Annotated in this window: 47 protein-coding genes and 3 pseudogenes (1 of these 50 running past the window's edge); 26 read left to right on the plus strand and 24 right to left on the minus strand. The window is 72.9% G+C overall.

Annotated elements, in window-relative coordinates:
* The first annotated feature begins 149 nt into the window (after positions 1–149).
* The 8 genes from BIV25_RS43690 to BIV25_RS43730 all read left to right on the plus strand — a co-directional run bounded on the left by BIV25_RS43690 (position 150) and on the right by BIV25_RS43730 (position 10,078).
* Positions 150–1,466 (plus strand): extracellular solute-binding protein, encoded by a 1,317-nt coding sequence (locus BIV25_RS43690; RefSeq protein WP_071378161.1) that lies wholly within the window; start codon positions 150–152, stop codon positions 1,464–1,466.
* Positions 1,467–1,510: 44 nt separating this feature from the next.
* A complete protein-coding gene (locus BIV25_RS43695) occupies positions 1,511–2,503 on the plus strand; it encodes a carbohydrate ABC transporter permease (RefSeq protein ID WP_071378162.1) in 993 nt (330 codons plus the stop codon).
* A 13-nt stretch (positions 2,504–2,516) separates the two neighbouring features.
* Positions 2,517–3,356: a carbohydrate ABC transporter permease gene (locus BIV25_RS43700; RefSeq protein WP_071378163.1), complete on the plus strand. Its 840-nt coding sequence runs from the start codon at positions 2,517–2,519 to the stop codon at positions 3,354–3,356.
* Positions 3,357–3,385: 29 nt separating this feature from the next.
* Positions 3,386–4,750: a GH1 family beta-glucosidase gene (locus BIV25_RS43705; RefSeq protein ID WP_071378213.1), complete on the plus strand. Its 1,365-nt coding sequence runs from the start codon at positions 3,386–3,388 to the stop codon at positions 4,748–4,750.
* A gap of 104 nt (positions 4,751–4,854) precedes the next feature.
* On the plus strand, positions 4,855–5,394 hold the full coding sequence (locus BIV25_RS43710; RefSeq protein ID WP_071378164.1) for a GNAT family N-acetyltransferase: 540 nt from the start codon (positions 4,855–4,857) through the stop codon (positions 5,392–5,394).
* Positions 5,395–5,427: 33 nt separating this feature from the next.
* Positions 5,428–6,924, plus strand: a complete 1,497-nt coding sequence (locus tag BIV25_RS43715; protein ID WP_071378165.1) for an ABC transporter substrate-binding protein — start codon at positions 5,428–5,430, stop codon at positions 6,922–6,924.
* A 5-nt stretch (positions 6,925–6,929) separates the two neighbouring features.
* On the plus strand, positions 6,930–8,636 hold the full coding sequence (locus tag BIV25_RS43720) for an ABC transporter permease subunit (RefSeq protein ID WP_071378166.1): 1,707 nt from the start codon (positions 6,930–6,932) through the stop codon (positions 8,634–8,636).
* A gap of 737 nt (positions 8,637–9,373) precedes the next feature.
* On the plus strand, positions 9,374–10,078 hold the full coding sequence (locus tag BIV25_RS43730) for a YcnI family protein (protein WP_071378168.1): 705 nt from the start codon (positions 9,374–9,376) through the stop codon (positions 10,076–10,078).
* Positions 10,079–10,149: 71 nt separating this feature from the next.
* Here BIV25_RS43730 and BIV25_RS43735 read toward each other — a convergent pair whose 3' ends face one another.
* Positions 10,150–10,911, minus strand: coding sequence for a CDP-alcohol phosphatidyltransferase family protein (locus tag BIV25_RS43735; protein ID WP_071378169.1), 762 nt, complete (start codon positions 10,909–10,911; stop codon positions 10,150–10,152).
* A 107-nt stretch (positions 10,912–11,018) separates the two neighbouring features.
* Here BIV25_RS43735 and BIV25_RS43740 point away from each other — a divergent pair, with 107 nt between their 5' ends.
* The 5 genes and pseudogenes from BIV25_RS43740 to BIV25_RS43760 form a co-directional block, all read left to right on the plus strand.
* Positions 11,019–12,008 (plus strand): zinc-binding alcohol dehydrogenase, encoded by a 990-nt coding sequence (locus tag BIV25_RS43740; protein WP_071378170.1) that lies wholly within the window; start codon positions 11,019–11,021, stop codon positions 12,006–12,008.
* 112 nt (positions 12,009–12,120) lie between these two features.
* Complete coding sequence (locus tag BIV25_RS43745; RefSeq protein WP_071378171.1) at positions 12,121–12,519, plus strand: 6-carboxytetrahydropterin synthase; 399 nt, start codon at positions 12,121–12,123, stop codon at positions 12,517–12,519.
* A gap of 5 nt (positions 12,520–12,524) precedes the next feature.
* Complete coding sequence (locus tag BIV25_RS43750; RefSeq protein ID WP_071378214.1) at positions 12,525–13,709, plus strand: glycosyltransferase family 4 protein; 1,185 nt, start codon at positions 12,525–12,527, stop codon at positions 13,707–13,709.
* Complete coding sequence (locus BIV25_RS43755) at positions 13,706–14,863, plus strand: class I SAM-dependent methyltransferase (protein WP_256257183.1); 1,158 nt, start codon at positions 13,706–13,708, stop codon at positions 14,861–14,863. Before BIV25_RS43750 ends, BIV25_RS43755 begins: the two co-directional genes overlap by 4 nt.
* Positions 14,860–15,828: pseudogene (locus BIV25_RS43760) on the plus strand (YbhN family protein); the annotation flags it as partial. The gene BIV25_RS43755 and the pseudogene BIV25_RS43760, both read left to right, overlap by 4 nt.
* Before the next feature lie 53 nt (positions 15,829–15,881).
* Here BIV25_RS43760 and BIV25_RS48715 read toward each other — a convergent pair.
* Positions 15,882–16,694: a creatininase family protein gene (locus BIV25_RS48715; protein ID WP_371273145.1), complete on the minus strand. Its 813-nt coding sequence runs from the start codon at positions 16,692–16,694 to the stop codon at positions 15,882–15,884.
* Positions 16,695–16,733: 39 nt separating this feature from the next.
* On the opposite strand from BIV25_RS48715, the gene ribA reads away from it, so the two are divergent.
* The gene (gene ribA / locus BIV25_RS43765) at positions 16,734–17,405 is read left to right on the plus strand and encodes a GTP cyclohydrolase II (RefSeq protein ID WP_071378173.1); all 672 of its coding nucleotides are present in this window, start codon (positions 16,734–16,736) and stop codon (positions 17,403–17,405) included.
* Positions 17,406–17,466: 61 nt separating this feature from the next.
* Here the strand turns inward: ribA and BIV25_RS43770 are convergent, their stop codons facing one another.
* From BIV25_RS43770 to BIV25_RS43780, 3 genes are all read right to left on the minus strand, one after another.
* On the minus strand, positions 17,467–18,690 hold the full coding sequence (locus BIV25_RS43770; protein ID WP_071378174.1) for a serine hydrolase: 1,224 nt from the start codon (positions 18,688–18,690) through the stop codon (positions 17,467–17,469).
* Positions 18,691–19,076: 386 nt separating this feature from the next.
* On the minus strand, positions 19,077–20,429 hold the full coding sequence (locus BIV25_RS43775; protein ID WP_071378175.1) for an MFS transporter: 1,353 nt from the start codon (positions 20,427–20,429) through the stop codon (positions 19,077–19,079).
* A complete protein-coding gene (locus BIV25_RS43780; protein WP_071378176.1) occupies positions 20,426–21,010 on the minus strand; it encodes a TetR/AcrR family transcriptional regulator in 585 nt (194 codons plus the stop codon). Before BIV25_RS43780 ends, BIV25_RS43775 begins: the two co-directional genes overlap by 4 nt.
* A 90-nt stretch (positions 21,011–21,100) precedes the next feature.
* Here BIV25_RS43780 and BIV25_RS43785 point away from each other — a divergent pair, with 90 nt between their 5' ends.
* Both BIV25_RS43785 and BIV25_RS43790 read left to right on the plus strand, forming a co-directional pair.
* Positions 21,101–21,541, plus strand: a complete 441-nt coding sequence (locus BIV25_RS43785) for a PPOX class F420-dependent oxidoreductase (protein WP_071378177.1) — start codon at positions 21,101–21,103, stop codon at positions 21,539–21,541.
* Between the two features lie 93 nt (positions 21,542–21,634).
* Entirely contained in the window at positions 21,635–22,231 is a 597-nt protein-coding gene (locus BIV25_RS43790; protein WP_071378178.1) for a TetR/AcrR family transcriptional regulator, read from the plus strand.
* 62 nt (positions 22,232–22,293) lie between these two features.
* Here BIV25_RS43790 and BIV25_RS43795 read toward each other — a convergent pair whose 3' ends face one another.
* Positions 22,294–22,710 (minus strand): hypothetical protein, encoded by a 417-nt coding sequence (locus BIV25_RS43795; protein ID WP_071378179.1) that lies wholly within the window; start codon positions 22,708–22,710, stop codon positions 22,294–22,296.
* 58 nt (positions 22,711–22,768) lie between these two features.
* Entirely contained in the window at positions 22,769–23,212 is a 444-nt protein-coding gene (locus BIV25_RS43800; protein ID WP_071378180.1) for an SHOCT domain-containing protein, read from the minus strand.
* A gap of 182 nt (positions 23,213–23,394) precedes the next feature.
* On the opposite strand from BIV25_RS43800, the gene BIV25_RS43805 reads away from it, so the two are divergent.
* Positions 23,395–23,736 carry a VOC family protein gene (locus tag BIV25_RS43805; RefSeq protein ID WP_071378181.1) on the plus strand — a complete coding sequence of 114 codons (342 nt, stop codon included), beginning with the start codon at positions 23,395–23,397 and terminating at the stop codon, positions 23,734–23,736.
* 40 nt (positions 23,737–23,776) lie between these two features.
* Here the strand turns inward: BIV25_RS43805 and BIV25_RS43810 are convergent, their stop codons facing one another.
* On the minus strand, positions 23,777–25,138 hold the full coding sequence (locus BIV25_RS43810; protein ID WP_071378182.1) for an MFS transporter: 1,362 nt from the start codon (positions 25,136–25,138) through the stop codon (positions 23,777–23,779).
* Positions 25,139–25,332: 194 nt separating this feature from the next.
* Positions 25,333–25,998 carry a TetR family transcriptional regulator gene (locus BIV25_RS43815; protein ID WP_071378183.1) on the minus strand — a complete coding sequence of 222 codons (666 nt, stop codon included), beginning with the start codon at positions 25,996–25,998 and terminating at the stop codon, positions 25,333–25,335.
* A 163-nt stretch (positions 25,999–26,161) separates the two neighbouring features.
* On the opposite strand from BIV25_RS43815, the gene BIV25_RS43820 reads away from it, so the two are divergent.
* The 3 genes from BIV25_RS43820 (at position 26,162) to BIV25_RS43830 (ending at position 31,227) form a co-directional block, all read left to right on the plus strand.
* Positions 26,162–27,055: a shikimate dehydrogenase gene (locus BIV25_RS43820; protein ID WP_071378184.1), complete on the plus strand. Its 894-nt coding sequence runs from the start codon at positions 26,162–26,164 to the stop codon at positions 27,053–27,055.
* Positions 27,056–27,138: 83 nt separating this feature from the next.
* Entirely contained in the window at positions 27,139–29,127 is a 1,989-nt protein-coding gene (locus tag BIV25_RS51835) for a sugar phosphate isomerase/epimerase and 4-hydroxyphenylpyruvate domain-containing protein (protein WP_079177280.1), read from the plus strand.
* Positions 29,128–29,298: 171 nt separating this feature from the next.
* Entirely contained in the window at positions 29,299–31,227 is a 1,929-nt protein-coding gene (locus tag BIV25_RS43830) for a glycosyltransferase family 39 protein (RefSeq protein WP_079177278.1), read from the plus strand.
* A 39-nt stretch (positions 31,228–31,266) separates the two neighbouring features.
* Here BIV25_RS43830 and BIV25_RS43835 read toward each other — a convergent pair whose 3' ends face one another.
* From BIV25_RS43835 to tkt, 7 genes are read right to left on the minus strand one after another with little or no spacing between them, the layout of a single operon-like run.
* On the minus strand, positions 31,267–31,860 hold the full coding sequence (locus tag BIV25_RS43835) for a histidine phosphatase family protein (RefSeq protein WP_071378185.1): 594 nt from the start codon (positions 31,858–31,860) through the stop codon (positions 31,267–31,269).
* 6 nt (positions 31,861–31,866) lie between these two features.
* The gene (gene gnd, locus BIV25_RS43840; protein WP_071378186.1) at positions 31,867–32,745 is read right to left on the minus strand and encodes a phosphogluconate dehydrogenase (NAD(+)-dependent, decarboxylating); all 879 of its coding nucleotides are present in this window, start codon (positions 32,743–32,745) and stop codon (positions 31,867–31,869) included.
* Positions 32,746–32,747: 2 nt separating this feature from the next.
* Positions 32,748–34,415, minus strand: coding sequence for a glucose-6-phosphate isomerase (pgi, locus tag BIV25_RS43845; protein WP_071378187.1), 1,668 nt, complete (start codon positions 34,413–34,415; stop codon positions 32,748–32,750).
* A 1-nt stretch (position 34,416) separates the two neighbouring features.
* A complete protein-coding gene (opcA, locus tag BIV25_RS43850; RefSeq protein WP_071378188.1) occupies positions 34,417–35,343 on the minus strand; it encodes a glucose-6-phosphate dehydrogenase assembly protein OpcA in 927 nt (308 codons plus the stop codon).
* Positions 35,340–36,989: a glucose-6-phosphate dehydrogenase gene (zwf, locus tag BIV25_RS43855; protein WP_256257184.1), complete on the minus strand. Its 1,650-nt coding sequence runs from the start codon at positions 36,987–36,989 to the stop codon at positions 35,340–35,342. Before zwf ends, opcA begins: the two co-directional genes overlap by 4 nt.
* Positions 36,986–38,131, minus strand: a complete 1,146-nt coding sequence (tal, locus tag BIV25_RS43860; RefSeq protein WP_071378189.1) for a transaldolase — start codon at positions 38,129–38,131, stop codon at positions 36,986–36,988. The genes zwf and tal overlap by 4 nt, the downstream gene beginning before the upstream one ends.
* Positions 38,132–38,171: 40 nt before the next feature.
* Positions 38,172–40,247 (minus strand): transketolase, encoded by a 2,076-nt coding sequence (gene tkt, locus BIV25_RS43865; RefSeq protein WP_071378190.1) that lies wholly within the window; start codon positions 40,245–40,247, stop codon positions 38,172–38,174.
* Positions 40,248–40,393: 146 nt separating this feature from the next.
* Here tkt and BIV25_RS43870 point away from each other — a divergent pair, with 146 nt between their 5' ends.
* Positions 40,394–41,317 carry an AraC family transcriptional regulator gene (locus BIV25_RS43870; protein ID WP_071378191.1) on the plus strand — a complete coding sequence of 308 codons (924 nt, stop codon included), beginning with the start codon at positions 40,394–40,396 and terminating at the stop codon, positions 41,315–41,317.
* 75 nt (positions 41,318–41,392) lie between these two features.
* On the opposite strand, the gene BIV25_RS43875 is transcribed toward BIV25_RS43870, so the two are convergent.
* The 6 genes and pseudogenes from BIV25_RS43875 to BIV25_RS43900 all read right to left on the minus strand — a co-directional run.
* Positions 41,393–42,799, minus strand: coding sequence for a glycoside hydrolase family 16 protein (locus BIV25_RS43875; RefSeq protein WP_071378192.1), 1,407 nt, complete (start codon positions 42,797–42,799; stop codon positions 41,393–41,395).
* A gap of 537 nt (positions 42,800–43,336) precedes the next feature.
* Complete coding sequence (locus BIV25_RS43880; RefSeq protein WP_071378193.1) at positions 43,337–44,539, minus strand: IS110 family transposase; 1,203 nt, start codon at positions 44,537–44,539, stop codon at positions 43,337–43,339.
* A gap of 269 nt (positions 44,540–44,808) precedes the next feature.
* The gene (locus BIV25_RS43885; protein WP_071378218.1) at positions 44,809–46,635 is read right to left on the minus strand and encodes a LamG-like jellyroll fold domain-containing protein; all 1,827 of its coding nucleotides are present in this window, start codon (positions 46,633–46,635) and stop codon (positions 44,809–44,811) included.
* A gap of 73 nt (positions 46,636–46,708) precedes the next feature.
* Complete coding sequence (locus BIV25_RS43890) at positions 46,709–47,233, minus strand: DUF4981 domain-containing protein (RefSeq protein WP_143076813.1); 525 nt, start codon at positions 47,231–47,233, stop codon at positions 46,709–46,711.
* Positions 47,234–47,349: 116 nt separating this feature from the next.
* A pseudogene (locus BIV25_RS43895) lies at positions 47,350–47,892 on the minus strand (carbohydrate ABC transporter permease); the annotation flags it as partial.
* A 101-nt stretch (positions 47,893–47,993) separates the two neighbouring features.
* Positions 47,994–49,013 (minus strand): annotated as a pseudogene (locus BIV25_RS43900) (PfkB family carbohydrate kinase); the annotation flags it as partial.
* Between the two features lie 176 nt (positions 49,014–49,189).
* Here BIV25_RS43900 and BIV25_RS43905 point away from each other — a divergent pair.
* Genes BIV25_RS43905 through BIV25_RS43915 form a run of 3 tightly spaced genes read left to right on the plus strand, consistent with a single transcriptional unit; the run spans position 49,190 to position 54,399 of the window.
* Entirely contained in the window at positions 49,190–49,963 is a 774-nt protein-coding gene (locus BIV25_RS43905) for a DeoR/GlpR family DNA-binding transcription regulator (RefSeq protein WP_071378195.1), read from the plus strand.
* Complete coding sequence (locus tag BIV25_RS43910; RefSeq protein WP_071378196.1) at positions 49,960–51,297, plus strand: 6-phospho-beta-glucosidase; 1,338 nt, start codon at positions 49,960–49,962, stop codon at positions 51,295–51,297. Before BIV25_RS43905 ends, BIV25_RS43910 begins: the two co-directional genes overlap by 4 nt.
* Positions 51,298–51,354: 57 nt before the next feature.
* On the plus strand, positions 51,355–54,399 hold the full coding sequence (locus BIV25_RS43915) for a glycoside hydrolase family 38 C-terminal domain-containing protein (RefSeq protein WP_071378197.1): 3,045 nt from the start codon (positions 51,355–51,357) through the stop codon (positions 54,397–54,399).
* Positions 54,400–54,481: 82 nt separating this feature from the next.
* On the opposite strand, the gene BIV25_RS43920 is transcribed toward BIV25_RS43915, so the two are convergent.
* Positions 54,482–55,609 carry an ATP-grasp domain-containing protein gene (locus BIV25_RS43920; RefSeq protein WP_071378198.1) on the minus strand — a complete coding sequence of 376 codons (1,128 nt, stop codon included), beginning with the start codon at positions 55,607–55,609 and terminating at the stop codon, positions 54,482–54,484.
* 273 nt (positions 55,610–55,882) lie between these two features.
* Here BIV25_RS43920 and BIV25_RS43925 point away from each other — a divergent pair, with 273 nt between their 5' ends.
* Both BIV25_RS43925 and BIV25_RS43930 read left to right on the plus strand, forming a co-directional pair.
* The gene (locus tag BIV25_RS43925) at positions 55,883–56,788 is read left to right on the plus strand and encodes a metallophosphoesterase (protein WP_071378199.1); all 906 of its coding nucleotides are present in this window, start codon (positions 55,883–55,885) and stop codon (positions 56,786–56,788) included.
* Positions 56,736–57,416, plus strand: a complete 681-nt coding sequence (locus BIV25_RS43930) for a 4'-phosphopantetheinyl transferase (RefSeq protein ID WP_071378200.1) — start codon at positions 56,736–56,738, stop codon at positions 57,414–57,416. The genes BIV25_RS43925 and BIV25_RS43930 overlap by 53 nt, the downstream gene beginning before the upstream one ends.
* A gap of 91 nt (positions 57,417–57,507) precedes the next feature.
* Here the strand turns inward: BIV25_RS43930 and BIV25_RS43935 are convergent, their stop codons facing one another.
* Positions 57,508–57,671, minus strand: the 3' portion of a protein-coding gene (locus BIV25_RS43935) for a hypothetical protein (RefSeq protein ID WP_071378201.1). It continues 64 nt past the right edge of the window; only the last 164 of its 228 coding nucleotides appear in the window; its start codon lies beyond the right edge, outside the window; it ends in the stop codon at positions 57,508–57,510.

Genomic DNA, 57,671 nt, shown 5'->3' on the forward strand with positions numbered 1-57,671 from the left:
CCAACACCCTGACCGCCCCCCAACACCCCCTCCCGGCACACGACTTCATCACGACTGCCCCCACCCGTGCCCAACCTCTTGACGAACGCCGTTTCCGGGGTTTAACTCACGTCCTAAATTAAGCCATGAGGAGCTTTCGGGAGTCAGCCATGCGCAGAATCCGAGCCGGGGCCACCGGCGCCGTCGCCCTGTCTCTCGCCCTCGCGGCGACGGCCTGCGGCGGCGGTTCCGCGACCGGGGGCGGGTCGAACGACTCCCCGAAGACGCTGACGTACTGGGCCTCCAACCAGGGCGCCAGCATCGCCGTGGACCAGCAGGTGCTGGGGCCCGAACTCGCCACGTTCCAGAAGCAGACCGGCATCAAGGTGAAGCTGGAGGTCGTGCCCTGGTCCGACCTGCTCAACCGGATCCTCACCGCCACCACCTCCGGCCAGGGCCCGGACGTGCTGAACATCGGCAACACCTGGAGCGCCTCGCTCCAGGCGACCGGCGCGCTGCTGCCGTGGGACGCCGAGAACCTCGCGAAGATCGGCGGCAAGGACCGCTTCGCCGCCGCCGCGCTCGACTCGACCGGCGTCCGCGGCAAGGACCCGGCCGCGATCCCGCTGTACTCGATGGCGTACGCCCTCTACTACAACAAGAAGATCTTCGCCGACGCCGGAATCTCCCGACCGCCCGCCACCTGGGACGAGTTGGTCGCCGACAGCAAGAAGATCGACGCGAGGGGCAAGTCCGCGCTCGGGGCCGAGGGCGCGAACCCCTCGGAGAACATCCACCACGTCTTCGTCTTCGCCCAGCAGCGCGGCGCCGCCTTCTTCACCCCCGACGGCAAGCCCGACTTCACCTCTCCCAAGGTGGTCGACGCGGTCAAGAGCTACGTCGACCTGATGGCCACGGACAAGGCCATCCCGACCGGCGACGCCGAGTACGCGCAGAACCAGTCCGTCAGCGACTTCGCCAAGGGCAGGCAGGCCATGCTGCTGTGGCAGTCGGCCGCCGCCAACCTCACCTCCCAGGGCATGAACGCCGACTCCTACGGCATCGCGCCGGTGCCCGTGATCTCCGGCACGCCGGGCAGCGGCACCCAGGTCAACTCTGCCTTCATGGGCATCAACCTGGCCGTCTTCAAGAACACCCGCAACCTCGACGGCGCCACGCGGTTCGTGAAGTTCATGACCTCCGACGCGGAGCAGAAGATCCTCAACAAGGCCTACAGCTCCATCCCGCCGGTCACGTCCGCGCAGGCGGACGCCGCGTTCGGCACGCCGGCCGACGCGGTGCTGAAGAACACCCTCTCCGCGTCCGCGGCCGCGATGCCGCAGGTCCCCGCCGAGTCGCAGTACGAGACGACGGTCGGTACGGCCGTCAAGAACCTGTTCGCCGACGCCGCCGCCGGCCGCGCGGTGACCACCGGCTCGGTCAGGGCCGAACTGGAGAAGGCCCAGCAGCAGATGCCGGCGGCGTGAGCGGTCCGATGACGACGCCGACGCCGCCGACGACGAGGACGGCGATGACGACGACCACCGCCTCCGCGGAGACGGTGCGCGAGACACCCCCGGGCGCGGCGGCGCACGTACCCCGCCGCCGCACCGGGCGGATCCGCCGCGCCGCTCTGCCCTATCTGCTCCTGCTGCCCGCGCTCGTGCTCGAACTGCTCGTCCATCTCGTGCCGATGGCCGTCGGCATCGTGATGAGCTTCAAGGAACTCACCCAGTTCTACATCCGCGACTGGGGCACCGCCCCCTGGTCCGGCCTCGGCAACTACAAGATGTCGGTGGACTTCCACGCCCCCGTCGGCAAGGCCCTGCTGCACTCCTTCCTCGTCACCGTCGGCTTCACGCTGCTCTCGGTCGCCCTGTGCTGGCTGATCGGCACCGCCGCCGCCGTCCTCATGCAGGACGCCTTCCGCGGCCGCGGCCTGCTGCGCACCCTGTTCCTGGTGCCGTACGCGCTGCCCGTCTACGCGGCCGTCATCACCTGGGTGTTCATGTTCCAGCACGACAACGGCCTGGTGAACCACGTCCTGCACGACCAGCTCCACCTCACCGACACGCGCTCCTTCTGGCTCATCGGCGACAACAGCTTCTACGCCCTGCTGACCGTGTCGGTGTGGAAGGGCTGGCCGTTCGCCTTCCTCATCGTGACGGCCGGACTCCAGAACATCCCACGGGAGCTGTACGAGGCGGCCGCACTGGACGGCGCCGGGGTGTGGCAGCAGATCCGCCGCATCACGCTTCCCTCGCTGCGCCCGGTCAACCAGGTGCTCGTCCTGGTGCTGTTCCTGTGGACGTTCAACGACTTCAACACGCCGTACGTCCTGTTCGGCAAGGCCGCCCCGGCCGCCGCCGACCTCATCTCGGTCCACATCTACCAGGCGTCCTTCGTCACCTGGAACTTCGGCACCGGCTCCGCGATGTCCGTCCTGCTGCTGCTCTTCCTGCTCGTCGTGACGGGCGGGTACCTGCTGCTCACCTCGCGCGGACGGAGGCCCGCCCGTGGCTAGCGCCAACTCGCCCATGACGCCCCCGCGTTCGTTCCTGTGGACCCGGCGGATCTTCCTCACCCTGCTCACCGGCTTCGTGCTGATCCCGGTGTACGTGATGGTGTCCAGCTCGCTCAAACCGCTCGCCGACGTCACCGGGACGTTCCGCTGGCTGCCCAGCGGGCTGACGATCCGGCCGTACATCGACATCTGGTCGACCGTCCCGCTCGCCCGCTACTTCGTGAACTCGCTGACCGTGTCGGTCGCGGCGACCGTCTGCTCGGTGGTCGTCGCCGTGTTCGCCGCCTACGCCGTCAGCCGCTACGACTTCCGCGGCAAGCGCGTGTTCACGGTGACCGTGCTGTCGACGCAGATGCTCCCGGGCATCCTCTTCCTGCTCCCGCTGTTCCTGCTCTACGTCAACATCGGCAACGCCACCGGCATCGCCCTGTTCGGCTCCCGCGGCGGCCTGATCCTGACGTATCTGACGTTCTCGCTGCCCTTCTCCATCTGGATGCTGACCGGCTACTTCGACTCGGTGCCGCGCGATCTGGACGAGGCGGCGCTGGTCGACGGCTGCGGCCCGCTCGGCGCGCTGCTGCGCATCGTCGTGCCGGCCGCGGTCCCCGGCATCGTCGCGGTCGCGGTCTACGCCTTCATGACCGCGTGGGGCGAGGTGCTCTTCGCGTCGGTGATGACCGACGACACCACCCGCACCCTCGCCGTCGGCCTCCAGGGCTACTCCACCCTCTACGACGTCTACTGGAACCAGATCATGGCCGCCTCGCTGGTCGTCAGCGTGCCCGTGGTGGCCGGGTTCCTGCTGCTCCAGCGCTATCTCGTCGCCGGTCTGACGGCGGGCGCCGTCAAGTGACCGATCCCGCGTACTCCGAAGGGACTTCCGTGTCCGAACGCATCGACCTCGCCGCCTTCCCGCCCGGCTTCCTGTGGGGCACGGCGACCGCGGCGTACCAGATCGAGGGGGCCGTCGCCGAGGACGGCCGGGCGCCCTCGATCTGGGACACCTTCTCCCACACCCCGGGAAGGACCGCGAACGGCGACACCGGCGACGTCGCCTGCGACCACTACCACCGCTGGCGCGAGGACATCGCCCTGATGCGTCGACTCGGCGTCGACGCCTACCGGTTGTCCGTCGCCTGGCCGCGCGTCGTCCCTGCCGGCACGGGCCCGGTCAACCCCAAGGGCCTCGCCTTCTACGACGCGTTGGTGGACGCGCTGCTGGAGGCGGGCATCACGCCGTCCGTCACGCTCTACCACTGGGACCTGCCGCAGACGCTCCAGGACCGCGGCGGCTGGCCCGAGCGGGACACGGCCTTCGCGTTCGCCGAGTACGCCTCGGCGGTCGCCGGCCGCCTCGGCGACCGCGTGAAGCTCTGGGCGACCCTCAACGAGCCCTCCTGCTCCGCCTGGATCGGCCATCTGGAGGGCAAGATGGCCCCGGGTCTGACCGATGTGACCGCCGCCGTACGGGCCTCGTACCACCTGCTCCTCGGCCACGGCCTCGCCGTCCGGGCGGTGCGGGCCGCCGCGCCCGGCGCCGAGATCGGCATCGTCAACAACCTCTCCACCATCCACCCGGCCACCGACCGCCCCGAGGACGTCGCGGCGGCCCGCCGCCAGGACGGCCACGTCAACCGCTGGTGGCTCGACCCGGTGCACGGCCGCGGCTTCCCCGCCGACATGGTCGAGACGTACGGCGTCGACCTTCCCCTCCGGGAGGGCGACGCGGCCGCCATCGCCGCCCCGCTGGACTGGCTCGGCCTGAACTACTACTTCCCCGCCCACGTCGCCGACGCCCCCGACGGCCCGGCGCCGTACGTCCGTGCCGTGCGCCGCGAGGGGGTACCGCGCACCGGCATGGACTGGGAGATCGACGCGAGCGGCATCGAGACGCTGCTGCTCCGGCTCACCGAGGAGTACGGCGCGCGGAAGATCTACGTCACCGAGAACGGCTCGGCCTTCGAGGACCTGGTCCGCCCCGACGGCAGCGTCGACGACCCCGAGCGTCAGGCCTATCTGGAGCAGCACCTCGCCGCCTGCGCCGCCGCCGCCCGCAGGGGCGCCCCGCTCGCCGGCTACTTCGCCTGGTCCCTGCTGGACAACTTCGAGTGGGCGTACGGCTACGCGAAGCGCTTCGGCCTGGTCCACGTCGACTACCGCACCCAGGTGCGCACCATCAAGGGCAGCGGCCACCGGTACGCGGACATCGTCCGCGTCCACCGGGGCCGCACCCGCCGGGCCGCCTGACCCGGCCCCCGTACGGCCGGTGGGCGCGGATGCGGGAGTCCGTGCCCACCGGCTCCCCGCCCCCGGCGGGCGGGAACTCCCCACTTAATGCATATGATGTGCAAGTGCACTCATTGAGCATCAGGGCCGCGACCCCCACCGACCTCGACGGCGCGCGCTCCGTCATGCTCGACACCGTCTACCGCGACTTCGGGACCGGATACGTGCCCCGCTGGCACGCCGACATCGTCGATCCCGCCGGGGCCTACCTCGTACCCGTGCGGCACGCGCTGTTCGTCGCGGTCGACCGGGCGGGGGAGGTGGTGGGGACCGGCGCACTCGACGCGCGCGGGCCCGCGTGGCCGCCGAATCCGCGGTGGCTGGCCGAGCGGTATCCGTCGGGGCCGACCGCGCAGCTGCGCCGGGTGTACGTACGGCCCGCGCACCGCAGGCGGGGGATCGCGCGGGAACTGGTCGAGCGGCTCGTGGAGTTCGCCGCGGCGGACGGCGGGTACCGGGCCGTGTATCTGCACACCGATCCGGCCGTCCCCGGCGCCGAGGCGTTCTGGCGGTCGCTCGGCAAACCCGTCCACGACGAGCGGACGGACCCCGAACGCCCGCAGCGCCTCGTGCACTTCGAGCTGCCCGTCCGCAGCGAACCGTAACGCATCACAAGAAACCGCAACGAACCGAGGATCATGTCTCTCCCGCGTCCCCGGCTGCTCGCCGCCCTTCTGCTCACCCCCTTGCTGGCAGGCTGCTTCGCGCCCGGCACGGGCGACGACCGCGCCGGCGGTACCGGCGGCGGTGCCCGGCTGCGCGTCGCGCTCGCCTTCCCGCCCGCCGAGCGGCTCTCCCCGTACGGCGCCGACGGCACCATCCTCACCCGGCTCGGCGTCACCGAGGGGCTGACGGCGCTCGACGGCGACGGCGCCGCCGCGCCCGCCCTCGCCACCTCCTGGCGGCAGGAGGGCGACGGCAGCTGGCTGTTCACCCTGCGCAAGGCCACCTTCCACGACGGCACCGACGTCACCGCACGGGCCGTCGCCGCCTCCCTCGCCCGCGCCGCCGCGGCCCGCCCCGCCCCGGCCGCCCTGACCGGTGTCGCGCTGACCGCCCGTGCGGTGGACGCCCGCCGGCTGCGCGTCACCACCGAACGGCCCGACCCGATCCTGCCCCTGCGGCTGTCCAGCCCCGGCCTCGCCGTCCTGTCCGCCACGGCGTACGCCCGCAAGGACGCCGTCGATCCGGTGGGCAGCGGCACCGGGCCCTTCGTCCTGAAGAAGGTGAACGGCACCGTCTCCGCCACCCTCGACCGCTACGACGCCTACTGGGGCGGGCGCGCCCGGGCCGGCGGCATCGACGTCCGCTTCGTCGCCGACGGCACCGCCCGCACCAACGCCCTGCGCAGCGGCGACACCGACATCGCCGAGGCCGTACCCGTCGCCCAGGCCGCCACCCTGGCGCCGGGAACCCGGCGGGAGACCGCCACCACGCGCACGACCAGCCTGCTGCTCAACTCCCGCTCCGGACCGCTGCGCGACGCCGGCCTGCGGGCCGCCGCCCGCGCCGCCGTCGACACCGCCGGCCTCGCACGCGGCGTGTACGAGGGCCACGCCGACCGCGGCGCCGGGATCTACGGGCCCGCCGTCACCTGGGCCGAGGGCAAGCACGTCGAGCCCGCCGGCCGGGCCGCCGCGAAGCGGCCCGACGGCACCGTCCTCACCCTCGCCACCTACGACAACCGGCCCGAACTCCCCGAAGTCGCCCAGGTGTTGAAGCAGCAGCTGGAGAAGGCGGGCTTCCGGGTGAAGCTCGTCGTGCGCGAGTACGGGCGACTGGAGGGCGACGCCCTCGACGGGAAGTTCGACGCGTTCGTCCTCGCCCGCAACAGCCTCGTCGACACCGGTGACCCCGTCGCCGTCCTGGCGAGCGACTACACCTGCGACGGCGGCTACAACCTGGCCCTGCTGTGCGACCGCGCCGTCGACCGGGCCGTGGCCGCCGCCGAACGCACCGCCGACCCCGCCGGACGGCGGACCGCCGCACTGCGCGCCGAGGCGGCGATCCTCGGCACCGACACCGTCGTACCGCTGGTCCACCAGCGCGTCGTCACCGGCGTCTCCGGCGCGGTCCAGGGGGTGCTCCTCGACCCCTACGAGCGCACCCTCGTCGGCACCGGCACCCGGCGCTGAGCGACATGCGCAGCATGCTGTGGCGGGTCTCGCTCGCCGGGGCCCTGGTGTGCGGGATCGGGCTGCTGCCCTGGCTGACCCGCACCGATCCCGCGCTCACCGTCCTCAAGGCCCGCGCCCAGGACCGCGACCCCGACCCCGAGGTGCTCGCCGCCGTCCGCCGCCAACTGCACCTGGACGACGGGCCGTTGCTCCTGCTCGGGCGCTGGCTCGGCGGACTGGTGCGCGGGGACGCCGGGCGGTCCTGGCTCTCCGGCGCCGACGTCGGACCGGCCGTGCTCCAGGCGCTCGGCGCCTCCCTGCTGCTGATGACCGTCGCCCTGGCCGTCGCCCTGTGCACCGCGGCCGCCGTCTGCGCCCGCACCCTGCACCGCGGCGGCCGCGACCGGCCCGGCGGCGCCGGCTCCGCGATGCTCGCCACGCTCCCGGAGTTCCTCACCGCCTCCGTGCTCGCCACCGTCGTGGGCGTCCAGCTCGGCTGGCTGCCCGCCCTCGGCTGGTACGGCCCGCGCCACACCGTCCTGCCCGCCCTCGCCCTCGGCCTGCCCGCGGGCGCCGTCCTCGGCCGGCTCCTCGACGACCAGCTGCCCGGCGCCTTCGCCGAACCCTGGGTGCGGGCCGCACGGGCGCGCGGACTGCCCGCCCGCTCGATCGCCCGGCAGGCCGTCCGGCGCGTCCTGCCCGGACTGCTGCCCAGCACCGCCCTGTTCGTCGTCGGCATGACCGGCGGCGCCGTCGCCGTCGAGCAGCTCTTCGACATCCCCGGCCTCGGCCGCACCACCCTCCAGGCCGCCCTCGCCCAGGACCTGCCCGTCCTCCAGACCGGCACCCTCTGCCTGGTGCTCCTCGCCGCACTGTCCGCCGGCGCCGCCCGGCTCGGTGTGCGCCTGGTCGTCGGACCCGCCCTCAAGGACGGCGCCATACCCGCACCGCCCCCGGCCGGCGTGCCCGCGCGGGCCACCACGCCGCTCCTCCTCGCCGCCGTACTGCTGGCCGTCCTCGTCGCCGGCCTGCCCCGCGACCCGCTCGCCCTCGACACCACCGCCCGTCTCCAACCACCCTGCGCCGCCCACCCGTTCGGCACCGACGCGCTCGGCCGCGACCTGCTCGCCCGTATCGCCCACGGCGCCCTCGACACCCTGCTGCTCGCCCTCGCCCTGAGCGTCGGCAGCCTGCTGGCCGGGCTGCTGCTCGGACTGCTGCCCCGGCTGTCCGGGCCGCTCGCCGACACCGTCAACGCCGTACCGCCGGTCCTCGCCGCACTCCTCGTCACCGCCGTCGCCGGCGGCGGCCCGGCCACCCCCGCGCTCGCCGTCGCCGCCGTCGCCTGGGCCCCCCTCGCCACCCACACCGGCGCCCTCCTGCGCCAGGAACGCGCCGCCCCGCACCTCACCGCCACCCGCGGCCTCGGCGCCGGCCGCTGGTACCGGCTGCGCCACGAGCTCCTGCCCGCCGTCGTCCCGCCCGTCACCCGGCACGCCCTGCTCCGGCTGCCCGGCACCGCCCTCGCCCTCGCCTCACTCGGCTTCCTCGGCCTCGGCACCCAGCCGCCGTCCCCCGAGTGGGGCCGCCTCCTCGCCGAGAACCAGCCCTACGCCGAGCGCGCCCCCTGGGCGGTCCTCGCCCCCGCCGCCGTCCTCGCCGTCCTCGGTGCGCTCGCCGTCACCTCGGCGGCGGCCGTACGACGCCCAACGCGCCCCTCACCCCGCTGAGCGGGCGCCGTCCCGACGAGCGGGCGCACCCGGCTGAACACGGCGCCCCCGCCCCACGTATCACCCGACCGTGGGAGACTCCCTCACCATGAGTGCGTCGCCGGCGGTGTGAGGTCTGCGTGCCGCGGTGTTCGCCGTGGTGTGCGTGCTGCTCGCCGCCGCCGGGCACGGACTCGCCATGGGGGCCATGCCGCCCCTGTGGGCCGACGCGGCCGGATGCGCCGCGGTGTTCACGCTCGGCTGGATCCTCGGCGCCCGCGAACGCTCCCTCACCGGCATCGGCACCACCATGCTGGCCACCCAGGCCGCCCTGCACATCGCCTTCGACACGGCCCGCGGCGGCAGCGGACCCGCGGCCGCGCCAGGGCGCTCATGCACGGCCCCGCCATGGCCGGCGCGGCACACGCCCACGCGACGGTGCCCGCGCACACCACGGCCCACGCCACCGCCGCCCATCTCCTCGCCGCGCTCGCCGCCTCCTGGTGGCTGCGGCGGGGCGAGGCCGCCCTGTGGTCGCTGCTGCGCCGCACCGCCGGCCTCGTCCACGGGCTCGCCGCCTGGTGGCGCGACGCCCCGCTGCCCGCCCCCGCCCCGCACCCCCCGTGCCTCCCGGCCGAGCCCGCCCCGCCCCGCCGTACCCTGCTGCGGCACGCGGTCAGCCGGCGCGGACCCCCGGCCCCGGTCCCGTACCCGATCCGCCCCTTCCCCCACGTCACCCGTACGGAGACCGATCCACCGTGTCCGCCACACGTCCGGCCCTGCGCCGCGCCGCGACCGTCGTCGCCGGTGCCGCCGCCACCGTGCTCCTCGCCGCCGGTGCCGCCTTTGCGCACGTCACCGTCCACCCCGACAGCTACGCCAAGGGCGCCACCGACGGCGTCCTCACCTTCCGCGTGCCCAACGAGGAGGACACCGCCTCCACCACCAAGGTCCAGGTCTTCCTGCCCACCGACCACCCCGTCCTCGGCGTCCTCGTCCACCCGCAGGACGGCTGGACCGCCAAGGTCACCACGGCCAAGCTGAGGACGCCGGTCAAGACCGACGACGGCACCATCACCGAGGCCGCCTCCGAGATCACCTTCACCGGCGGGAAGACCGGCGCCGGACAGTACGAGGACTTCGACGTCGCCTTCGGTCAACTCCCCTCCGACACCGGCACGTTGGTCTTCAAGACACTCCAGACCTACTCCGACGGCAAGGCGGTCCGCTGGATCGAGGAGCCCACCGCCGGCGGCGAGCCGGAGAACCCTGCGCCCGTCCTCAGACTGACGGCCGGTGACGCCGCCGCGGCCACTCCCGCCAAGAGCGCCACCACCACCCGGGCCGCCGGCTCCGCCGACTCCACGGCCCGCGGACTCGGCGTCGCCGGACTGGTCGTCGGCGTCCTCGGCCTCGCCGCCGCGGCCTTCGCGCTCGTACGGAACCGGAAGCCGCAGGCGTAGCCGCGAACAGCCGGCGCGAAGGGCCCGGACCGGTATCCCCGGTCCGGGCCCTTCGTCCTGTCCGCCGCCGTTCAGCGCGCGGCCAGCTCCAGCACCGGGGCCTCGGCCGGCACCCGCAGCGGCGCACGCGACGTACGCCACAGCCCGTGCACGTCACGCCCGAAGGACCACACCAGGGAGCCCAGGGCCAGCAGGACGATCGCGAGGTTCGCCAGGTGCGGCAGCAGCTCGGCGCCCGCCACCAGGAGGGCGATGCCCTGCACCGCGGCCACCGTCTTGCGGGCGAACGAGGGCGGCAGCGGGGCGTTCAGCCAGGGGGCGAGGCGCGCGGCCGCGACGAACGTGTACCGCATGCCGCCGATCAGCAGCACCCACGCGCCCAGCTGCGTCGAGACATAGACGCTCAGCACCAGGATCAGGAACGCGTCGACCTCCATGTCGAAGCGCGCCCCGAGCGGCGTCGACGTCCCCGTGCGGCGGGCCACCTGGCCGTCGACGCCGTCCAGGAGCAGGGCGACGGCCGTCAGGCCGACCAGCACGGTCACCGGCGGCGAGCTCTCGAAGGAGTCCGCGACGAGCGCGGTCACCCCGCCCACCAGGGTCGCCCGGCCGAGCGTGACCCGGTTCGCCGGGCCGAAGGAGCGCAGGCGGGAGCGGTGCAGGGCGCGGGCCAGCACGGCCCAGGTGGCGAACGCGAACGCCAGCCCCGTCAGCCAGCCGGCCGGCCCCATCCCTATGGCCGTGCCGAGCAGAGCCAGCAGCAGGATCTGTACGCCCGCTCCCACAGCGGTCTCCTGCTGGAGCCTCGCGTCATACGTGTTGTTCAGGGCCACCGCACACCCTCCGGCCGAGTGACAGAGTCGATCAACGCCGCGTACTGTGCGCGGCCTGTGCACTTCTCGGTACGTGAACAACGTGCCCACTGTTCAGGAGGATGCCGATGAACCGCTCGGCCCGCGCGTTCTGGCTGCGCTCGCCCGGCCACGGAGAACTGCGCGACGTCACCCTCGCGGAGCCCGCCGAGGGCGAGGTCCTGGTGCGCGCGCTGTACTCCGGGGTGAGCCGCGGCACCGAGACGCTCGTCTTCCGCGGCCAGGTGCCGCCCGGCCAACACGCCGTGATGCGGGCGCCGTTCCAGGAGGGCGACTTCCCGGGCCCGGTGAAGTACGGCTACCTCAGCGTCGGCACGGTCGAACAGGGCCCGGCCGACCTGATGGGACGTACGGTCTTCTGCCTGTACCCGCACCAGAGCCGTTACGTCGTCCCGGTGAACGCCGTCACCGTCGTACCCGAGTCCGTGCCCGCCGCACGGGCCGTGCTCGCCGGGACCGTCGAGACCGCCGTCAACGCCCTGTGGGACGCCGCGCCGCTGATCGGCGACCGGATCGCCGTGGTCGGCGGCGGCATGGTCGGCTGCTCGGTGGCCGCCCTGCTCGCCCGCTTCCCCGGCATCCGCCTCCAGCTCGTCGACGCCGACCCGGCCCGCGCGAAGACCGCCGCGGCCCTCGGCGTCGACTTCGCGACCCCCGACGGCGCCCTCGGCGACTGCGACCTCGTCGTCCACGCCAGCGCCAGCGAGGCCGGCCTCACCCGCGCCCTGCAACTCCTCGCACCCGACGGCACCGTCGTGGAGCTGAGCTGGTACGGCGACCGGCGCGTGAGCCTGCCGCTCGGCGAGGCCTTCCACTCGCGCCGCCTCACCGTGCGCAGCAGCCAGGTCGGCACGGTCTCCCCGGCCGCCCGCCCCGGCCGCGGTTACGCCGACCGGATGGCACTCGCCCTCGACCTGCTCGCCGACCCGGCCCTGGACGCGCTCGTCACGGGGGAGAGCGCGTTCGAGCAACTCCCCGACGTCATGCCACGGCTCGCCGGCGGCGGCATCCCGGCCCTGTGCCACCGCATCCGGTACGCCGAGGCCCATCTGACCTGAGAAAAGAGTGAGAGAGGGCTGAACACGGGGAAGCGAAGAGCCGTACTAGACGTCATCCCCGGGCAGTCACGGTCCGGGGGGACCAGACGCGCCGCACCTGGAGGGTCGTCCGTTGTTCAGCATCACCGTCCGCGATCACATCATGATCGCCCACAGCTTCCGCGGCGAGGTGTTCGGACCCGCGCAGAAACTGCACGGCGCCACGTTCCTCGTGGACGCCACCTTCCGTCGCGAACAGCTGGACCAGGACAACATCGTGGTCGACATCGGCCTCGCCACCCAGGAACTGCGCCTGATCACGGCCGAGCTGAACTACCGCAACCTCGACGACGAACCCGACTTCGCCGGCGTCAACACCTCCACCGAGTACCTCGCCAAGGTCATCGCCGACCGGCTCGCCGAACGCGTCCACAAGGGCAACCTCGGCGAGGGAGCCAAGGGTCTCGCCGCCCTGTCGGTCACCCTCCACGAGTCGCACATCGCCTGGGCGAGTTACGAGCGTGCCCTGTGACCGAAGTGTCCGACACGACCGTCGAGCGGGCGCGGCTGTCCTACGTGCCCGCACAGCCCACCGCAGCCGAGCAGCACGCCGGAATCGTCCCCATGTCCCTGCGCACCGTGCACTTCGTCATGCCGGCGGGCGTCGACGACCCGGCCGCACCCAGCGGCGGCAACGCCTACGACCGCAGGCTCTGCCTCGACCTGCCCGGCTTCGGCTGGCAGGTCACCCGGCACAGCGCCGCCGGCGGCTGGCCCCGCCCCGACCGCAGCGCCCGCGAGGCACTCGCCCGCACCCTGCGGGACCTGCCGGACGACGCGATCGTCCTGCTCGACGGACTCGTCGCCTGCGGCGTACCCGAGATCGTCACCCCTCAGGCCGAACGGCTGCGCCTCGCGGTGCTGGTGCATCTGCCGCTCGGCGACGAGACCGGCCTCGACCCGCGGGCCGCCGCCGACCTCGACGTCCGCGAACGGGCCGTGCTGCGCGCCGTCCCCGCCGTCGTCGCGACCAGCGACTGGGCGGTGCGCCGGCTCGTCTCCCACCACGGCCTCGCTCCCGACCGGGTCCATGTCGCCCCGCCCGGCGCCGACATCGCGCCCCTCGCGCCCGGCACCGACGGCGTCTCCCGGCTGCTGTGCGTCGCCGCCGTGACCCCGCGCAAGGGCCAGCACCGGCTCGTGGAGGCCCTCGCGGCGGTCCGTGACCTGCCGTGGACCTGTGAATGCGTCGGCGGACTCGTCCACGACCCCGCGTACGTCGCCCAGTTGCGGGAACTGATTGCCCGGCACGGCCTCACCGACCGGCTGCACCTGAGCGGCCCGCGCTCCGGCGCCGGCCTCGACGCCGCCTACGCCGCCGCCGACCTGATGGTCCTGACGTCGTACGCCGAGACCTACGGCATGGCGGTGACCGAGGCGCTGGCCCGCGGCATCCCGGTGCTCGCCACCGACGTCGGCGGCGTGCCGGAGGCGGTCGGCCGGGCCCCCGACGGCGGGGTGCCCGGCATCCTCGTCCCGCCGGAGGACCCCGGCGCGCTCGCCGCCGAACTGCGCGGCTGGTTCGGCGAGCCCGACGTACGCCGCCGGCTCAAGGCCGCGGCCCGCGCCCGGCGCGCCGCGCTCGACGGCTGGGCCGCCACCGCCCGCAGCCTGGCCGCGGTCCTCGGCCGCCTTCCCGGGACCCCGGGGAGTGCGGCATGACGGCACGTGACACCGTGACGGACGCGGCCGCCGCGATCCCGGCCCAACCGGGGCCCAGGGGCACGCAGTTGCCGCGGGGGAGTGAGAGCGAGGTGGAGTCCGTGCCGCGCAAGGAGACCGACGGCGAGGCGTCCGGCGAGCCCCGTCCGAGGACGGCCGGTGCTACGGCGACCGGTGCGACGGTGGCGGGTACGGGCGCCGTCGACCTGGGGCCCGCGGCCGCCGCGGCCGACTCGGTGCTGTCCACCGTCCCCGGCGCCGGGCCCGTCGGCCGTCCGGGCGAGCGGGCCACCGTACGGCTGCGGGACGACGAGCCCGACGAACCGCCCCGGTACGCGCCCGAGTGGCTGCAACTGCGGGAGGGCGCCGACGCGGCCGCCCGTGCGCAGGACCTGCTGGGCCCGCTGCGGATCCGGCTGGCGGACCTGCCGGGCCGCTCCGGCGCCGTGGCCGTGCACGACCTCGGCTGCGGCACCGGCTCGATGGGCCGCTGGCTCGCGCCCCGCCTCGACGGCGCCCAGCACTGGGTCCTGCACGACCGCGACCCCTATCTGCTGCACTTCGCCGCCGTGGCCTGCCCGCGCTCCGCCGCCGACGGCAGCCATGTCACCGTCGAGACCCGGCGCGGGGACGTGGCCCGGCTGACCCCCGACGCGCTGAGCGGCGCCTCGCTGGTCACCGCCTCCGCACTGCTCGACGTCCTCACCCGCGAGGAGATCGTCGCCCTCGCCGACGCGTGCACCGGCGCCGGGTGCCCCGCGCTGCTCACGCTGTCCGTCGCCGGACGCGTCGAGCTCACCCCGCACGACCCGCTGGACGCCGAGATCGCCGCGGCGTTCAACGCCCACCAGCGGCGCACGGACCTGCTCGGCCCGGACGCGGTCACCGTGGCCCGCGAGGCGTTCGCCGCGCGCGGCGCGGACGTCCGCGTGCACCCGAGCCCGTGGCACCTCGGCCCCGAGCAGGCCGCGCTGACCGAACAGTGGCTGCGCGGCTGGGTGGGCGCGGCCGTGGAGCAGCGCGCCGCCCTCGCCGAGCCCGCGGCACGCTACCTGCGCGACCGGCTCGCCGCCTGCGCCGCCGGTGAGCTGCGGGTGATCGTCCACCACAGCGACCTGCTGGCCCTGCCCCGCCCGACGGACGGCGCCTCATGACGGCGCGGGCCACCGCGTACCCCGTGGGTGCCGGACCGGCGGACGACGAGGCACCCGCCCCGGCCCCCGCCGCGCCGCCCGCCGCCGGCTCGCGGCGCCTCGACGGCCGTGCCCTGCGTACGCACCTCGGGACCGCCGCCGGTGCCGTCATCCTCGGCGCGCTGCTGTGGCGGCTGGGCACCGGCGCGCTGCTCGACGGGCTGCGCCGGATCGACACCGCAGCCGTCCTCGCCGCCCTCGGCATCGGCGTGGCCACCACCGTACTGAGCGCCTGGCGCTGGCAGTTGGTGGCCCGGGGTCTGCGGATCCGGCTGCCCTTCGGGCCCGCCGTCGCCGACTACTACCGTGCGCTGTTCCTGAACGCGGCGCTGCCCGGCGGGATCCTGGGCGACGTGCACCGCGCCGTGCGGCACGGGCAGAGCGCCGGAGACCTGCGGCGCGGCGTGAAGGCGGTGGTGCTGGAGCGGGTCGCGGGACAGATCGCGCTGGCCGTGTTCGGCGCGGCGGCCCTGCTGATCCTGCCCTCGCCGGTCCGCGACGACGTCCGCGCCGCCGCCCCGCTCGCCGCCCTGGCCGGCGCCGGCATCCTCGCCGTCGTCCTCGCCGTCCGTATGAACCGTGCCCCCGGCCGGCGCCGGACCGCGCTGCGCGCGAGCCTCGGCGAGGCCCGGCAGGGGCTGCTGTCCCGGCAGGCCGGGCCCGGGGTCGCGCTGTCCTCGGCCCTCGTCCTGGCCGGACATCTGGCGATGTTCGTCGTCGCGGCCCGGGTCGCCGGCTCCGCCGCCTCCGTGGCCGTCCTGGTCCCGCTCGCCGTCCTGGCCCTCGTCGCCATGGGACTGCCGCTGAACATCGGCGGCTTCGGCCCCCGCGAGGGCGTCACCGCCTGGGCGTTCGGGGCCGCGGGGCTGGGCGCGGACAGCGGGGTCGCCGTCGCCGTGGTGTACGGCGTGCTCAGCCTCGTGGCGAGCCTGCCCGGCGCCGTCGTCCTCGTCGCCCGCTGGTACGCCGGGCTGCGCGGCTACCCGCGTACGGCCCCCGCGTCCCCGTCCCCGTCGCCGTCGGACGCGGTGAACAGCGCGAACACCCCCGAGAAGGATTCCGCGAGGCTCGCCAGCAGTTCCTTCCCCTTTTCCGCCGACCCCAGGGAAGGACGGCCGATGACGCCCGATTCGGTATAGGCGGACATTCCCACGGTGAGCAGTCGACGACGGTCGTCGGCGAGGAAATCGGCGGACTCGTGACCAGGGCGGACGAATTCGGGATGAGCGTGCAGAAGAATCGAGGTCTCGATTTCCCCGGCGTGCATGTCGGAGAGCAGCGAGGTCTCCACCCCCGCCCGCCCGCGGGCCTCCTCCCAGTCCTCGACGGCCGGGAACAGCGCCATCCGCTCACCGCGCGCGGACGCCTCCTGCACGACGTTGCCGAGGACGTAGTTGCCGCCGTGCCCGTTGACCACGACGAGCGTGTCGACCCCGCCGCGGCGCAGCGACCGCGCGATGTCCGTGACCACCGCGTGGAGGGTCACCGAGGAGATGCTGACGGTCCCCGGCCAGCCGGCGTGCTCGTGCGAGCAGGAGACCGTCACCGGAGGAAGGAGGTGCACCGGGTACGCGGCGGCGATCTCCCGTGCCACGGCACAGGCGATCAGCGTGTCGGTCGCCAGCGGAAGAAAGGGCCCGTGCTGCTCGAAACTGCCGACGGGAAGGACGGCGACCTGCGCCGTGACGCCCGCCCCCCGCGCCCGTACGTCCTGCGTGGTGTCCGCCGGCAGTACGCCGTGCATACCGTGCATCCCTTCATGTGCCGCCGCCCGCACGCCCGAACCACTCATTCTTTTCACGGCCTTTCGTCTCGCTTGAGGAATCAGATCATGACAGAAAACACCGGCGTCGACATCGGCGTACTGGGCTCGAAGTCCGCAGGGCGGACGGACACGGAACGCGTCGTGAATGCGCCGCTGCCCACCGTGTACGGGAAATTCCAGGCGATCGGCTACCTGGACCACGAGCGCGGCGACGAACAAGTCGCCCTGGTCCACGGCGAGATCGGCACCGAGAACGTGCTGACCCGGCTGCACTCCGAATGCCTGACGGGGGACGCGTTCGGCTCCCGGCACTGCGAGTGCGGCGACCAGCTGGCCTCCGCGCTGCGCGCCGTCGTCGCCGAAGGCAGCGGCGTCGTCGTGTACTTGAGGGGGCACGAGGGCCGCGGCATCGGACTGCTCGCCAAACTCCGCGCGATGGCGCTCCAGGCCGAGGGCCTGGACACCGTGGAGGCGAACCTCGCGCTCGGCCTGCCCGTCGACGCCCGCGACTACCGCGTCGCCGCCGAGATCCTGCGCGACCTCGGCGTGCGGTCGGTCCGGCTGATGTCCAACAACCCGCGCAAGCGCGAGGCCCTCGTCCGGCACGGCATCCAGGTCGCCGAGCGGGTACCGCTGCTGATCGAGCCGTGCGAGAGCAACATCACCTATCTGCGCACCAAACGGGAGCGGCTGGACCACATCCTGCCGCACCTGGACGCCGTCGCCCACGGCTCCTGAGGGCTCCTGACGGCTCCTGAGGGCTCCTGAGGGCTCCTGAGGGGCCCTTGCGGTCCGGGGGTCAGCCGACCATCGCCTCGCTCACCAGCCGCCGCAGCTGCGGGAACACCTTCAGCGTCCTCGGGCGCACCTGGGTCATGAACTGCACCGTCAGCTCGTGGGCCCGGTCCACCCAGAACGCGGTCGTGGCCGCGCCCGTCCAGCCGTACGTACCGAGGCTGGACGGGGCCAGGGTGCGGGACGGGTCGACCACCACGGAGACGTTGAAACCGAAGCCCAGGCCGTCGTTGCCGGGCTCCTGGTGGACCGGGGCGCCGAAGGCGCGCAGGACGGCGCCGCCGGGCAGCCGGTTGCGGGTCATCAGCGCGACGCTGTCCGCCGACAGCAGCCGCAGGCCGTCCAGTTCGCCACCGCGGCGCAGCATCTCCATGAACCGGTGGAAGTCGTACGCCGAGGAGACCAGGCCGCCACTGCCCGACAGGAACCGCGGCCGGCCGCGCACCGGCAGCCCCGGCACCGGCGCGATCCCGCCCTCGTCCGTCTCCCGGTACAGCTCGGCCAGCCGGGGCTCCTGCCCGGGGTCGAGGTGGAAGGCGGTGTCGCTCATGCCGAGCGGGCCGAGGATCCGCTCGGCGAAGAACGCGTCCAGCGGCCGCCCGGACACCACCTCGATCACCCGGCCCAGCACGTTCGAGGCGACCGAGTAGTTCCACTGCGTGCCCGGCTCGAACTGCAACGGCATCCGCGCGTACACCTCGACCGTCTCGGCCAGATCGGCCCCCGGCGGCACCGAGTACTCCAGCCCCGAGTCGCGGTACAGGGCGTCGACCGGGTGCTGATGGTAGAAGCCGAAGGTCAACCCGGCCGTGTGGGTGAGCAGATGACGGATCCGGATCGGTCCGGCGGCCGGCCGGGTGGTGAGGCCGTCACCCGAACCGCCGTCGTACACCCGGGGTTCGGCGAACGCGGGCAGATACCGCTCCAGCGGATCGTCCAGGCCCAGCCGGCCCTCCTCCGCCAGCAGCAGCACGGCCACGGCGGTGACCGGCTTGGTCATCGAGTAGATCCGCCACAACGTGTCCGACTCCACCGGCAGTTCGCCCGCGACATCGCGCCGCCCGTACGTCGTGAGGTGCGCGACGTGCCCGCCGCGGGCCAGGGCCAGCAGAAACCCGGGCAGCCGCCCCGCGTCCACGTGCTCGGCCAAGTACCGGTCCAGCCGGTCCAGCGCCGCAGCGTCCAACCCCGCCTCGCCCGGCTCGACTTCCTGCCCCAGCCCCGCCATCGCTCTCCTCCGCTCGCCGCCGTACACGGCCCCGCTCGGCCCCCGGGCCCGGTCCGCCTCCGGTGCTCATCGTCGCGCAGAAGCGGTGTGCGGGAGGTGATCTTCGACGGTGCGTGTGACCGACGCGACGCCGCGTGGCGGGGGTGAGTGGTGCCGGTCGGGTTCTGGTGTCCGGGGGCAGGTGGTCATGGGCGTGCGGGAGTTTGGTGCCGGGGGTGGTCTCCGGCCGTGGGGGTGACTGTGGCTGTCTCGTGTGCCGGGGGCGGTGTGTGGGCCGGTGGTCCGCCGAGGGTGGTGGCAGTGGCGGTGGCGGTGGCGGTGGCGGTGGCGGTGGCGGTGGCGGCGGTGAACGGTGCCGGTCGGGTTCCGGTGTCCGGGGCAGGTGGTCATGGGCGTGCGGGAGTTTGGTGCCGGGGGTGGTCTCCGGCCGTGGGGGTGACCGTTGCGACGTCGCGTGCCCGGGGCAGCGTGCAGGCCGGCAGTGCACCGAGCGCCGCGACGGCCGCGAGGACGAGCAGGGCCGGTTCGGTTCCGGCGCTCAGCAGTGCGCTCGCCGCGGCCACGCCCAGGGCGGGACCCACGTTCAGCGCCGTCTGCTGCAAGCCGCCCGCCACCCCGGACACCGCCACCTCCGCCGCCGTCACGACGGCATGCGTGGCCGCCACCATCACGGTCCCGAACCCGGCGCCCAACAGGGCGAATCCGCAGCCGAACGCCGGTGCGGACGCGGCCTGCGACAGCACGAGGACCCCGAGCGAGAGCAGCGCCGCCGCCCCCGCCGTCGTACGGCGCGCGCCGAGGCGGCGCAGCAGCGCCGGGCACAGCGCGGCGGACGCCACCATCAGCACCGCCAGCGGCAGACTGCGCAGCGCGCTCTGCAACGGGTCGAGCCCGAGGCCGCGTTGGAGGACGTACGTGGCCACGAAGAGCGCGCCGAACAGCGACGCCGACACCGTGACCAGGACACCGAGCGCGGCCGCGACCACCCGTGAGCCGACGACGCCCGGCGGCAGCAGCGGACTCGCCGTGCGCCGCTCGTGCCCGACGAGGACGGCGGCAGCGGCCCCGGCGAGGGCGAGCCCCGGCCAGGAGACGGCTCCGGCGGTCAGCGCGTGCACCAGAGCGGCCAGGGCGACCGCGAGCAGCACCGCACCCGGTACGTCCAGCGCCGTCCCGCCGGCCACGGCCGGGGCCCGCTCCGGGCGCAGCAGGGCCGGCAGGCCGAAGGCGAGCGCGGGCAGCACGTTCACGAAGAACACCGCCCGCCAGCCCAGCCCCGTCACCAGCGCTCCGCCCACCACGGGTCCCGCTGCCGCCGCCAGCCCGATCGCCGCCGTCCGCACGGCGAGCGGCTTCGCCAGCAGCTCCGGCGGGAACGCCGCCCGCAGCATGCCCAGCGTGGCCGGCTGCAACAGCGCCCCGAACACCCCCTGCACCGCCCGCAGCCCGATCACCCACCCCACCCCGGGCGCGAGGCCGATCCCCGCCGACGCCGCCCCGAAGCCCAGCAGGCCGAGCGCGAACACCCGCCGGTGCCCGTACCGGTCACCGAGCCGCCCCGCGAACACCAGCAGGCTCGCCACCGCCACCAGATACGCCGTACTGGACCACTGCACCTCGGCGAAAGAGGCGCCCAACTCCCTTTGCAGGCGCGGCTGCGCGACCGTCAGGACCGTACCGTCCAGCGCCACGACCACCGCGCCCGCCACACTGCTCACCAGCGTCCACCGCCGGTTCACCGCCCGTCCTCCGGGCCCAGGTGCGCCGCCAGGGCAGCGTCGAGCAGCGGCCCGATGTCCTCGCTGTCCAGGGCGAGTTGGAGACTGCGCCAGCGCCACAGCTGCGCGATCCCGTGCAGGTTCGCCCACAGCGCCCCCGCCGTCCGCCGGGCGTCGGCCTCCGGCCGTACCTCGCCGACCAGCCCGGCGAGCAGCGCGAAGAGCGGAAGGCTCGTGTCCCGGAGCCCCAGATGTCCGCTTTCCAGCAGGTCGTGACGGAACATCAGCTCGTACATCCCCGGGTTCTCCAGCGCGAACTCCAGATACGTCCGCGCCAGCGCGGCCACCTGTGCCCGGGGCCTGGCGCAAGTGCCGCTGACGGGCGTGTGCCGCACGCGTTCGGCGAGGTCGGCGAAGCCCCGGCGGGCGATGGCGGACAGCAGTTCCAGATGGGTGGGGAAGTGGCGGCGTGGCGCCCCGTGCGAGACGCCGGCGCGCCGTGCGATCTCCCGCAGGGTGAGCGCCGCCGGCCCCTCGGCGGCCAGCAGCTCCACCCCGACGTCGACCAGACGCTCCCGCAACCCGTTCTCGGACTCAGTCATGGACAGTGTCTACCAGGATTCGGTAGACACTGTCTACTAGCGGTGTCGTGCGCGGGAATGCGCGGCCCGCACCGCCGAGTTGACCGTGATATGACTCACGACACCACGCAGGACGCCCTGCTCGACCTGCTCTCCGCGGGCCACGGCGGCACCCTGGTCACCCTCAAACAGGACGGCCACCCCCAGCTGTCCAACGTCAGCCACGCCTACGACCCCGACGAGCGGCTCATCCGGATCTCCGTCACCGACGACCGCGCCAAGACCCGCAACCTGCGCCGCGACCCCCGCGCCTCGTACCACGTCACCAGCGCCGACCGCTGGGCGTACACCGTCGCCGAGGGCACCGCCGAACTGACCCCGGTCGCCCGGGACCCGCACGACGACACGGTCGAGGAGCTGATCCGCCTCTACCGCGACGTCCTCGGCGAACACCCCGACTGGGACGACTACCGCGCGGCGATGGTCCGCGACCGGCGCCTGGTCGTACGGCTGCGGGTGGAGCGGGCGTACGGGATCCCGAAGAAGGAGTGAGCGGGAGGTGTGACGGTCGCCGGTCCGCCGTCCTGGTGGCGGCGGTTATGACGGCGGTCATAGGCTGGGGCCGTCACGGGACGGAGGTCGGCGATGGGTGAGGAACGGCCGGGGCCGCGGGAGCGGATGGTCGTCAGCGCGGCCCAGCTCATCCGGCGGCACGGCGTGACCGCCACCGGTATGCGTGAGGTCGCCGCCCATGCCGGGGCACCGCGCGGGTCCCTGCAGCACTACTTCCCGGGCGGCAAGGAACAGCTGGTCGACGAGGCGGTCGGCTGGGCCGGACGGTACGCGGGCCGGCGGATCGGGCGCTTCGTCGCGAGCCTGGACGAGCCGAGGCCGAGTGCCCTGTTCGCGGCGATGGTCGCGCAGTGGACCGACGAGTACGCGGCGGATGGCTTCGCCGCGGGCTGCCCCGTCGCCGCGGCCACCGCCGAGTGCGCCGCCGCCGACGGCCCGGCCCGTGAGGCCGCGGCCACCGCCTTCGCGGCCTGGCGGACCCCGCTCGCCGAGGCCCTGGCCGGCATGGGCGTCCCCGCGGCCCGCGCCGCGTCCCTGGCCACGCTGATGATCAGCACCCTGGAGGGCGCGATCCTGCTGGCCCGCGCCGACCAGGACGTACGGCCGCTGACCACGGCCGTACGGGAACTGGGCCCGCTGCTCGACGCCGCGGCGGCCCCGGTGCCCTGACCGGGGCGAGTCGCTGGCACGCCAGCGGAGACACGCGTCGCGGGCGCCCCGGCATCGACACCTCAGTCGAACAGCTCGGAGGCGCCCTTCTCTCCCACGCACAGGGCCCAGATGATGAGTCCGGAGAAGGCGATCAGCACGATCGACCAGACCGGGTAGTACGGCAGGGAGAGGAAGTTGGCGATGATGATCAGCGAGGCGATGGCCACTCCGCACACACGCGCCCACAGGGCGCCCCGGAAGAGGCCGAAGCTCACGAGCAGCGCGACGACGCCGAGGATCAGATGGATCCAGCCCCAGCCCGTGAGGTCGAACCGGAAGACGTAGTCGCGCGTCACGAGGAACACGTCGTCGTGCGCGATCGCCATGATGCCGCGGAAGATGCCCAGGACCCCGGCGAGCACGAGCATGATCGCGCCGAAGGCGGTCAGGCCGGTCGCCCATTGTTCCCTGGCGGTGGGCGTGGGTGCGGCGGTCATCGTGCCACCTCGTTTCTGTGCCGTGCGACGTGCTCGGTGCGCCGGTGCGGCGGGGACGTCACGGGGCGTGGTGGGCCGTCCCGCCGCCGGTGAGGACCAGTTCCTTCGCCCGCCGGAACTCGTCGTCGGTGATGTCGCCGCGAGAGCGCAGCCCGGACAGCTTCTCGAGCTCGTCGGCGCTGGTCGGGGGCGTGCCTGCGTGGGCGGTCTCACGGATGTAGGTGTCGACGGCCTGCTGCTGCGCACGGACCTGTTCGGCTTCCCGGCGGCCCATGTTCCTGCCGCGGGCGATCAGGTAGACGAAGACGCCCAGGAAGGGCAGGACGATGACGAACACGAGCCAGCCGGCCTTGGCCCAGCCACCCAGGTCGTCGTCCCGGAAGATGTCGACGACGATCCGGAAGAGCAGGACGAACCACATGATCCACAGGAAGAACACCAGCATGGACCAGAAGACGCTCAGCGCCGGATAGTCGTACGCGAGGTAGGTCTGCGCGCTCATGGCTCCTCCTCCGTTCCGGGACCGCGCCCGGTCGTCTTCCCTACGGTTCCCAGCGTGCGCGCGGGACGGGCGTGCGGCCACCCCGGCCCCCGCGGGTGATCCGTACCAGGGACCGGACATGCCCGGCGGCCGCCGGGCCCCGGTGCTTGTCCGGGCCCGCCCGCCGCACTAGCCTCCCCCGCGTGATCAACGGTGCACATGTGGTGCTCTACAGCCGGGACCCGGAGGCCGACCGGGCCTTTCTGCGCGGGACCCTCTGCTGGAACTACGTCGACGCGGGCAGCGGATGGCTCATCTTCAAGGCGCCGCCCACCGAGGTGGCCGTCCACCCCACCGACGGCACGCCCTCGCACGAGCTGATGCTGACCTGCGACGACCTGGACGAGACCCGGCGCCAACTCGTCGAGCGGGGAGCGGAGTTCAGTCGGCCGGTGGAGGAGGCCCGGTGGGGCCGGGTGACGGCGGTGCGGCTGCCGGGTGGTGGTGAGATCGGCTTGTACGAGCCCCGTCACCCGCGTCCCTAGAGCACGTCCGGGGCGCCGAGGGATCGTGCGCCGCTCCCGCTCACGCCGTGATCCGCTGCGCCTGCGCCGTCGGCCTGCCGCCCTTTCGCTCGCCGAGCAGTTCCGTGGGGACGGCGTGCGTCTCGCGGGCGCTGAGCGCGGCGACGGTCGGCGGGACGCACAGCGCCGCCGTGAACAGGGCCACCGCGCCCCAGTCGGTGCCGCCCGGACCGGCGATCTCCGCCGCGAAGGTGACCGCGAACCCGGCCACCGCGAAGCCGGTCTGGGTGCCGATCGCCACGCCGGACAGCCGGACCCGGGTCGCGAACATCTCGCCGTAGAAGGCGGGCCACACGCCGTTCGCCGCGCTGTAGAGCACGCCGAAGGAGACGACGCCGAGGGCCAGGGTCAGCGGGTAGGAGCCGGTGGAGATCGCCCACAGATAGCCGGCCATCGACACCGCGCTGCCGACCGCGCCGATCAGGAACACCGGCCGGCGCCCGATCCGGTCCGACAGGGTCGCCCACAGCGGGATCGCGCCGAGGGCGACCAGGTTGGCGAGGGCGCCCACCCACAGCATCGAGGTACGGGACATGCCGACCGCGTCACTGGTGGCGTAGGCCAGCGCCCACACCGTGAAGATCGTGCTGACGGAGGCGATGAGCGCGCCCGCGACCACGCGCAGCACGTCCGTCCCGTGCTCGCGCAGCAGCACCGCGAGCGGCAGCTTCAGCACGCCCTCGGTGGCCGCCTGCCGGGTGAAGGCGGGCGTCTCGCGCAGCCGGCGCCGGATGACGAAGCCGACGACGGCGACCGCCACGCTCAGCCAGAACGGCACCCGCCAGCCCCAGGAGAGCAACTGGTCCTCGGGCAGCCGCGCCACCGGGATGAAGACGAGCGTGGCGATGAGCTGGCCGCCCTGGGTGCCGCTGAGCGTGAAGCTGGTGAAGAACCCGCGCCGGTGCTCCGGCGCGTGTTCCAGGCTCATGGAACTCGCGCTCGCCTGCTCGCCGGCCGCCGATATGCCCTGCAGGACCCGGCAGAGCACGAGCAGCACGGGGGCGAGGGAGCCGGCCTCGGCACGGGTGGGCAGACAGCCGATCAGGAACGTCGACAGACCCATCAGAAGCAGCGTGAACACCATGATCTTCTTGCGGCCGAGCCGGTCGCCGACGTGCCCGAGGACCAGCGCGCCGAGCGGCCGGGCGGCATAGGCGACGCCGAAGGTGGCGAGCGAGAGCAGGGTGGCGGTGGCCGGATCGGAGGCGTCGAAGAACACCTTCGGGAAGATCAGGGCGGCGGCGCTGCCGTAGACGAAGAAGTCGTAGTACTCCAGCGCGCTGCCGATCCAGGCGGCCGTCGCCGCCTTCCGGGGCTGGCCGGCAGGGGCGTCGGGGGCGGGCGCGGGGACGGACTCGGACACGGCAGTGCTCCTTCGGGGGAACGTCACCCTGCGGAAGAGGGGAGTCGGGCGGCGAGGGGAGCGGGCGAGGGCCGGATCGCGGCGGCTGATTAACCCACTGGATAGTTAGTTGTGGTGGGTGGGATGTTGCGCCGCTGTTTCCCCTGTGTCAAGAGACCGTGCGACTGCCGTTCCGGGCGGACGCCGCGCGGTGGTCAGTCGTCCGCCCGCTCCGCCGTCAGGTACGCGATCACCATGTCGCCGAGCATGGTGCGGTAGTGCTCGCGCCGGCCCGGGTCCGCCAGGTCGCGGCCGAACAGGGCGCCGAACGTAGGCCGGTTGGCGACCCGGAAGAAGCAGAACGAGCTGATCACCGCGTGCAGGTCGACCGCGTCCACGTCGGCCGTGAACAGCCCGGACTCCTGTCCGGCGGCGAGGATCCGGCGGATCACGTCCAGCGCCGGGGATCCGATCCGTGCGAGCTTCCCGGAGGCCGCGATGTGCTCGGCGCCGTGGATGTTCTCGATGCTGACCAGGCGGATGAAGTCCGGGTGCTCCTCGTGGTGGTCGAGGGTCAGCTCGGCGAGGCGCCGGATCGCCGCGACCGGGTCCAGATGGTCGACGTCCAGGCGCTGCTCGGCCTCCCGGATCACGCCGTACGCCCGCTCCAGCACGGCCGTGAACAGCTGTTCCTTCCCGCCGAAGTAGTAGTAGATCATCCGCTTGGTGGTGCGGGTGCGGGCCGCTATCTCGTCGACCCGGGCGCCGTCGTAGCCGGCCCGCGCGAACTCCTGCGTGGCCACGTCGAGGATCTCGGCCCGGGTGCGGGCGGCGTCGCGCACCTTCCCGCCGGGTTGCAGGGGTTCTTCGACGCTGGTCATCGGTTTCCTTCGGGGCCGGGGACACCGGGGCGGAGCACTCGTCGGTGGTGCCGGTGATTGTAGAAGCAGGGCCCGGGGCGCCGCCGGGGGCTTCCCCGGGACTCCCGCCGCTGATATAGCTAACGTACTGGTTCGTACATTAGCGTCCCCTCGGGAGGTCCGCGTGGCCAAGGACTCGTATCTCGTCGGGCTGGTCGGGGCCGGCATAGGTCCCTCGCTCAGCCCCGCCCTGCACCAGCGGGAGGCGGACCGGCAGGGCCTGCGCCACCTCTACCGGCTCCTCGACATCGACGTCCTCGGCGTCGCCCCGGAGGCCGTCGGCGACCTGGTCCGGGCCGCCCGCGACCTCGGCTTCGACGGGCTCAACATCACTCACCCCTGCAAGCAGCTCGTCCTCGATCACCTGGACGCGCTCGACCCGCGCGCCGAGGCGCTCGGCGCGGTCAACACCGTCGTCTTCGGCGAGGACGGCCGGGCCGTGGGCCACAACACCGACGTCACCGGCTTCGCCGCGTCCTTCGCGCGCGGCCTGCCGGACGCCCCGCTGGAGCGGGTCGTCCAGCTCGGCGCGGGCGGCGCGGGCGCGGCGGTGGCGCACGCCGTGCTGACCCTGGGCGCGGGGCGGGTGACGGTCGTCGACGCGCTGCCCGGCCGCGCGGCCGCGCTCGCCGAGTCGCTCGCACGGCACTTCGGCCCCGGCCGGGCGCAGGCGGCGGCCGTCGAACAGCTGCCGGCGCTGCTGGCGGAGGCCGACGGTGCGGGCGGACTCGTCCACGCGACCCCTACGGGTATGGCCGCGTACCCCGGACTGCCGCTGCCCGCCGAGCTGTTGCAGGCCGGACTGTGGGTGGCCGAGGTGGTGTACCGGCCGTTGGAGACCGAGCTGGTGCGGGCCGCGCGGGAGCGCGGCTGTGCCGTGCTGCCCGGGGGCGGAATGGCCGTGTTCCAGGCCGCGGACGCGTTTCGGCTGTTCACGGGGGTGGAGCCGGACAGTGGGCGCATGCTGGGGGACTTCGCGGAGCTGGTGGGGGCCGAGCGTTCGGGGAGTGTGGCCTGATGACCGGTGCGGGCTTCGGCGGGGTCGACCGCGCCCCCGCGGCGGAGCCGCATGCCGGCACGGCCCGCGCCCCTTACGGGGTGCTGCCCACCTCCATCGCCACCGTCTCTCTCAGCGGCTCCCTCACCGAGAAGCTCACCGCCGCCGCGCGGGCCGGGTTCGACGGGGTGGAGATCTTCGAGAACGACCTGCTCGCCAGCGCGCTCCCGCCCGGAGAGGTCCGCGCCCGGTGCGCCGATCTCGGGCTGCGGATCGACCTGTACCAGCCGATGCGGGACATCGAGGCCGTGCCGGAGGAGGTCCACGCCGGAAACCTGAAGCGCGCCCGGCACAAGTTCGAGCTGATGCGGCGCCTCGGCGCCGACACCGTGCTCGTGTGCTCCAGCGTCAGTCCGCTCGCCGTGGACGACGACGCCCTCGCCGCGGCACAACTCTCCCAACTCGCCGACATGGCCAAGGAGTTCGGGATCCGGGTGGCGTACGAGGCCCTGGCCTGGGGGCGGCACGTGAACACGTACGACCATGCGTGGCGCATCGTCGAGGCGGCCGGACATCCCGCGCTCGGCACCTGCCTGGACAGCTTCCACATCCTCTCCCGCGGCTCGGACCCCCGCGGCATCGCGGACATCCCCGGCGACAGGATCTTCTTCCTCCAGCTCGCCGACGCACCGCTGCCGGCCATGGACGTCCTCCAGTGGAGCCGCCACCACCGCTGCTTCCCCGGCCAGGGCGGACTCGATGTCGCGGGGCTGCTGCGGCACGTCCTCGACGCCGGCTACCGGGGGCCGTTGTCGCTGGAGGTGTTCAACGACGTCCACCGGCAGGCCGACGCCGCCGCCACCGCCGTGGACGCCCACCGGTCCCTGCTGCTGCTCCAGGAGGCCGTCGGCGCCGCCGAGTTGCCGCCGCCGGTCGTCCCCACGGGGATCGCCTTCGCCGAACTCCTCACCGCGGACGCCGAACCGGTCACCGCCCTGCTGGCCGCCCTCGGCTTCGCCCGCACCGCCCGGCACCGCGGCAAACCCGTCGACCTGTGGGAGCGCGGTGCGGCCCGGATCCTCGTCAACACCGCCGCCGACCGCCGCGACGGCACCCGGCTCGCCGCGATCGGGCTCGCGTTCCCCGACCCCGCCGGCGCCGCCCGCCGCGCCGAGGCCCTGCACGCCCCCGTCCTGCCCCGCCGTCGCGCTCTCGAGGAGGCCGTGCTGGACGCGGTGTCCGCGCCCGATGGCACGGAGCTGTTCTTCGTCGCCGACGGCGCTTCGGGCGCGTCCGGGCTCCCCGACTGGCGGGGCGACTTCGCCGCGCTGCCGGACGCCCCTGGGCCCGCGGACGCCACCCGCATCGACCGCCTCGCCCCCGTCCTGGCCCGCCGTCGCGTTCCCGAGGAGGCCGTGCTGGACGCGGTGGCCGCGCCCGATGGCAGGGAGCTGTTCTTCGTCGCCGACGAGGCCTCCGACGTATCCCGGCTCCCGCACGGGCGGGGCGACTTCGCCGCGCTGCCGGACGCCCCCGGGCCCGCGGACGTCACCCGTGTCGACCACCTCGCCCTCACCCAGCCCTGGCACCGGTACGACGCGGCGACGCTGTTCCACCGCGGCGTCCTCGGGCTGGACGCCCGCGAGAGCATCGACCTCGCCGACCCCTACGGGCTGCGCCGCAGCAGGGCCGTCGCGAGCGCCGACGGCGCTGTCCGTATCGCGCTCACCGTCGGCGCGGCGCCCGCCGACGGGACGGTGCACGCCGCGCACATCGCGCTGGCCACCGACGACGTGGTGGCCGCCGCCCGCGCGCTGCGTGCGGCCGGCGGCCGCCTGCTGCCGGTCCCGGACAACTACTACGACGACCTCGCCGCCCGGTTCGTTTTCGCCGAGGGCGAGTTGGAGACGTACCGCGAGCTCGGCATCCTCTACGACCGCGACGCGGACGGCGCCTTCCGGCACTGCTACACCGAGACGGTCGGCCGGGTCTTCTTCGAACTCGTCCAGCGCGATCCCGGCCACCAGGGGTACGGCGCCGCCAACGCGCCGGTGCGGCTCGCGGCTCAGCACACAGGACGGCTCTTGCGATGAACTGACCGGCCTCTTACCGGATCTCTCGTAGGGGTGAGAGGCCGGTGAGACCTCCACCGGATTCAGCTCCGGTTCAGGCTCCGTACATCTCCGGACGCGGATACTCCGCAAGATCCGGTATGCGCGCTGCGCCCGTATCACCACGTTTTCCGGGAGCCTGAAAGGCCGTTCATGCTGAGCACCCCCACCGAGTCGGTCGTCCGGGACGGCGGGCCGCCGCCCGCGGCCGCGCCCCGCCCGCGTACCCAGCGGTACGAACGCCCGGTACTGGTGGCCATAGCCGCACTCGCCGCGCTGCTGTGCCTGTGGGGCCTCGACCACAGTTCGTTCCACGGCTTCTACGCCGCCGCGGTGCGCAGCATGACGGACAACCCGGTCGCGTTCTTCTTCGGCTCCTTCGACCCGGGAAACACCCTCACCATCGACAAACTGCCCGGCTTCCTGTGGCCGCAGGCCCTGTCGGCGCTGGTGTTCGGCTTCCACCCGTGGGCGCTGGTGCTGCCGCAGGCCCTGGAGATCGTCGCCTCGGTGGTCCTGCTCCATGTGGTGGTCCGGCGCTGGGCGGGCGTGCCCGCCGGGCTGCTGGCGGCGGCCTTCCTGGCCCTCACCCCGGTGACCGTCGGCCTCGGCCGGTCCGTCACCGAGGACGCCCCGTTCGTCCTGCTGCTCCTGCTCGCCGCCGAGGCGGCCTGGCGGGCGACCGAGCGGGGCCGGGTGGGCCCGCTGCTGCTCTCCGGGTTCTGGGTGGGCGTCGCCTTCCAGTGCAAGATGCTGGAGGCCTGGGCGGTGCTGCCCGCGCTCGCCGCCACCTACCTGGTCGCCGCTCCGCCGAGTCTGCGCCGCCGGCTGCGGGACCTCGCGCTCGCCGGCGCGGTCATGTTCGCGGTGTCGGTGTCATGGATGGTCGCGGCCACCCTCACCCCGGGCTCCGCCCGTCCGTATCTCGACGGCACCACCGACAACTCGGCGTTCGGGCTGGTCGTCGGCTACAACTTCCTCACCCGCTTCCACACCGTCGGTGTCGACGCGGCCGGCACCGGCAGTGTCGCGCCCAACGAGAGCCTGCGGGCGGCCGGTTCGGGCCCCGGCATGGGCGACAGCGTGTGGAAGATGTTCAGCCCCGGGCTCGCCACCCAGACCGGGTGGCTCTACCCGCTCGCCGCGCTCGGGCTCGCCGGCGGCGCCGTGGCGCTGTGGCGGCGCCGCCCGGCCCGCACGGACCGGGTGCTCGCGGGCCAGGTGCTGTGGGGCGTGTGGCTGGGGACGTTCTTCTTCGTCTTCAGCTTCGGCAGCGTCACCGGGCACACCTACTACATGGGCGTGGTCGCGGTCGCGCTCGCCGCGTTCGCCGGTGCCGGTGTCGTACGGGCCTGGCGGGCCGGGCTCAGGGGCGGCCCGCGGGCCTGGGTGCTGCCGGCGGCGCTCGCCGCGAACGCCGCCTGGTGCGTGGCGCTGGCCCTGTGGTCCCCGCACTTCCTGCCCTGGTCGGCCCCGGCCGCCGGCGCCCTCGCGGTGCTCGCCCTGGCCCTGACCGCGTTCCGGCACCGCCCGCGCGCGGCCCGCGCCGGTCTGGCCGTGGGCCTGGCCGCGGCCCTGCTCGTGCCCGCCGCCTGGTCGGCGTCGGCCCTGTCGCTGCGCTACAACCAGCCCGGCTCGCTGGCCCGGGTCGGCCCCAGCAGCCACCGTCCGGGCAACCCGCTCGCCCAGCTCACCTCCACCCAGCAGCACGTGCTCGGCTATCTCACCGCGCACCGGCACGGCGCCGAGTACCTGGCCGCCGTCCCCGGCTGGTGGTCCGCCGCGCCGTACGTCATCTCGGCGAACGCGCACGTCATGCCCATGGGCGGCTTCACCGGACGGGTCCCGTACCCCTCGTCCGCCCGCTTCCACCAGCTGGTCGACTCCGGCCGGCTGCGCTACGTCGTCCTGAAGCGGACCGACATCCGGGCCGCGCGCGGACACGGTAAGCACACGCTCGTCGGCGGGCTGGTGCGCTGGACGGCCGACCACTGCGCCCTCGTCCCGGCGGCCGCGTACGACGGCTCGCGCGACCACGCGCACCGGCTGTACGACTGCGGCCCGGCCCACCGCAAGGGGTGAACCGGGCCGCGGGGCGGGCGGGCGTACGGCCGACGGCCGTCAGGCCCGCCTGTTCCACTCGGCGATCACGGGCCGGCCGTGCTCGGTGGAGAGCCGGCTGACCGTGCCGGTGGCCAGCTGGAACAGCCGGCCCTCGGCGGGCGCCAGGCCCAGCCGGCGGGCGGTGAGCACCCGCAGGAAGTGGGCGTGGGCGACGAGGACCACGTCCCCGGCGCCCTCGGCGAGCGCCGTGTCGACCCGCGCCAGCACCCGGTCGGCGCGGGCGCCGATCTGCGCGGGCGACTCGCCCGGGTGGCCCTCGGGGCCGGGCGGCACACCCTCGGTCCACAGGTCCCAGCCGGGGCGGCCGGCGTGGATGTCGACCGTGGTGATGCCCTCGTAGCCGCCGTAGTCCCACTCGTGCAGGTCGGGGTCGGTCACGAGCCCGCTCAGACCCGCCAGTTCGGCGGTGCGTATCGCGCGGCCCAGCGGGCTGGCCAGCGCGCGGGCGTACGTCCGCCCGGTGAGGAGCGGGGCGAGGGACTTGGCCTGTTCCTCGCCGTGCTCGGTCAGGGGCAGGTCGGTCCAGCTGGTGTGCTGGCCCGACCGGCTCCACTCCGTCTCACCGTGGCGGACCAGCAGGAGGTCCCCCACGGTGGTTCAGTCCTTCTTCTCGACCGCGTGGCCGCCGAACTGGTTGCGCAGCGCGGCGATCATCTTCATCTGCGGCGAGTCGTCCTGGCGCGAGGCGAACCGGGCGAAGAGCGACGCCGTGATCGCGGGCAGCGGGACGGCGTTGTCGATGGCCGCCTCGACCGTCCAGCGGCCCTCGCCGGAGTCCTCCGCGTAGCCGCGCAGCTTCTCCAGGTGCTCGTCCTCGTCCAGGGCGTTGACCGCGAGGTCGAGCAGCCAGGAGCGGATGACGGTGCCCTCCTGCCAGGAGCGGAACACCTCGCGCACGTTCTCCACGGAGTGCACCTTCTCCAGCAGCTCCCAGCCCTCGGCGTACGCCTGCATCATGGCGTACTCGATGCCGTTGTGGACCATCTTGGAGAAGTGCCCGGCGCCGACCCGGCCCGCGTGGACGTAGCCGTAGGGGCCCTCCGGCTTGAGCGCCTCGAAGATCGGGTGCAGCCGCTCGACGTGCTCCTTGTCGCCGCCGACCATGAGCGCGTAGCCGTTCTGCAGGCCCCACACGCCGCCGGAGACACCGGCGTCGACGAAGCCGATGCCCTTGATGGCGAGGGCGGCGGCGTGCTTCTCGTCGTCGGTCCAGCGGGAGTTGCCGCCGTCGATGACCGTGTCGCCGGGCTGGAGCAGGTCGCCGAGTTCGTCGACGACGGTCTGGGTGGCGGTGCCGGCCGGGACCATCACCCAGATGTGGCGGGGCGCGTCGAGCTTCTCGACCAGCTCTTCGAGGGACTTGACGTCGGAGACGTCGGGGTTGCGGTCGTAGCCGATGACGGTGTGGCCGGCGCGGCGGATCCGCTCGCGCATGTTGCCGCCCATCTTGCCGAGACCGATGAGACCGAGCTGCATGATCAGTTCTCCGTTGCGTTCTTGAGAGTGCGGTAGGCGGCGACGAGGGCCCGGGAGGAGGGGTCGAGACCGGGGACGTCCGCGCCTTCGGTGAGGGCGGGCTCGACGCGCTTGGCGAGGACCTTGCCGAGTTCGACGCCCCACTGGTCGAAGGAGTCGATGTTCCAGATCGCGCCCTGGACGAACACCTTGTGCTCGTAGAGGGCGATGAGCTGGCCGAGCACGGACGGGGTCGGCTCGCCGGCCAGGATCGTGGTGGTGGGGTGGTCGCCGTGGAAGGTGCGGTGCGCCACCTGCTCCTCGGCCACGCCCTCCGCGCGGACCTCCTCGGCGCTCTTGCCGAAGGCGAGGGCCTGGGTCTGGGCGAAGAAGTTGGCCATCAACAGGTCGTGCTGCGCCTTGAGTTCCCTGCTCAGCTCGTCGGCCGGGCGGGCGAAGCCGATGAAGTCCGCCGGGATCAGCTTGGTGCCCTGGTGGATCAACTGGTAGTAGGCGTGCTGCCCGTTGGTGCCCGGGGTGCCCCACACGACCGGACCGGTCTGCCACTCGACGGGCCGGCCGTCGCGCTGCACCGACTTGCCGTTGGACTCCATGTCCAGCTGCTGGAGGTAGGCGGTGAACTTCGACAGGTAGTGGCTGTACGGCAGCACCGCGTGCGACTGCGCGTCGAAGAAGTCGCCGTACCAGACGCCCAGCAGGCCGAGCAGCAGCGGGGCGTTGGCCTCGGCGGGGGCGGTGCGGAAGTGCTCGTCGACCAGGTGGAAGCCGTCCAGCATCTCGCGGAAGCGGTCCGGGCCGATCGCGATCATCAGGGACAGCCCGATCGCGGAGTCGTACGAGTAGCGGCCGCCGACCCAGTCCCAGAACTCGAACATGTTGTCCGGGTCGATGCCGAACTCGGTGACCTTCCCGCCGTTCGTCGACAGGGCCACGAAGTGCTTCGCCACGGCCTTGTCGTCGCCGTCGAAGGCCTTGAGCAGCCAGGACCGCGCCGAGGTCGCGTTGGTGATCGTCTCGATCGTGGTGAACGTCTTGGACGCGACGATGAACAGGGTCTCCGCCGGGTCCAGGTCACGGGTCGCCTCGTGCAGGTCGGCGCCGTCCACGTTGGACACGAAGCGGACCGTCAACTCCCGTGCGGTGTACGGGCGCAGGGCCTCGTACGCCATCGCGGGCCCGAGGTCGGAGCCGCCGATGCCGATGTTGACGACGTTCCTGATCCGCTTGCCGGTGTGGCCGGTCCACTCGCCGGAGCGGACGCGGTCGGCGAAGCGCGCCATCTTGTCGAGGACGGCGTGCACCTTCGGCACCACGTTCTCGCCGTCGACCTCGATCACCGCGTCGCGCGGGGCGCGCAGCGCGGTGTGCAGCACGGCCCGGTCCTCGGTGACGTTGATCTTCTCGCCGCGGAACATGGCGTCGCGCAGGCCGGAGACGCCGGTGGCGGTGGCGAGTTCCTGCAGCAGCGCCAGCGTCTCGTCGGTGATCAGGTGCTTGCTGTAGTCGATGTACAGGTCCCCGACCCGTACGACGTACCGCTCGGCGCGGCCGGGGTCCTGCGCGAACAGCTCGCGCAGGTGCGGCCTGCCCTCGGCGCGGTGGTCGGCGAGAGCCGTCCACTCGGGCCGGTGGGTGAGCTGGGGGAACCCGGAATGCTGGGTCGCTGCCATGTCAGGCGTTCTCCTTGGCGGCCTCGCCCTTCAGGGCGATGGCGTACATCTCGTCGGCGTCGAGGCGGCGCAGCTCCTCGGCGATGAGTTCGGAGGTGGGGCGGACCTTGAGCGCGAGGGTGCGCGGCGGCTGGCCCGGCAGGGTCAGCGTCGCGAGCGGGCCCTCGGGCCGGTCGATGACGATCTCGCCGTTCGCGGTGCCGAGGCGCACGGCGGTGACGACCGGTCCGGCGGTGACCACGCGGTCCACCTGCACCTTCAGCCGGGCCTCCAGCCAGCGCGAGAGCAGTTCGGCGCTGGGGTTGTCGGCCTCGGCCTCGACGGCCGCCGACGTGATCTTCGTGCGGGCCTGGTCCAGGGCGGCGGCCAGCATCGAGCGCCACAGCGTCAGCCGGGTCCAGGCGAGGTCGGTGTCGCCGGGCGCGTAGTTGCGGGCCCGGGTCTCCAGGACCTCCATCGGCTTGAGCGCCGCGTACAGGTCGGTGATCCGGCGCTGGGCGAGCGCGCCGAGCGGGTCCCGGGACGGGGTGTCGGGGGCCTCCACCGGCCACCACACCACGACCGGGGCGTCCGGCAGCAGCAGCGGCAGGACGACCGAGTCGGCGTGGTCGGACACCTCGCCGTAGGTGCGCAGCACGACCGTCTCGCCGGCGCCGGCCTCCGAGCCGACCCGGACCTCGGCGTCGAGCCGGGAGTGGGTGCGGTCGCGCAGGGTGCGGACGTGCCGCTTGATGACGACCAGGGTCCGCGAGGGGTGCTCGTGCGAGGCTTCCTCGGCGGCCTTGATCGAGTCGTAGGCGTTCTCCTCGTCCGTGACGATGACCATCGTCAGGACCATGCCCACGGCCGGGGTACCGATGGCGCGGCGGCCCTGCACCAACGCCTTGTTGATCTTGCTTGCCGTGGTGTCGGTCAGGTCGATCTTCATGGCCTGCGCCAGCTCCGTCCGTCTCGTGCGAGCATCTCGTCGGCTTCCGTCGGTCCCCAGCTGCCCGACGCGTACTGCGCCGGACGGCCGTGCGCCGCCCAGTACTCCTCGATCGGGTCGAGGATCTTCCAGGACTCTTCCACTTCCTGGTGACGGGGGAACAAATTCGCGTCGCCGAGCAGCACGTCCAGGATGAGCCGCTCGTACGCCTCCGGGCTCGACTCGGTGAACGACTCGCCGTAGGCGAAGTCCATCGACACGTCCCGGATCTCCATCGAGGTGCCCGGCACCTTGGAGCCGAAGCGGACGGTCATGCCCTCGTCGGGCTGGACACGGATGACGATCGCGTTCTGGCCCAGCTCCTCGGTCGCCGTGGAGTCGAAGGGGGAGTGCGGGGCCCGCTTGAAGACCACCGCGATCTCGGTGACGCGGCGGCCCAGCCGCTTGCCGGTGCGCAGGTAGAACGGCACGCCCGCCCAGCGGCGGTTGTCGATGCCCAGCTTGATCGCGGCGAAGGTGTCGGTCTTCGACGCGGGGTCGATGCCGTCCTCCTGGAGGTAGCCGACGACCTTCTCGCCGCCCTGCCAGCCCTCGGCGTACTGCCCGCGCACGGTGTGCTCGCCGAGCTCCGCCGGCAGCCGCACCGACTTGAGCACCTTCAGCTTCTCGGTGAGCAGCGCCTCCGCGTCGAACGCGATCGGCTCCTCCATGGCGGTGAGCGCCATCAGCTGGAGCAGGTGGTTCTGGATGACGTCACGGGCGGCGCCGATGCCGTCGTAGTAGCCGGCCCGGCCGCCGATGCCGATGTCCTCGGCCATGGTGATCTGCACGTGGTCGACGTACGACCGGTTCCAGATCGGTTCGTACATCTGGTTGGCGAAGCGCAGCGCCAGGATGTTCTGGACGGTCTCCTTGCCCAGGTAGTGGTCGATGCGGAACACCTGGTCCGGCTCGAACACGTCGTGCACGAGCGCGTTCAGCTCGCGGGCGCTGCCGAGGTCGTGGCCGAACGGCTTCTCGATGACCGCGCGCCGCCAGGAACCCGCGGGCGGGGAGGCCAGGCCGTGCTTCTTCAGCTGCTGCACGACCTTCGGGAAGAACTTCGGCGGCACCGAGAGGTAGAAGGCGAAGTTGCCGCCGGTGCCGCGGGAGGCGTCCAGTTCCTCGACGGCGTCCTTGAGCTGCTTGAACGCGGTGTCGTCGTCGAAGTCGCCGGGGATGAACCGCATGCCCTCGGCGAGCTGCTGCCACACCTCCTCCCGGAACGGGGTGCGGGAGTGCTCACGCACGGAGTCGTGCACGACCTGCGCGAAGTCCTGGTCCTCCCACTCCCGGCGGGCGAAGCCCACCAGCGAGAAGCCCGGCGGCAGCAGACCGCGGTTGGCCAGGTCGTACACGGCCGGCATCAGCTTTTTGCGGGACAGGTCACCGGTCACCCCGAAGATGACCAGACCGGACGGACCGGCGATCCGGGGCAGGCGCCGGTCACGGGTGTCCCGCAGCGGGTTCTCCCAGCCGGCGGCCGGACCCAGCGGAACGGTCACCTGCGCCGGCGCCTTCGTCCGTGCCTGCGACTTCACCGGTGCCTGCGCCTTCGCGGGTGCCGCGGCGGCAGGTGCCGCGTCGGCGGGCGCGTTCTCGGTCATCGGGCGTCAACTCCCTTGTTCTCCAGGGACTTCGCTACGGCGTCCAGCAGGTCCTGCCAGGCCGCCTCGAACTTGGCGACGCCCTCGTCCTCCAGCTGCTGGACGATCTCGTCGTAGGAGATGCCGAGCTTCTCGACCGCGTCGAGGTCGGCACGGGCCTCGCCATAGCCGCCGGTCACCGTGTCGCCGGTGATCTCGCCATGGTCGGCGACCGCGTTCAGCGTGGCCTCCGGCATCGTGTTGACGGTGCCGGGCGCGACCAGCTCGTCCACGTACAGGGTGTCCTTGTACGCGGGGTCCTTCACACCGGTGGACGCCCACAGCGGACGCTGCCTGTTGGCCTTGTCCCCGGCGAGCGCCAGCCAGCGCCCGGAGCCGAAGACCTCCTCGTACGCCTCGTAGGCGAGCCGGGCGTTGGCGAGGGCCGCGCGGCCCTTGAGGGCGAGGGCCTCGCCGGTGCCGAGCGCGGTCAGCCGCTTGTCGATCTCGGAGTCCACGCGGGAGACGAAGAAGGACGCCACCGAGTGGATCGTGGCGAGGTCGATACCGCGCTCGCGGGCCTTCTCCAGGCCGGCCAGGTAGGCGGCCATGACCTCGCGGTAGCGCTCCAGCGAGAAGATCAGGGTCACGTTCACGCTGATGCCGAGCCCGACGACCTCCGTGATCGCCGGCAGGCCCGCCTTCGTCGCCGGGATCTTGATCATCACGTTGGGCCGGTCCACCAGCCAGGCGAGCTGCTTGGCCTCGGCGATCGTGGCCTCGGTCGCGTGGGCGAGGCGCGGGTCGACCTCGATGGAGACGCGGCCGTCACGCCCCTCGGAGGCGGTGTATACAGAATGCAGAATATCGGATGCGGCCCGCACGTCGGCGGTCGTCATCATCCGCACCGCCTCGTCCACCGTCACCCCGCGCACGGCGAGATCGGTGAGCTGCTCCTCGTACCCCGCACCGGAGCCGATGGCGGCCTGGAAGATCGACGGGTTGGTGGTGACACCGACGACGTTCTTGTCCTCGATCAGCTCCGCCAGGTTGCCCGAGGCGATACGCCCCCGCGACAGGTCGTCCAGCCAGACGGAGACCCCCTCGTGGGCGAGGCGCTCAAGGGCTCCGGCGGTGGCGATTGCTTCGGTCACGTCAGTCATCTTTCTTGATTTCGGGTTGAGTTGTCTTGTCGCGTCGGGTTCAGGCGCGCGCGGCGGCGAGCGACGCGCGGGCCTGGGCGGCGACGTTCTCGGGGGTGAAGCCGAATTCCGCGAACAGGGTCTTCGCGTCGGCCGAGGCGCCGAAGTGCTCCAGGGAGACGATCCGGCCCGCGTCGCCGACGTAGCGGTACCAGGTCAGACCGATCCCGGCCTCCACGGCGACCCGGGCCTTCACGGACGGCGGGAGGACGGAGTCCTTGTACGCCTGGTCCTGCTCCTCGAACCACTCCACGGACGGCATCGACACCACGCGCGTGGCGATCCCCTCCGCCTCCAGCGTCTCCCGCGCGGCCACGGCCAGCTGCACCTCGGAACCCGTCGCGATGATGATCACCTCCGGGACCTCTGCCTGGGACTCGCGCAGCACATAGCCGCCCTTGGCCGCGTCCTCGTTCGGCGCGTACACCGGCACGCCCTGGCGGGTGAGCGCGAGCCCGTGCGGGGCGGGGCTGGTGGCGTGCCTCTTCAGGATCTCGGCCCAGGCGATCGCGGTCTCGTTGGCGTCCGCCGGGCGGACGACGTTCAGGCCCGGAACGGCCCGCAGCGAGGCCAGGTGCTCGACCGGCTGGTGGGTGGGGCCGTCCTCGCCGAGGCCCACGGAGTCGTGCGTCCAGACGTACGTCACCGGGAGCTGCATCAGCGCCGACATCCGTACGGCGTTGCGCATGTAGTCGGAGAACACCAGGAAGGTGCCGCCGTAGATCCGGGTGTTGCCGTGCAGGGCGATGCCGTTCATCTCCGCGGCCATGGAGAACTCGCGGATCCCGAAGTGGACGGTACGGCCGTACGGGTCGGCCCCGGGCAGCGGGTTGCCCTCGGGCAGGAACGAGCTGGCCTTGTCGATCGTCGTGTTGTTGGAGCCGGCGAGGTCGGCGGAGCCGCCCCACAGCTCGGGGATCACCGGGCCGAGCGCCTGGAGGACCTTGCCGGAGGCGGCCCGGGTCGCGACCGACCTGCCCTCCTCGAACACCGGCAGCGCGTCCTGCCAGCCGGCGGGCAGCTCGCCCTTGCCGACCCGCTCGAACAGCGCGGCCCGCTCCGGCTGGGCGCCGGCCCACTCGGCGATCCGCTTGTCCCAGGCGGCGTGTGCCTCCGCGCCCCGGTCCAGGGCCCGGCGGGCGTGCGTGAGGACCTCGTCGTCGACCTGGAAGGCCTGCTCGGGGTCGAAGCCGAGAAGCCGCTTGGTGGCCGCGATCTCGTCCGCACCGAGCGCGGAGCCGTGGGAGGCCTCGGTGCCCCGCGCGTTCGGGGCGGGCCAGGCGATGACCGTGCGCATCGCGATGATCGACGGCCGTCCGGTCTCGGCCTGCGCCGCCTTCAGCGCCCGGTACAGGGCCTCCGGGTCGACGTCGCCCTCGGCGGTCGGCTCGATGCGCTGGGTGTGCCAGCCGTAGGCCTCGTACCGCTTCAGTACGTCCTCGGAGAAGGCGGTGGCGGTGTCGCCCTCGATGGAGATGTGGTTGTCGTCGTAGACGAAGACCAGGTTGCCGAGCTTCTGGTGGCCGGCCAGCGAGGAGGCCTCGGCGGAGACGCCCTCCTCCAGGTCGCCGTCGGAGACGATCGCCCAGACGGTGTGGTCGAAGGGGGAGGTGCCCCGCGGGGCCTGCGGGTCGAACAGGCCGCGCTCGTAGCGGGCGGCCATGGCCATGCCGACGGCGTTGGCGACGCCCTGGCCGAGCGGGCCGGTGGTGGTCTCGACGCCGGCGGTGTGGCCGTACTCCGGGTGGCCGGGCGTCTTGGACCCCTGGGTGCGGAAGGCCTTCAGGTCGTCCAGCTCCAGCTCGTACCCGGCGAGGAACAGCTGCGTGTAGAGGGTCAGCGAGGTGTGACCGGGGGAGAGGACGAAGCGGTCACGACCGGCCCACTCAGGGTCGGCAGGGTCATGACGCATCACCTTCTGAAAGATCGTGTATGCGGCAGGCGCCAGGCTCATCGCCGTGCCCGGGTGCCCGTTGCCGACCTTCTGTACCGCGTCGGCCGCCAGCAGACGGGCCGTGTCGACGGCGCGCCGGTCCAGGTCGGTCCACTCGAAGCCGTCGGAAGTCTGCGCGCTCATCTTCAAGAAATCCTCGTTCAGTGCGGAATGGCTGGCCGGACGCGTTCAAACTTAAAAGTCTGACTTTTTAGAAGGAAGGTCGGGGTGTGTCAGTCTGTGGTGAATCTGGGACAGCGATCACGGAGCAGGGACGGCGCGAACAGGACATGGCTGACAGAACGCCACAAGCTGACAGGAGTGCCACGGACGGTGACGGCGACGCAGACGCCGGCGGGATCAGGACCTTCCCCTTCCCGACCGAGCTGGCCGTCGGCCGGGTCGGCATGCAGGTCGGCCCCATGGGCACCGGCCGCACCTGGCACGCCGACGCCCCGCTGGAGCGCGTCCACCGCATCGACTTCCACGTCGTCATGCTCTTCACCGAGGGCCCCGTACGCCACATGATCGACTTCGCCGAGTACGAGGCCTCGGCGGGCGACCTGCTGTGGATCCGCCCGGGACAGGTCCACCGCTTCTCCCGCGAGAGCGCCTACCACGGAACCGTCCTCACCATGCAGCCCGGCTTCCTGCCCCGCGCCACCGTCGAGGCCACCGGCCTGTACCGCTACGACCTCCCGCCCCTGCTCCACCCCGACCCCGACCGGCTCACCGCTCTGCAGGCCGCACTCGACCAGCTCCGCCGTGAGTACGAGGACACCGCCACCCTCCCGCTCAGCCTGCACACCGCCGTCCTCCGGCATTCCCTCACCGCGTTCCTGCTGCGCCTCGCCCACCTCGCGGCCAGTTCCGCCGAGGTCTCCCGGCAACAGACGGACAGCACGTTCACCCGGTTCCGGGACGCCGTCGAGCAGGGCTTCGCCGCCAACCACAGCGTCAGCGCCTACGCCGACGCCCTCGGTTACTCCCGCCGCACCCTCGTGCGCGCCGTGCGCGCCGCCACCGGCGAGACCCCGAAGGGCTTCATCGACAAACGCGTGATCCTGGAGGCCAAACGCCTCCTCGCGCACACCGACCTGCCGATCGGCCGCGTCGGCGCGGCCGTCGGCTTCCCCGACGCGGCGAACTTCTCCAAGTTCTTCCAGCTGCACACCGGCCGGACACCGGTGGGATTCAGGGCGGAGCTGCGCTGAGAGGCGTGCACAGACGGGAAGAGGGTGGAGCCACGCACGCGCGTGGAGCCACCCTCTTCCCGTCTGCGGCCGGCGTCAGTGCCCGAAGTCGAACCAGTTCACGTTCACGAAGTCGGCCGGCTGGCCGCTGGAGAAGGTCAGGTAGACGTCGTGGGTGCCGGTCACCGTGCTGATGTTGGCCGGGACCGTCCGCCAGGACTGCCAGCCGCCGGTGTTGCCCACCGCGAAGCTGCCGATCGGGGCGCTGGTGGGGCTGTCCAGCCGCACCTGGACCAGACCGCTCACCCCGGACGCGGCCCCGCTCGCCACCCGGGCGTAGAACTGCGTGGCCGCCGTGGAGCCGAAGTCCACGCCCTTGTACGACACCCAGTCGCCGTTCGCGATGTAGCCGATGTCCTGCCCGCCGCCGGTGTCCGTGGTGGTCTCGGTGCCGATGCCGGACTGGCCGTCGTAGGACTCGGCCTGGATCGGGCTGTAGGCGTCGCGGTTGCCCGGCGGGGGAGTGCCGCCGCTGCCGCCGGACTGGAGCACCTGGACGTAGTCCACGACCATCGGGTGTCCCGGGTCGGTGGCGCCGGTCGGGCCGCCGCCGAACGCCGCGGGGAAGCCGCCGCCCATGGCCACGTTCAGGATGACGAAGAAGCCGTGGTTCGTCGCGTTGGCCCAGGTCGTCGCGTCCACCTGATTCGCCGTGACCGTCTGGTAGTTGACGCCGTCGACGAAGAAGCGGATCGCCTCCGGGCTCACCGAGCGGTCCCACTCCATCGTGTAGGTGTGGAAGCCGGACTGGCACGTGGTGTTCGGGCAGGCCGTGGAGTTGCCGAGGCCGGTGGTCTCGTTGCAGGGGCCGCCGGGGCTGGTGCCGCAGTGCATGGTGGCCCAGGTCTTGTTCAGGCCGTTGACGTTCTCCATGACGTCCAGCTCGCCGACGCCCGGCCAGTTCTGGTAGTTGCCGCGGTACGGCGCGCCCAGCATCCAGAAGGCGGGCCAGTAGCCGGCGGCCGCGTCCCCGGTCACGTTCGGCATCTGGATCCGGGCCTCCACGCGCAGCTTGCCGCCGGCCGGGGGCTGGAAGTCGGTGCGGGTGGTCTCGATCCGGCCCGAGGTCCAGTTGCCGGAGGCGTCGCGGCGCGGTGTGATGAGCAGGTCGCCGTTGCCGTCGAGCGCCACGTTGTTCGTGCTCGACGTCATCGACTCGACCTCGCCGGTGCCCCAGTTCGCGGCGCCGCCCGGGTACGAAGTCCCGGTGTCGTACTGCCAGTTCGAGGTGTTCACGCCGGAGCCGGCCGCCCCGTCGAAGTCGTCCAGGAAGACCTGGGACCAGCCGGACGGGGGCGCGGGCGCGGAGGCGTTCGCGGGTGCGGTGGCGGCCGTGGCGAGCGCCGCGGACAGACCGAGCGTCGCGACGACGGCGACGAGCGCGCGGCGCAGGGGGCGGTGCCGCGGCGGCCGGGGTCTGGGTATGCCGGAGGGTGCGTTCATGGGGGCCTCTCGGGTGTACGGGGGTGCGGGGTACGGGAGTCGCGGGGTGCACGAGGTGGGAGAGCGCTTCCGTGGCCGGTCGTCTGAGAGCGCTCTCAGGGTGCCGCCAATGTGCTCCCCGTCCCTGCGGCCGTCAAGCCTTGAAACAAGGAAAGTGCTTGATTCGCGGGGGAGTTCACGGGGTGAAGCCACCCGTACCCGCTCAGACCGCGTCGGCACCACCACCGACACCGCCGCGACCACCTCCCCGCCCGGGCCGCGCACTTCGGCGAGCGTGCGCCGCAGCCCTGCAGGGTCGGTGAGCGTGTACTACGGGGTGAACGAGGCCGGCGGCCCCGCGCAGTACTCCTCCCGGACGGCCGGGTCGGCGTGCGCGACGAGGGTGAGGCCGGCACCGCCGAGGTGCCGGCCGGCTTCGGCGTCGGGACATGCCCTGGGCGTCGAGGCCGGCGGGGGAGACCGCCGGGTCGGCCCGGACGGGGAGCTGCTGCTCGGGCTGGTGATCCTCGGTGCGGGGGGGTGCCTCTATGTCTTTCGTCAAGCGAGGCGTGGGGTTCGGGGTTCGTAGAAGGTGCCGTCGCGGAGCATTGCGAACAGCACGTTGATCCGCTGGCGGGCCAGGCGGAGAAGTGCCTGGGTGTGGGTCTTCCCGCGGGCCCGGCATCGGTCGTAGTAGGTGCGGGAGGCGGGATCGTGCAGTGCAGCGAACGCGGACAGGAACATCGCCCGCTTGAGCTGCCGGTTGCCGCCTCTGGGCGCATGTTCTCCATGGATCGAGGTCCCGGACGACTTGGTCGTCGGGGCCAGGCCCGCGTAGGAGGCCAGGTGAGCGGCGGTGGGGAAGCTGGTGCCGTCGCCGACGGTGACCAGCAAGGTGGCGGCGGTCCTGACCGCGACCCCCGGAAGCGAGGTCAGGACCGCGGAAAGAGGGTGAGCCTCCAGCAGCTGTCCGATCTGCGCTTCCAGGGCTCGTCGCTGTTCGTGGACGGCCGCGAGCGAACGGGCCAGCGACGGGATCACGACGTCGAGGGTGCCGGTGCCCGGGACCACGACGGTCTGCTCGTCGAGCGCGTCGAAGACCTCGTCGATCAGCCGGGCCGCCATGCGCGGAGCCTTGGGCCGGATCACCTCGACGAGTCTGCGGCGACCGGCTTTTCGCAGGGCGGCCGGGGATCCGTAGCGTTCAAGCAGCCAGGTCACGGCGGGGTGGTCCAGGCGCGGTCCGAGGACGCGTTCCAGGCTGGGGTGGAACTGGGTGAGCAGGCCGCGTATCCGGTTCGAGGTGCGGGTGGCCTCGGCTGCCAGGTCCTGGTCGAAGCCGACCAGCACGGTCAGTTCCGCGGTGATCTCGTCGGTCAGTTCCAACGAGCGCAGGGTATGCGGCATGGTCCGTGCGGCGTCCGCGATCACCGCGGCGTCCTTCGCGTCGGTCTTCGCCTCGCCCGGGTAGAGATCGGCGATCCGTCGCATGGAGAGGCCGGGCAGGTAGGCGACCTTGCAGCCGGTGGACCGGGCGACGGTCAGGGGCAGGGCTCCGATGGAGGCCGGCTGGTCGACGATGACCAGCACGGTGCCGAACTTCGTGGCCAGTTTGTCGAAGACGGCCCGCAGTTTCGGCTCGCTGTTGGGCAGCTGCTTGTCGAAGACTTTCTTGCCGGCCGGGGTGAGTCCGTGCCCGTGATGGGCGCTCTTGCCGACGTCCAGGCCGAGGAAGACGCCCACGTCGTCGATGTCGTCCAACCCATCCTCCCGAACGGGGTTCGTGCGGTGCTGGCCAGGGCGTTGGCGTCGTATGTGCGCATCCACGTTATGCAGACCTGCCGCCCGCAAGCGGCCGGGCATTGCGCCGGGCCAGGCGGTAGTCGGACCTCTCATCAGCGTCTCCAACGGCGCCTCTCGGGCCCGGTGGCACCACCCCCCAGGTCATCGGTTCGACAGGGGGGACCAGCCATGCCGGGCCCGGAGGCCAGCAGTCCTCTTGCAGGACCGCGGAAAACATAACGGGGGAGTCAGTGGGTCATGAAGGCGGTGACGGGCAGCGCCCGGGAGACGATCCGTACGTCACCGAGGCGGCCGTGCAGGATCTGGTCGATCTTTCCCGCGTACTCGTAGCCGCCGAGCAGCCACGGCAGTCCGACGGAGGTGATCCCGACGGCCGGGGCCTTCGGGTTGCGGACGACCGGGCAGCCTTCCACGTAGAGGGTGGTGCGGGTGCCGTCGTTGACGACCGCGAGGTGCCGCCAGGTCTCCAGCGGCGTCTCCTGCCCCCAGTTGGTGGCGATGCCCTCCTGGTCGAGCGGCCGCATCGCCCACTGCGGCTCACGGTCGTCCGACAGCGAGAGGGTGGCCAGCGGCTCGTCGGGGTCGTCGCCGGTCTTGCCGGCCGCGCCACCCGTGCCGGTCCGGCCGACGATGCCCGACCAGGCGTGATGGGCTGGGTCCCAGTCGGCCGGGAGGCGGTAGAAGGCCTCGATGGTGTAACCGTTGCCGAAAGTGGCCGAGTTGAGCGGCGCACCGTCCACCGTGCGCAGATACGCGCCCTTCAGCGGGGACTTGTACCCCTGGAACTCCAGGCTGCCGTGGCCCGGCTGGTCGGGGTGGTGGTCCGCCGACCAGCCGAGCGTGCCGCCGCCCACGGGGACCACGGTGAGGTCGTTGCCCCGGCCGGACAGGTCGCGCACGGTGCCGGAGACCGCCGACTCGAAGCGCCAGTACGCGGCCGTGCCCGGGATCAGCATCGTCGACGCGGGCCGCGCGGGGCGGGCCGGCACCGGGGCGAAGCCGGCGAAGCGGGCCGCGAAGTCGATGTCCACCGAGAAGCGGTCCGCGTCGCCGCTCAGCTCCAGTTCCTGCCGCTCCAGCGCGTTCAGGCCCTCGGCGGCCCGGCCGAGGATCCACGGGGAGACGGTTTCGACGTCGATGACGTTCCGGTCCAGGTCGAAGCGGTACAGCCGGATCATCGCCGCGCCGCCGAAGTAACGGTTCTGGTAGTTCGTGAGGTGCAGGTGCACCGCGTTGCCCGTCGCGTTCGTACGGACCGCCCGCCCGGCCGGCCAGTAGTGGCCGTTCAGGGTGAGGAAGATCTGGTCGTGGTCCGCGATGAGCCGGTCCCACAGCTGCTGCCCGTAGTCCGACAACTGCTCGTCCCCGGCGGCGAGTTCGTGCGTGGTCAGGACGACGGGGGTCCTCGGGTGCCGGGCGAGGAAGTCCTTCGCCCACGCGTACCCCTGGTCCGACAGCCGCCAGTCCAGTGCGAGCACCAGCCACTCCCGCCCGGCCGCGCGGAAGAGGTGGTAGGTGTTGTAGCCGTCCGAAGAGGCCCCGCCGAAGGTCGGCTTGCCCCGGAAGCGCCGCGGACCGAAGGTCTCCAGGTACGGCGTCGGGCCGCGCTGGTCGTCCGTCGAGGACTTCACGTCGTGGTTGCCGGCCAGCACGCTGTAGCCGACGCCCCTGCGGTCGAGGATCCCGAACGCCCTGCCGATCGCGGCGAATTCGGCCTCGGCGCCGTTCTGGGTGAGGTCGCCGAGGTGGGACAGGAAGACGATGTTCTCGTCCTTCCCGTGCTGCGACAGGTAGCGCAGCGACGCCTCGACCGGCGCCGCGTCGATGCTCGGCCCGTCGAACAGGTACTGGGTGTCGGGCATCACCGCGAGCGTGAAGCGACGGCTCTCCGGATCGGGGCCCCGGCCGGCCTTCTCCGCCGCCTCGGCCACGGCCGGCACCGCGACCCCGGCCGTGGCGGCGGCGCCCAGCAGCGCGGTGGCCCTGAGGAAACTGCGTCGCCCGGCACCGGCCTGCGCGGCCTCGCCCCGGACGGGGTCATGCGACGTACACACGTGTGCTCCGTAAAGGTCGCTGAAGATCACTGGAAGTCAATGGAGGTCGCTGGGAAACGCGGAGCGGTGGAGGTCAGAGGGCGCGCAGGGGGCGGCCGCGGCGGCGGTTCACGGCCGGTGCCGGGCGGGACGGCGGCCTGACGACACTCCCGGCCTCGGTGTGCCCGGCGAGCGCGGCGCGTTCGGGAAACCAGGCGGGGCCGGCGGTGGTCGCGGCGCCGGCGTCGGCCGTGGCCGGCAGCGGGATCCGGGGCGCGCACAGCTCCGTACCGCACGGCGCCCCCGGCTCGTCCGTCGCCGTCAGCACCCGCAGGGTCAGCCAGGCGGCGCCGCCGTCCCGTGGCAGCCCGAACGGCAGAGGCACCGCCGCCGTCTCGCCCGGCCGCAGATCGGGCAGTTCGGCCGGGGCGGCCAGGATCCTGCCGTCGGCCCGCACCAGCTCCCAGGTCGCCGCCAGCCGGCCGAGACCGGGGACGTGGTGGTCGTTGGCGAGGACGATTCCCTCGTGCCGGTGGCACCGGATGCGGACCGCGGCCCCGCGCTCCCGGTGCTCGTACGGCCCGCTGTCCATGCGCCCGGCCGGTCTTCCGTCGCTCACGCGCTGCACCATTCCGTGGCCCCGGGACCGGCGGATGAAGCCACCCTGAAGAGCCGGGGTGGACTCGGTAACCGATGACGGAAAGTGATTCCTCACCGGCCCCCGACCGGGTTCGCTCACCGGACGGCCCCCTTGGCGAGGTCCCCGATGATCTGCCGGGCGCCGATCGCGAACACGATCAGCAGCGGGACCAGGGCGAGCAGGGCACCGGTCATCACCATGCCGTAGTCGGTGGTGCCGTGGGTGCCGTTCAGCCGGGAGAGGGCGACCGGGAGGGTGACGTTGTCGGGGTCGGTCAGGGGCCAGGCGTAGTCGTTCCACTGGCTCATGAAGGTGAAGATGCCGAGGAAGGCCAGCCCGGGCCGGACCACGTGCCAGTACTGGCGCAGGAAGCGCGCGCCGTCGATGCGGGAGGCGTCCAGGAGCTCGTCGGGGATCGCGCGCCGCATGTACGGGCGCATCCAGAGGATACCGAAGGCGTTGGCCGACGCCGGCACGATCAGCGAGGTCATCGAGCCGATCCAGCCGAGCTTCGCCATGATCACGAACTGTGGGACGGCAGCCAGCTGCGCCGGCACCATGAAGATCAGCATGAGCAGCGCGAACGGCGGCCGTCTGCCGGGAAAGGCGAACTTGGCGAAGACGAACGCGGCCAGCGCGGAGTCGGAGTGCGGGTCGGGCGAAGCCGTCGGTGCGGGCCGGTCCGGCGCGGGGCGGGGGCGGGGGCGGCGCGCACCGGCGAGGCCGCGGGTGCGGGCCGCGCCGGCGGGGTGACCGGGGCCGGGCAGGGCGGCGGGCCCGGGTCGGCGGGCAGGCGGTCGGCGAGGAGGCCGTAGGCGCGCCGCAGTTCGGGGTCGCTCCGCGCCCGCCACCAGCGGTCGACGCCGTACCAGCCGGGGGCCGCGAGCGCCCCGCCGTGCCGGGCCACCGACGGACCGGCGGCGAGGACGGCGAACCGCAGCCGCTCGGCCAGCGGCCAGCCGCCGAGCGAGGCGGCCACGAAGCTCGCGCCGAAGACGTCGCCGGCGCCGGACGCGTCCACGACATCGATGTCGAGGGCCGGGACCTCGGCGCACTCGCCGGTCGTCTGGTCGACGGCGACCGCGCCCCGGTCGCCGCGCGTCACCACGGCGACCGGCACCAGCTCCGCGAGCGCGCCGAGCGCGGCCACGGCGGTGCCGGTGCGGGTGCAGGCCGTCGCCTCCGCCTCGTTGGGCAGGAAGGCGTGGCACAGCGCGAGCTGGTCGAGCACGTCCCGGGACCACCGGCGGGCCGGGTCCCAGCCGACGTCGGCGAAGACGCGGGTGCCGTTCGCGGCGGCCTTGCCGAGCCAGGCGGGTGCCTCGGCCTCCAGATGGACCAGCGCGGTGCGCGCGGCGGGCGGGTCGCCCGGCAACTCGTCCTGGGAGTACGGCGGTTCCTCGCCGTGGGTGATCAGCGCGCGGTCGGCGCCGGGTGCCCCGGGCAGGGCGAGGGCGACGGTGACCGGGGTCGGCCAGCCGGGTGCCGTGCGCGACGGCGCGAGGCCGACGCCCTCCTGTCCCGCCAGTACCTCCTGGCACCAGGCGCCGTAGAAGTCGTCGCCGAACACCGTGGCCAGCGAGGTGTGCAGGCCGAACCGGGCGGCGGCGACGGCCAGGTTGGCGATGCCGCCGGGGCCGCAGCCCATGCCGGAGGTCCAGGTCTCCTCGCCGGGCACCGGCGGCCCCGGCAGCCCGGTGAGGACGAGGTCGTAGAAGAGCAGCCCGGTCAGCAGCACGTCGGGCCGCTCGTCGTCCACTGACACGAAGACGTCCTCTCGGCGGCGTCGGATCGGCGGAACCCTGTCGGTCGTCGGAACGCTTCAGAACACTTCAGGTCGGTGCACGGAATCGTGCGCTCCCCGAGCCGAGTTGGTCAATAGTCAAGTAAAACTGAGCATGGGACTGAGCGGAGATGACGAGTACTGTTCATGCCGTGCTGGCAGAACGACGACATCAACGCATCCTGAGCGTCCTGCGCTCCGGCGGCCCGGCCTCCGTCGCCGAGCTGTCCGAGCAGCTCGGCGTCAGCCCGGCCACCGTCCGCCGTGACCTGGTCAGACTGGAGGAGGACGGCCTGCTCACCCGCGTCCACGGCGGCGCGGTCGTCGAGGAGGGCGACCAGCCCTTCGCCGAGGTCGCCGAGGTGCGCGTCGACGAGAAGGACGCCATCGCGGCCCGCGCGGCGGCGATGATCACCGACGGCCAGTCGGTCCTGCTCGACATCGGCACCACCGCCTACCGGCTCGCCCGGCACCTGCACGGCCGCCGCCTGACCGTCATCACCAGCAACCTCGTGGTCTACGAGGAGCTGGCCGACGACGAGGACATCGCGCTGGTGCTGCTCGGCGGCATGGTCCGCCGCGAGTACCGCTCTCTCGTCGGCTTCCTCACCGAGGACAACCTCCGCCAGCTGCACGCCGACTGGCTCTTCCTCGGCACCAGCGGGATCCGGCCCGGCGGGCAGGTGATGGACACGACCGTGGTCGAGGTGCCGGTCAAGCGGGCCATGATCGCGGCGAGCGACAAGGTCGTCCTGCTCGCTGACGCCGCCAAGTTCCCGGGCACGGGCATGGCGAAGGTGTGCGGTCCCGAGGACCTGGACGTGGTGGTGACGGACGCGCCGGTGGACCCGGCCACCCGGTCCGTCCTGCGGGAAGCCGGAGTCGAGGTGGTCGTGGCGGACGACCGGGGAAGGGTGCAGACGTGAAACTGACGATTCTGGGCGGCGGCGGATTCCGCGTGCCGCTCGTATACGGTGCACTGCTGGCCGACCACGCCGAAGGGCGGGTCACCGAGGTCGTCCTCCATGACCTGGACGACCGTCGGCTGTATGCAGTATCCCGCGTATTGGATGAACAGGCCGCCGGGATCCCCGACGCGCCCCGGGTGAGCACCACCACCGACCTCGACGAGGCGCTCACCGGCGCCGGCTTCGTCTTCTCCGCGATCCGCGTCGGCGGGCTGGAGGGCCGGGCGAACGACGAGAGGGTCGCGCTCGCCGAGGGCGTCCTCGGCCAGGAGACCGTCGGCGCGGGCGGCATCGCCTACGGCCTGCGCACCGTCCCCGTCGCCGTCGACATCGCCCGCCGCGTGGCCCGCCTCGCCCCCGACGCCTGGGTCATCAACTTCACCAACCCGGCCGGCCTGGTCACCGAGGCCATGTCCCGCCACCTCGGCGACCGTGTCATCGGCATCTGCGACTCGCCCGTCGGCCTCGGCCGCCGCATCGCCCGCGCCCTCGGGGCCGACCCGAAGCGGGCCTTCGTCGACTACGTCGGCCTCAACCACCTCGGCTGGGTGCGCGGTCTGCGCGTCGCCGGACGCGACGAACTCCCGCGCCTGCTCGCCGACCCCGCGCTGCTCGGCTCCTTCGAGGAGGGCAGGCTCTTCGGCACTGACTGGCTCCAGTCGCTCGGCGCGATCCCCAACGAGTACCTGCACTACTACTACTTCAACCGGGAAGCCGTACACGCCTACCAGCAGGCCGAGCGCACCCGGGGTGCCTTCCTGCGTGACCAGCAGGCCCGTTTCTACGACGACGCCCTGCGCCCGGACACCTCCGCGCTGACGGCGTGGGACCGCACCCGGGCCGAGCGCGAGGCCACGTACATGGCCGAGAACCGGGAGAGCGCCGGCGCGGGGGAGCGCGAGGCCGACGACCTGTCCGGCGGGTACGAGAAGGTCGCCCTCGCCCTGATGCGGGCCATCGCCCGCGACGAGCGCACCACGCTGATCCTCAACGTGCGCAACGGCACCACCCTCTCGGCGCTCGACGGCGACGCCGTCATCGAGGTCCCCTGCATGGTCGACGCGAGCGGCGCCCGCCCCGTCGCGGTCACCCCGCTGCCCGGCCACGCCACCGGACTGGTCTGCTCGGTCAAGGCCGTCGAGCGCGAGGTGCTCGCCGCGGCCGAGTCCGGCTCCCGGCACACCGCCGTGAAGGCCTTCGCGCTGCATCCGCTGGTCGACTCGGTCACCGTCGCCCGCAGACTGGTCGAGGGCTACACCGAGGTCCATCCTGGCCTCGCGTACCTTAAGTGAGCAGACTTAGTAAGCGCTTTCAGTCCCCTTGCTCGCCTCTCCCTCCTGGAGACCGCCATGCACGACGAACGCCGTCGCATCGAGGAACGCGTCGCCCGCCTCCACGACCAGCGCATCAAGCCCGCCGTCTACGCGGCCCGCGTCCCCTTCGAGGTGGCGGCCTGGCAGGCGCCCGGGGAACCGGTCCCCTTCGCGGAGGCCGCGGCCGCCCCGTACACGCCGTTCGCCATGGGCACTCCGTGGGGCCCGCCCTGGGGCACGACCTGGTTCCGGATGCGGGGCGAGGTGCCCGCCGACTGGGCCGGCCGACGGGTCGAGTCCGTCATCGACCTCGGCTTCGTCGGCGACTGGCCCGGCAACCAGGCCGAGGCGCTCGTCCACCGGACCGACGGCACCCCGCTGAAGGCGGTCAACCCGCTCAACCAGTACGTGCCGGTCGCCCGCCCGGCCGCCGGCGGGGAAGCCGTCGAGTACCTGGTGGAGGCCGCCTCCAACCCGGACATCCTCGCGAACGAGTTCACCGCGCCCACCCCGCTCGGCGATGTACGGACGGCAGGCGACCGTCCACTGTATACATTCCGCCGCGCCGACCTCGCCGTTCTCGACGAGGAGGTCTGGCACCTCGACCTCGACCTCCAGGTGCTGCGCGAACTGATGCGGGAACTGGGCGAGCACGACCCGCGCCGGCACGAGATCACCCACGCCCTCGACCGGGCCATGGACCTGCTCGACCTGGACGACGTCGCAGGCTCCGCGACCGCCGTACGCGAAGCCCTGAAGCCCGCGCTCGCCAAACCCGCCCACGCCAGCGCGCACATCCTGTCCGGCGTCGGCCACGCGCACATCGACTCCGCCTGGCTGTGGCCGATCCGCGAGACCAAGCGCAAGACGTCCCGCACCTTCTCCAACGTCACCGCGCTCGCCGACGAGTACGGGGAGTTCGTCTTCGCCTGCTCCCAGGCCCAGCAGTACGAATGGGTCCGGGACAACTACCCCCACGTGTGGGAGCGGATCAAGAAGTCCGTCGCCAAGGGCCAGTGGGCGCCGGTCGGCGGCATGTGGGTGGAGGCCGACGGCAACCTGCCCGGCGGCGAGGCCCTCGCCCGCCAACTCGTGCACGGCAAACGGTTCTTCATGGACCACTTCGGTATCGAGACCAAGGGCGTCTGGCTGCCGGACTCCTTCGGCTACACCGCCGCCTACCCGCAGCTGGCCAAGCTCGCCGGCAACGACTGGTTCCTCACCCAGAAGATCTCCTGGAACCAGACCAACACCTTCCCCCACCACACCTTCTGGTGGGAGGGCATCGACGGCACCCGGATCTTCACCCACTTCCCGCCCATCGACACCTACAACGCCCGCTTCAGCGGCGAGGAGATGTCCCGGGCCGTGCGCAACTACGCCGAGAAGGGCGGCGCCGCCCGCTCCCTCGCCCCCTTCGGCTGGGGCGACGGCGGCGGCGGACCCACCCGGGAGATCATGGAACGCGCCCGCCGCCTGAAGGACCTGGAGGGCTCGGCGAAGGTCGAGATCGAGCACCCGGACGCCTTCTTCGCCAAGGCCCGCGCCGAGTACCCGGACGCGCCGGTCTGGGTCGGCGAGCTGTACCTGGAGCTGCACCGCGCCACCTACACCACCCAGGCCCGCACCAAGCAGGGCAACCGCCGCAGTGAACACCTGCTGCGCGAGGCCGAGTTGTGGGCCACCACGGCCGCCCTGCACGCACCGGAGTACGCCTACCCGTACGGCAAACTGGACCGGTTGTGGAAGACGGTCCTGCTGCACCAGTTCCACGACATCCTGCCCGGCTCCTCCATCGCCTGGGTGCACCGCGAGGCCGAGGCCGAGTACGCCCGGGTGGCACAGGAACTGACGGCGCTCACCGGTGAGGCGATCACCGCCCTGGGCACCGGTGCGCCGCGCGTCTTCAACACGAGCCCCCGCGACCGCGCCGAGGTGGTCCGAACACCCGAGGGCGCGCCGGTGTACGTACAGGTGCCCGCGAACGGCTCCGCGCCCCTGGTCCCGGCCGAGCCGCCGCAGCCGGTGACGGTGAGCGGGCGGTGTATGCAGAATGGGATCGTCCGTGTACAGGTGACTGAAGACGGAACACTGTCTTCTGTATACGATCTACGATCCGGCCGTGAAGTCCTCGCCGGCCCCGGCAACCTCCTCCGCCTGCACACCGACCTCCCCAACTACTGGGACGCCTGGGACATCGACAAGCACTACCGCAACCGCTACACCGACCTGCTGGAGCCCGACTCGGTCACCGTGGCCGAGGAGACCCCCCTCGTCGGCGCGATCCGCGTGGTCCGCTCCTTCGGCAAGGGCTCCCGCATCACCCAGACGCTCACCGTCCGCGCCGGCAGCGCCCGGATCGACATCGAGACGGACATCGACTGGCATGAGACGGAGAAGATCCTCAAGGCGGGCTTCCCCCTCGACGTGCGCGCCGCGCACTCCAGCGCCGAGATCCAGTTCGGCCATGTCCAGCGGCCCACCCACACCAACACCACCTGGGAGGCGGCCCGGTTCGAGGTGTCCGGCCACCGCTGGGTGCACATCGCCGAGCCCGGCTACGGCGTCGCGATCGTCAACGACTCCACCTACGGCCACGACGTCACCCGCACGGTCCGCGAGGACGGCGGCACGACGACCACGGTCGGCCTCAGCCTGGTGCGCGCCCCGCGCGTCCCCGACCCCGAGGCCGACCAGGGCAGTCACCGCTTCACCTATGCGCTGCTGCCCGGCGCGAGCATCGAGGACGCGGTCGCCGAGGGCTACGCCCTCAACCTCCCGCTGCGCGTGGCCGATTCGGCGGGCGAGCCCGAGCCCGTCGTCCGCGCCGAGGGAGAGGGCGTGACCGTCGAGGCGGTCAAGCTCGCCGACGACGGCTCCGGGGACGTGGTGGTCCGGCTCTACGAGTCCCGGGGCGGCCGCGCGAACGGCGTCCTGCGCACCGGGTTCCCGCTGGCCGGAGCCGAGATCACCGACCTGCTGGAACGCCCGCTCGAACCGGCCGGGACCGACGGGAACGCCGTACCGGTGCAGCTGCGGCCGTTCGAGGTGCGGACACTGCGACTGGCAGTGGCGCGTTGACACACCGGTGCACCCCCGCGCCCCGGCAGGGGCGCGGGAAACCGCGCGAGCACGTACCGGCAACGTGCCGTCGGCATGCGGCCTACAGCGGCAGCGCCTCCGCCGCCGAAGCCGTCTGCACGGACATCGGCGCCACCGGCAGCACGACCCCGGCCTCCTCCGACGCCTGCCTCTGCCGTGGGAACGCCGTGGGCAGCAGCGGGCGGGGCCCCGACACCACCGTGTAGTCCTGCCCGAGGAACGGCGGTTCGAGCACGCCCGGGTCCTCGCCGAGGGCCAACCGCACGGCGGCCCACGGGGCGTTCACCCCGCACAGGGACAGCTGGTGCAGGCCCCCGGCCGGCCGCGTGTTGACGTCCAGCAGTACCGGCTCGTCGCCGTACATGCGGAACTGGACGTTGGACAGGTGGTGCAGCCCGAAGCCCTCCGCGATCAGCCGGGCCGGGGCCAGCCAGCGTTCGTCGAGGGTGAAGCCGCGCCGGCGGCCGTTCTTCGTGCGGCCCACCGCGAGCCGCACCCGGTTGTCCGTCCCGGTGAGGACGTCGACGGACACCTCGGGCTGCTCCAGCCGCGGCATCACCAGCCAGTCCACCGGCTCCGGCGCCCGCCGCAGTGCTTCGAGGACCAGGTCCAGCTGTACGTACGGGCCGGGGAAGCCCGCGAGATGGGCCAGCGAGAACGGGGCACGGGTGATCACCCGGAAGCCGACCCCGCCCGCACCGGCGGCCGGCTTGAAGCACGCCTTGTGCCCGGCCGACTCCAACTCCTCGACCGCGGCGAGGAGTTCGTCGGCCGTACGCACCCGCCACCACGGCGGCACGGGGACGCCCACCGAGCGGACGGCCTCGTACGCGGTCGCCTTGTCCTCGAACACGGCCACCGCCTCCGGGGTCGGCGCCAGCAGCGCGGTGCCCGCCGCCGCGAAGTCGGCGCGGTGCGCGACGATCGCCGCCTGGTGCAGCCGGGGCACGAAGACGTCGACGCCGCGCCGGGCGCACTGGTCGAGGGCGTACTCGACGTAGGCGGCCGGGGACAGGCCCTCCGGTTCGAGGTCGGCGGTGTCGGCGGCGGCCAGCACGGGGGAGTCGGGGTCCCCGTGCGTCGCATGGATCTCCACGGCCCGGTCACTGGGATTTCTCCGCAGCTGTTCCATGAAGAAGACGTTCTCCGCGTACGTGCGGTTGAGCCAGACGCGTACGCGAGAGAGCATGCAGGCCGCCTTTCGGGGTTTCCGGGCAGGGCGGAGCGGCCCGTGCCCGGGCAGAAGGAAGGAAGGGACACCGAACAGCCCCTGTGAAGGGGGGACGTTGGGGCGACGGTGTTGGGGCGATCATACGGCTTTCAAGTGCCCGGTCGTGCAACGCCGGGGTTACGGATTCCCGAACCCCCTAGAGTCCCCCAGCCGGGCCCGTGACCCCCTTGTCCGGGATCCGGGAATGTGTTCTTGTGGTCGGGACGGACGATGATCGGAAAGGGGCACGGGGTGGAGCCGACGGCCGGGGCCGGACAGCTGCTGGCCATCAGCGACCTGCACATCACCTATCCGGAGAACCGCGCCCTGCTCGAGGGCATGCGGCCCACGAGCGACGACGACTGGCTGATCGTCGCCGGTGACGTCGCCGAGACCGTGGACGACATCCGCTGGGCCCTCGGCACGCTCGCCGGCCGCTTCCGCAAGGTGCTGTGGGCGCCGGGCAACCACGACCTGTGGACCCACCCGAAGGACACCGTCACCCTGCGCGGCGTCGCCCGTTACGAGCACCTGGTCGCGATGTGCCGCGAACTGGGCGTGGTCAGCCCCGAGGACCCCTACCCGGTGTGGGAGGGGCCGGGCGGCCCGGTCGCCGTCGCCCCGCTGTTCCTCGGGTACGACTACTCCTTCCTGCCGGCCGGCTGCGCCACCAAGGCCGAGGGCCTCGCCTACGCGGAGAGCACCGGCATCGTCTGCAACGACGAGTACCTGCTGCACCCCGACCCGTATCCGACCCGGGACGCCTGGTGCCGGGCCCGGGTCGCCGAGACCGAGCGCAGGCTCGCCGCGCTCCCCGACGGCCTGCCCGTCGTCCCGGCCAACCACTACCCGCTGCACCGGCACCCCACCGAGGTCCTGTGGCACCCAGAGTTCGCCATGTGGTGCGGCACCACGCTGACCGCCGACTGGCACCGCCGGTTCCCGATCGCGACCATGGTCTACGGTCATCTGCACATCCCCCGCACGACCTGGCACGACGGAGTCCGCTTCGTGGAGGTCTCCGTGGGCTATCCCCGTGAGTGGCGCAAGCGTTCGGAGACCCCGGGCAGGCTGCGTCGTATCCTGCCGATGGAGGGCGAAACCGGTGTTCGAGGAGCTGCTCCCGGAGTCGGTCGTGGTCGTGGAGGCACGCAGTGACGACCCGCTGTGGGACGCCCCCCTCCATCCCGAGGAGGAGGCGCTCGTCCAGCGGGCGGTGACCAAGCGCCGCCGTGAGTTCGCCGCCGTCCGCGGGTGCGCCCGGCGCGCCATGGAGAAGCTCGGCGTGCCCGCACAGCCCGTCGTCAGCGGCGAGCGGGGTGCCCCCGTCTGGCCGGCCGGCCTGATCGGCAGCATGACCCACTGCGACGGCTACTGCGCCGCCGTGCTCGCCCGCGACGGCGACCTGGCCTCCGTCGGCATCGACGCCGAACCACACGGGCCGCTGCCCGAGGGCGTCGCCGAGTCTGTCTTCCTGCCGGCCGAGTCCGGACGTCTCGCCCTGCTCGCCGCGCGGCGGCCCGGCGTGCACTGGGACCGGATCCTGTTCAGCGCCAAGGAGTCCGTCTACAAGGCGTGGTTCCCCCTCACCCGCAAGTGGCTCGACTTCTCCGAGGCCGACATCGTCCTGCACCCGGACCCGGACGGCGCCGACCGCGGCACCCTGCACGCCGAACTCCTCGTCCCCGGACCCCAGGTCGACGGCCGCAGGCTCCAGGCCTTCGACGGACGGTGGGCCGTACGGGACGGGTTCGTGGCCACCTCCGTGGTCGTACCGCACGCGTGACGTCGCACTGCACGCGTGACGTCGCACTGACCCGTGCGTCGTACGCATGCGTGACGCCCGGGTGGCGGTGCCCGTACGGCCCGGCGCGCGCTCATGCGGGCGGGCACCAGTCGCGCAGCAGGCGGAAGAAGTCCTCCTCGTTGCCCGCGAGGCCCGCCCGGGCCAGGGCCTGCTCCGCCTCGGCCAGCACGGCGGGCGGCACAAAGGCGGGCCGGCCGCCGTCCGGCGGGCCGTCGAAGGCGGCGCGGACGGTGT

The organism is Streptomyces sp. MUSC 14, assembly GCF_001866675.1.
In the GTDB taxonomy this organism is placed as follows: Bacteria; Actinomycetota; Actinomycetes; order Streptomycetales; family Streptomycetaceae; genus Streptomyces.

Excerpts from the sequence above, each read along its gene's own strand:
- BIV25_RS43740 (WP_071378170.1), top strand. The coding sequence starts at position 11,019 with ATGAACCGCTCGGCCCGCGCGTTCTGGCTGCGCTCGCCCGGCCACGGA.
- BIV25_RS43695 (WP_071378162.1), top strand. The coding sequence starts at position 1,511 with ATGACGACGACCACCGCCTCCGCGGAGACGGTGCGCGAGACACCCCCG.
- BIV25_RS43815 (WP_071378183.1), bottom strand. The coding sequence starts at position 25,998 with ATGACCAGCGTCGAAGAACCCCTGCAACCCGGCGGGAAGGTGCGCGAC.
- BIV25_RS43690 (WP_071378161.1), top strand. The coding sequence starts at position 150 with ATGCGCAGAATCCGAGCCGGGGCCACCGGCGCCGTCGCCCTGTCTCTC.
- BIV25_RS43700 (WP_071378163.1), top strand. The coding sequence starts at position 2,517 with ATGACGCCCCCGCGTTCGTTCCTGTGGACCCGGCGGATCTTCCTCACC.
- BIV25_RS43800 (WP_071378180.1), bottom strand. The coding sequence starts at position 23,212 with ATGAGCGCGCAGACCTACCTCGCGTACGACTATCCGGCGCTGAGCGTC.
- zwf (WP_256257184.1), bottom strand. The coding sequence starts at position 36,989 with ATGACCGAGAACGCGCCCGCCGACGCGGCACCTGCCGCCGCGGCACCC.
- BIV25_RS43785 (WP_071378177.1), top strand. The coding sequence starts at position 21,101 with ATGACTCACGACACCACGCAGGACGCCCTGCTCGACCTGCTCTCCGCG.
- BIV25_RS43920 (WP_071378198.1), bottom strand. The coding sequence starts at position 55,609 with ATGCTCTCTCGCGTACGCGTCTGGCTCAACCGCACGTACGCGGAGAAC.
- BIV25_RS43770 (WP_071378174.1), bottom strand. The coding sequence starts at position 18,690 with ATGGCGGGGCTGGGGCAGGAAGTCGAGCCGGGCGAGGCGGGGTTGGAC.
- BIV25_RS43790 (WP_071378178.1), top strand. The coding sequence starts at position 21,635 with ATGGGTGAGGAACGGCCGGGGCCGCGGGAGCGGATGGTCGTCAGCGCG.
- BIV25_RS43870 (WP_071378191.1), top strand. The coding sequence starts at position 40,394 with ATGGCTGACAGAACGCCACAAGCTGACAGGAGTGCCACGGACGGTGAC.
- BIV25_RS43830 (WP_079177278.1), top strand. The coding sequence starts at position 29,299 with ATGCTGAGCACCCCCACCGAGTCGGTCGTCCGGGACGGCGGGCCGCCG.
- tal (WP_071378189.1), bottom strand. The coding sequence starts at position 38,131 with ATGACTGACGTGACCGAAGCAATCGCCACCGCCGGAGCCCTTGAGCGC.
- BIV25_RS43720 (WP_071378166.1), top strand. The coding sequence starts at position 6,930 with ATGCGCAGCATGCTGTGGCGGGTCTCGCTCGCCGGGGCCCTGGTGTGC.
- tkt (WP_071378190.1), bottom strand. The coding sequence starts at position 40,247 with ATGAGCGCGCAGACTTCCGACGGCTTCGAGTGGACCGACCTGGACCGG.
- BIV25_RS43795 (WP_071378179.1), bottom strand. The coding sequence starts at position 22,710 with ATGACCGCCGCACCCACGCCCACCGCCAGGGAACAATGGGCGACCGGC.
- opcA (WP_071378188.1), bottom strand. The coding sequence starts at position 35,343 with ATGAAGATCGACCTGACCGACACCACGGCAAGCAAGATCAACAAGGCG.
- BIV25_RS43755 (WP_256257183.1), top strand. The coding sequence starts at position 13,706 with ATGACGGCACGTGACACCGTGACGGACGCGGCCGCCGCGATCCCGGCC.
- BIV25_RS43715 (WP_071378165.1), top strand. The coding sequence starts at position 5,428 with ATGTCTCTCCCGCGTCCCCGGCTGCTCGCCGCCCTTCTGCTCACCCCC.
- gnd (WP_071378186.1), bottom strand. The coding sequence starts at position 32,745 with ATGCAGCTCGGTCTCATCGGTCTCGGCAAGATGGGCGGCAACATGCGC.
- BIV25_RS43915 (WP_071378197.1), top strand. The coding sequence starts at position 51,355 with ATGCACGACGAACGCCGTCGCATCGAGGAACGCGTCGCCCGCCTCCAC.
- BIV25_RS48715 (WP_371273145.1), bottom strand. The coding sequence starts at position 16,694 with ATGAGTGGTTCGGGCGTGCGGGCGGCGGCACATGAAGGGATGCACGGT.
- BIV25_RS43780 (WP_071378176.1), bottom strand. The coding sequence starts at position 21,010 with ATGACTGAGTCCGAGAACGGGTTGCGGGAGCGTCTGGTCGACGTCGGG.
- BIV25_RS43875 (WP_071378192.1), bottom strand. The coding sequence starts at position 42,799 with ATGAACGCACCCTCCGGCATACCCAGACCCCGGCCGCCGCGGCACCGC.
- ribA (WP_071378173.1), top strand. The coding sequence starts at position 16,734 with ATGACAGAAAACACCGGCGTCGACATCGGCGTACTGGGCTCGAAGTCC.
- pgi (WP_071378187.1), bottom strand. The coding sequence starts at position 34,415 with ATGGCAGCGACCCAGCATTCCGGGTTCCCCCAGCTCACCCACCGGCCC.